Source organism: Halopelagius fulvigenes, from assembly GCF_055398025.1.
In genome coordinates this window covers 1,541,142-1,594,730 of record NZ_AP043846.1, presented here as the reverse complement: position 1 = coordinate 1,594,730, position 53,589 = coordinate 1,541,142, and the positions used below count along the sequence as shown (strand labels likewise).

Annotated in this window: 60 protein-coding genes and 1 tRNA gene (2 of these 61 running past the window's edge); 22 read left to right on the top strand and 39 right to left on the bottom strand. The window is 66.6% G+C overall.

Annotated features, from left to right (window positions below; translation table 11 throughout):
• Positions 1–82 carry the start of a CrcB family protein gene (locus ACZ522_RS12890; protein ID WP_379698857.1) on the bottom strand. It extends 260 nt beyond the left edge of the window, so only the first 82 of its 342 coding nucleotides appear in the window; its start codon is at positions 80–82; its stop codon lies off the left edge, out of view.
• Positions 83–103: 21 nt separating this feature from the next.
• Positions 104–1,207, bottom strand: coding sequence for an ATP-binding protein (locus tag ACZ522_RS12885; protein WP_379698859.1), 1,104 nt, complete (start codon positions 1,205–1,207; stop codon positions 104–106).
• Between the two features lie 75 nt (positions 1,208–1,282).
• On the opposite strand from ACZ522_RS12885, the gene ACZ522_RS12880 reads away from it, so the two are divergent.
• Positions 1,283–1,741: a DUF7382 domain-containing protein gene (locus tag ACZ522_RS12880; RefSeq protein WP_379698861.1), complete on the top strand. Its 459-nt coding sequence runs from the start codon at positions 1,283–1,285 to the stop codon at positions 1,739–1,741.
• Positions 1,742–1,768: 27 nt separating this feature from the next.
• Here the strand turns inward: ACZ522_RS12880 and ACZ522_RS12875 are convergent, their stop codons facing one another.
• Entirely contained in the window at positions 1,769–3,037 is a 1,269-nt protein-coding gene (locus tag ACZ522_RS12875; RefSeq protein WP_379698863.1) for a TiaS agmantine-binding domain-containing protein, read from the bottom strand.
• Between the two features lie 161 nt (positions 3,038–3,198).
• On the opposite strand from ACZ522_RS12875, the gene ACZ522_RS12870 reads away from it, so the two are divergent.
• On the top strand, positions 3,199–4,185 hold the full coding sequence (locus tag ACZ522_RS12870) for a transcriptional regulator (protein ID WP_379698865.1): 987 nt from the start codon (positions 3,199–3,201) through the stop codon (positions 4,183–4,185).
• Positions 4,186–4,197: 12 nt separating this feature from the next.
• Here ACZ522_RS12870 and ACZ522_RS12865 read toward each other — a convergent pair whose 3' ends face one another.
• The 7 genes from ACZ522_RS12865 to ACZ522_RS12835 all read right to left on the bottom strand — a co-directional run bounded on the left by ACZ522_RS12865 (position 4,198) and on the right by ACZ522_RS12835 (position 10,693).
• Positions 4,198–4,809, bottom strand: a complete 612-nt coding sequence (locus tag ACZ522_RS12865) for a trimeric intracellular cation channel family protein (RefSeq protein WP_379699932.1) — start codon at positions 4,807–4,809, stop codon at positions 4,198–4,200.
• A gap of 121 nt (positions 4,810–4,930) precedes the next feature.
• On the bottom strand, positions 4,931–5,179 hold the full coding sequence (locus ACZ522_RS12860; RefSeq protein WP_379698867.1) for a glutathione S-transferase N-terminal domain-containing protein: 249 nt from the start codon (positions 5,177–5,179) through the stop codon (positions 4,931–4,933).
• Positions 5,180–5,339: 160 nt separating this feature from the next.
• Positions 5,340–6,719 carry an aryl-sulfate sulfotransferase gene (locus tag ACZ522_RS12855; RefSeq protein ID WP_379698869.1) on the bottom strand — a complete coding sequence of 460 codons (1,380 nt, stop codon included), beginning with the start codon at positions 6,717–6,719 and terminating at the stop codon, positions 5,340–5,342.
• Between the two features lie 156 nt (positions 6,720–6,875).
• Positions 6,876–8,288 (bottom strand): NCS2 family permease, encoded by a 1,413-nt coding sequence (locus ACZ522_RS12850; protein WP_379698871.1) that lies wholly within the window; start codon positions 8,286–8,288, stop codon positions 6,876–6,878.
• Between the two features lie 258 nt (positions 8,289–8,546).
• Positions 8,547–9,266 (bottom strand): phosphoribosyltransferase family protein, encoded by a 720-nt coding sequence (locus tag ACZ522_RS12845; protein ID WP_379698873.1) that lies wholly within the window; start codon positions 9,264–9,266, stop codon positions 8,547–8,549.
• 139 nt (positions 9,267–9,405) lie between these two features.
• Entirely contained in the window at positions 9,406–9,927 is a 522-nt protein-coding gene (gene pyrE, locus ACZ522_RS12840; RefSeq protein WP_379698875.1) for an orotate phosphoribosyltransferase, read from the bottom strand.
• 223 nt (positions 9,928–10,150) lie between these two features.
• On the bottom strand, positions 10,151–10,693 hold the full coding sequence (locus ACZ522_RS12835) for a CDP-2,3-bis-(O-geranylgeranyl)-sn-glycerol synthase (protein WP_379698877.1): 543 nt from the start codon (positions 10,691–10,693) through the stop codon (positions 10,151–10,153).
• A gap of 175 nt (positions 10,694–10,868) precedes the next feature.
• On the opposite strand from ACZ522_RS12835, the gene ACZ522_RS12830 reads away from it, so the two are divergent.
• On the top strand, positions 10,869–11,459 hold the full coding sequence (locus tag ACZ522_RS12830) for a DUF502 domain-containing protein (protein ID WP_379698879.1): 591 nt from the start codon (positions 10,869–10,871) through the stop codon (positions 11,457–11,459).
• A gap of 54 nt (positions 11,460–11,513) precedes the next feature.
• Here ACZ522_RS12830 and ACZ522_RS12825 read toward each other — a convergent pair whose 3' ends face one another.
• Entirely contained in the window at positions 11,514–12,443 is a 930-nt protein-coding gene (locus tag ACZ522_RS12825) for a branched-chain amino acid transaminase (RefSeq protein WP_379698881.1), read from the bottom strand.
• A 92-nt stretch (positions 12,444–12,535) separates the two neighbouring features.
• On the opposite strand from ACZ522_RS12825, the gene ACZ522_RS12820 reads away from it, so the two are divergent.
• Positions 12,536–13,420 carry an NAD-dependent epimerase/dehydratase family protein gene (locus ACZ522_RS12820; protein ID WP_379698883.1) on the top strand — a complete coding sequence of 295 codons (885 nt, stop codon included), beginning with the start codon at positions 12,536–12,538 and terminating at the stop codon, positions 13,418–13,420.
• Here the strand turns inward: ACZ522_RS12820 and ribB are convergent.
• Positions 13,412–14,092, bottom strand: coding sequence for a 3,4-dihydroxy-2-butanone-4-phosphate synthase (gene ribB, locus ACZ522_RS12815; protein WP_379698885.1), 681 nt, complete (start codon positions 14,090–14,092; stop codon positions 13,412–13,414). The two genes, ACZ522_RS12820 and ribB, sit on opposite strands and share 9 nt — an antisense overlap.
• A gap of 2 nt (positions 14,093–14,094) precedes the next feature.
• The gene (locus ACZ522_RS12810; RefSeq protein WP_379698887.1) at positions 14,095–14,802 is read right to left on the bottom strand and encodes a DUF120 domain-containing protein; all 708 of its coding nucleotides are present in this window, start codon (positions 14,800–14,802) and stop codon (positions 14,095–14,097) included.
• A gap of 290 nt (positions 14,803–15,092) precedes the next feature.
• On the opposite strand from ACZ522_RS12810, the gene argS reads away from it, so the two are divergent.
• A complete protein-coding gene (gene argS, locus ACZ522_RS12805; protein WP_379698889.1) occupies positions 15,093–16,847 on the top strand; it encodes an arginine--tRNA ligase in 1,755 nt (584 codons plus the stop codon).
• 3 nt (positions 16,848–16,850) lie between these two features.
• Here the strand turns inward: argS and ACZ522_RS12800 are convergent, their stop codons facing one another.
• Positions 16,851–16,997, bottom strand: a complete 147-nt coding sequence (locus ACZ522_RS12800) for a hypothetical protein (RefSeq protein WP_379698891.1) — start codon at positions 16,995–16,997, stop codon at positions 16,851–16,853.
• 78 nt (positions 16,998–17,075) lie between these two features.
• The gene (gene minD, locus ACZ522_RS12795; RefSeq protein ID WP_379698893.1) at positions 17,076–18,467 is read right to left on the bottom strand and encodes a cell division ATPase MinD; all 1,392 of its coding nucleotides are present in this window, start codon (positions 18,465–18,467) and stop codon (positions 17,076–17,078) included.
• A 142-nt stretch (positions 18,468–18,609) separates the two neighbouring features.
• Here minD and prf1 point away from each other — a divergent pair, with 142 nt between their 5' ends.
• Positions 18,610–19,860 carry a peptide chain release factor aRF-1 gene (gene prf1 / locus ACZ522_RS12790; RefSeq protein WP_379698895.1) on the top strand — a complete coding sequence of 417 codons (1,251 nt, stop codon included), beginning with the start codon at positions 18,610–18,612 and terminating at the stop codon, positions 19,858–19,860.
• Between the two features lie 36 nt (positions 19,861–19,896).
• Here prf1 and ACZ522_RS12785 read toward each other — a convergent pair whose 3' ends face one another.
• The 10 genes from ACZ522_RS12785 to ahaH all read right to left on the bottom strand — a co-directional run bounded on the left by ACZ522_RS12785 (position 19,897) and on the right by ahaH (position 29,459).
• Positions 19,897–20,325 (bottom strand): DUF6276 family protein, encoded by a 429-nt coding sequence (locus ACZ522_RS12785; protein ID WP_379698897.1) that lies wholly within the window; start codon positions 20,323–20,325, stop codon positions 19,897–19,899.
• Positions 20,326–20,449: 124 nt separating this feature from the next.
• Positions 20,450–21,148, bottom strand: a complete 699-nt coding sequence (locus tag ACZ522_RS12780; protein ID WP_379698899.1) for a V-type ATP synthase subunit D — start codon at positions 21,146–21,148, stop codon at positions 20,450–20,452.
• Between the two features lie 164 nt (positions 21,149–21,312).
• Positions 21,313–22,737, bottom strand: a complete 1,425-nt coding sequence (locus ACZ522_RS12775) for an ATP synthase subunit B (protein WP_379698901.1) — start codon at positions 22,735–22,737, stop codon at positions 21,313–21,315.
• A 1-nt stretch (position 22,738) separates the two neighbouring features.
• Positions 22,739–24,496: an ATP synthase subunit A gene (locus ACZ522_RS12770; RefSeq protein WP_379698903.1), complete on the bottom strand. Its 1,758-nt coding sequence runs from the start codon at positions 24,494–24,496 to the stop codon at positions 22,739–22,741.
• A gap of 1 nt (position 24,497) precedes the next feature.
• Positions 24,498–24,827: a V-type ATP synthase subunit F gene (locus ACZ522_RS12765; protein WP_379698905.1), complete on the bottom strand. Its 330-nt coding sequence runs from the start codon at positions 24,825–24,827 to the stop codon at positions 24,498–24,500.
• On the bottom strand, positions 24,824–25,870 hold the full coding sequence (locus tag ACZ522_RS12760) for a V-type ATP synthase subunit C (protein WP_379698907.1): 1,047 nt from the start codon (positions 25,868–25,870) through the stop codon (positions 24,824–24,826). The genes ACZ522_RS12765 and ACZ522_RS12760 overlap by 4 nt, the downstream gene beginning before the upstream one ends.
• Positions 25,867–26,448: a V-type ATP synthase subunit E gene (locus ACZ522_RS12755; RefSeq protein WP_379698909.1), complete on the bottom strand. Its 582-nt coding sequence runs from the start codon at positions 26,446–26,448 to the stop codon at positions 25,867–25,869. Before ACZ522_RS12755 ends, ACZ522_RS12760 begins: the two co-directional genes overlap by 4 nt.
• Before the next feature lie 25 nt (positions 26,449–26,473).
• Positions 26,474–26,722, bottom strand: coding sequence for a hypothetical protein (locus tag ACZ522_RS12750; protein WP_379698911.1), 249 nt, complete (start codon positions 26,720–26,722; stop codon positions 26,474–26,476).
• A gap of 192 nt (positions 26,723–26,914) precedes the next feature.
• On the bottom strand, positions 26,915–29,140 hold the full coding sequence (locus ACZ522_RS12745) for a V-type ATP synthase subunit I (RefSeq protein WP_379698913.1): 2,226 nt from the start codon (positions 29,138–29,140) through the stop codon (positions 26,915–26,917).
• Positions 29,127–29,459: an ATP synthase archaeal subunit H gene (ahaH, locus tag ACZ522_RS12740; RefSeq protein ID WP_379698915.1), complete on the bottom strand. Its 333-nt coding sequence runs from the start codon at positions 29,457–29,459 to the stop codon at positions 29,127–29,129. The genes ACZ522_RS12745 and ahaH overlap by 14 nt, the downstream gene beginning before the upstream one ends.
• A gap of 180 nt (positions 29,460–29,639) precedes the next feature.
• On the opposite strand from ahaH, the gene ACZ522_RS12735 reads away from it, so the two are divergent.
• A complete protein-coding gene (locus tag ACZ522_RS12735) occupies positions 29,640–30,308 on the top strand; it encodes a methyltransferase domain-containing protein (RefSeq protein ID WP_379698917.1) in 669 nt (222 codons plus the stop codon).
• Positions 30,309–30,409: 101 nt separating this feature from the next.
• Here ACZ522_RS12735 and ACZ522_RS12730 read toward each other — a convergent pair whose 3' ends face one another.
• Both ACZ522_RS12730 and ACZ522_RS12725 read right to left on the bottom strand, forming a co-directional pair.
• Positions 30,410–30,898 (bottom strand): type IV pilin domain-containing protein, encoded by a 489-nt coding sequence (locus tag ACZ522_RS12730; protein ID WP_379698919.1) that lies wholly within the window; start codon positions 30,896–30,898, stop codon positions 30,410–30,412.
• Between the two features lie 43 nt (positions 30,899–30,941).
• A complete protein-coding gene (locus ACZ522_RS12725) occupies positions 30,942–32,285 on the bottom strand; it encodes a DUF7094 domain-containing protein (RefSeq protein WP_379698921.1) in 1,344 nt (447 codons plus the stop codon).
• A gap of 157 nt (positions 32,286–32,442) precedes the next feature.
• Here ACZ522_RS12725 and ACZ522_RS12720 point away from each other — a divergent pair, with 157 nt between their 5' ends.
• From ACZ522_RS12720 to ACZ522_RS12710, 3 genes are all read left to right on the top strand, one after another.
• Entirely contained in the window at positions 32,443–33,672 is a 1,230-nt protein-coding gene (locus ACZ522_RS12720; protein WP_379698923.1) for a helix-turn-helix transcriptional regulator, read from the top strand.
• Between the two features lie 140 nt (positions 33,673–33,812).
• Entirely contained in the window at positions 33,813–34,616 is an 804-nt protein-coding gene (locus tag ACZ522_RS12715) for an electron transfer flavoprotein subunit beta/FixA family protein (RefSeq protein ID WP_379698925.1), read from the top strand.
• Positions 34,613–35,569, top strand: coding sequence for an electron transfer flavoprotein subunit alpha/FixB family protein (locus tag ACZ522_RS12710; RefSeq protein WP_379698927.1), 957 nt, complete (start codon positions 34,613–34,615; stop codon positions 35,567–35,569). Before ACZ522_RS12715 ends, ACZ522_RS12710 begins: the two co-directional genes overlap by 4 nt.
• A 52-nt stretch (positions 35,570–35,621) precedes the next feature.
• On the opposite strand, the gene ACZ522_RS12705 is transcribed toward ACZ522_RS12710, so the two are convergent.
• Positions 35,622–36,140, bottom strand: a complete 519-nt coding sequence (locus ACZ522_RS12705; RefSeq protein ID WP_379698929.1) for a phosphoribosyltransferase family protein — start codon at positions 36,138–36,140, stop codon at positions 35,622–35,624.
• Between the two features lie 231 nt (positions 36,141–36,371).
• Between ACZ522_RS12705 and ACZ522_RS12700 the strand changes: the two genes are divergently transcribed.
• Positions 36,372–37,214 carry a polyprenyl synthetase family protein gene (locus tag ACZ522_RS12700; RefSeq protein WP_379698931.1) on the top strand — a complete coding sequence of 281 codons (843 nt, stop codon included), beginning with the start codon at positions 36,372–36,374 and terminating at the stop codon, positions 37,212–37,214.
• 78 nt (positions 37,215–37,292) lie between these two features.
• Here the strand turns inward: ACZ522_RS12700 and ACZ522_RS12695 are convergent, their stop codons facing one another.
• Together ACZ522_RS12695 and ACZ522_RS12690 are read right to left on the bottom strand one after the other, a co-directional pair.
• The gene (locus ACZ522_RS12695; protein ID WP_379698933.1) at positions 37,293–37,541 is read right to left on the bottom strand and encodes a hypothetical protein; all 249 of its coding nucleotides are present in this window, start codon (positions 37,539–37,541) and stop codon (positions 37,293–37,295) included.
• 190 nt (positions 37,542–37,731) lie between these two features.
• Complete coding sequence (locus tag ACZ522_RS12690; protein WP_379698935.1) at positions 37,732–38,862, bottom strand: DUF373 family protein; 1,131 nt, start codon at positions 38,860–38,862, stop codon at positions 37,732–37,734.
• 206 nt (positions 38,863–39,068) lie between these two features.
• Between ACZ522_RS12690 and ACZ522_RS12685 the strand changes: the two genes are divergently transcribed.
• Entirely contained in the window at positions 39,069–40,064 is a 996-nt protein-coding gene (locus ACZ522_RS12685) for a radical SAM protein (protein WP_379698937.1), read from the top strand.
• 497 nt (positions 40,065–40,561) lie between these two features.
• On the opposite strand, the gene ACZ522_RS12680 is transcribed toward ACZ522_RS12685, so the two are convergent.
• Positions 40,562–41,263 (bottom strand): hypothetical protein, encoded by a 702-nt coding sequence (locus ACZ522_RS12680; protein WP_464391775.1) that lies wholly within the window; start codon positions 41,261–41,263, stop codon positions 40,562–40,564.
• A gap of 109 nt (positions 41,264–41,372) precedes the next feature.
• Between ACZ522_RS12680 and ACZ522_RS12675 the strand changes: the two genes are divergently transcribed.
• Together ACZ522_RS12675 and ACZ522_RS12670 are read left to right on the top strand one after the other, a co-directional pair.
• Positions 41,373–41,834, top strand: a complete 462-nt coding sequence (locus tag ACZ522_RS12675; RefSeq protein ID WP_379698941.1) for a TRAM domain-containing protein — start codon at positions 41,373–41,375, stop codon at positions 41,832–41,834.
• A 94-nt stretch (positions 41,835–41,928) separates the two neighbouring features.
• Positions 41,929–42,423: a Tfx family DNA-binding protein gene (locus tag ACZ522_RS12670; protein ID WP_379698943.1), complete on the top strand. Its 495-nt coding sequence runs from the start codon at positions 41,929–41,931 to the stop codon at positions 42,421–42,423.
• A 21-nt stretch (positions 42,424–42,444) separates the two neighbouring features.
• Here ACZ522_RS12670 and ACZ522_RS12665 read toward each other — a convergent pair whose 3' ends face one another.
• The gene (locus tag ACZ522_RS12665; protein ID WP_464391774.1) at positions 42,445–43,497 is read right to left on the bottom strand and encodes a mannose-1-phosphate guanylyltransferase; all 1,053 of its coding nucleotides are present in this window, start codon (positions 43,495–43,497) and stop codon (positions 42,445–42,447) included.
• Entirely contained in the window at positions 43,497–43,781 is a 285-nt protein-coding gene (locus tag ACZ522_RS12660) for a DUF7091 family protein (protein ID WP_379698947.1), read from the bottom strand. Before ACZ522_RS12660 ends, ACZ522_RS12665 begins: the two co-directional genes overlap by 1 nt.
• A gap of 208 nt (positions 43,782–43,989) precedes the next feature.
• Here ACZ522_RS12660 and ACZ522_RS12655 point away from each other — a divergent pair, with 208 nt between their 5' ends.
• The 3 genes from ACZ522_RS12655 (at position 43,990) to ACZ522_RS12645 (ending at position 46,163) form a co-directional block, all read left to right on the top strand.
• A complete protein-coding gene (locus tag ACZ522_RS12655) occupies positions 43,990–44,919 on the top strand; it encodes a replication factor A (protein ID WP_379698949.1) in 930 nt (309 codons plus the stop codon).
• Complete coding sequence (locus ACZ522_RS12650) at positions 44,920–45,624, top strand: RPA family protein (RefSeq protein ID WP_379698951.1); 705 nt, start codon at positions 44,920–44,922, stop codon at positions 45,622–45,624.
• Between the two features lie 125 nt (positions 45,625–45,749).
• On the top strand, positions 45,750–46,163 hold the full coding sequence (locus ACZ522_RS12645; RefSeq protein ID WP_379698953.1) for a DUF8146 domain-containing protein: 414 nt from the start codon (positions 45,750–45,752) through the stop codon (positions 46,161–46,163).
• Positions 46,164–46,208: 45 nt separating this feature from the next.
• Here ACZ522_RS12645 and ACZ522_RS12640 read toward each other — a convergent pair whose 3' ends face one another.
• Positions 46,209–46,664 carry a DUF5814 domain-containing protein gene (locus tag ACZ522_RS12640; protein ID WP_379698955.1) on the bottom strand — a complete coding sequence of 152 codons (456 nt, stop codon included), beginning with the start codon at positions 46,662–46,664 and terminating at the stop codon, positions 46,209–46,211.
• A 103-nt stretch (positions 46,665–46,767) separates the two neighbouring features.
• Between ACZ522_RS12640 and ACZ522_RS12635 the strand changes: the two genes are divergently transcribed.
• Positions 46,768–47,511 carry a winged helix-turn-helix transcriptional regulator gene (locus tag ACZ522_RS12635; RefSeq protein WP_379698957.1) on the top strand — a complete coding sequence of 248 codons (744 nt, stop codon included), beginning with the start codon at positions 46,768–46,770 and terminating at the stop codon, positions 47,509–47,511.
• 4 nt (positions 47,512–47,515) lie between these two features.
• On the opposite strand, the gene ACZ522_RS12630 is transcribed toward ACZ522_RS12635, so the two are convergent.
• Genes ACZ522_RS12630 through ACZ522_RS12620 form a run of 3 tightly spaced genes read right to left on the bottom strand, consistent with a single transcriptional unit; the run spans position 47,516 to position 49,979 of the window.
• Positions 47,516–47,719 carry a hypothetical protein gene (locus ACZ522_RS12630; RefSeq protein WP_379698959.1) on the bottom strand — a complete coding sequence of 68 codons (204 nt, stop codon included), beginning with the start codon at positions 47,717–47,719 and terminating at the stop codon, positions 47,516–47,518.
• Positions 47,716–49,263 (bottom strand): TrkH family potassium uptake protein, encoded by a 1,548-nt coding sequence (locus ACZ522_RS12625; RefSeq protein WP_379698961.1) that lies wholly within the window; start codon positions 49,261–49,263, stop codon positions 47,716–47,718. Before ACZ522_RS12625 ends, ACZ522_RS12630 begins: the two co-directional genes overlap by 4 nt.
• Complete coding sequence (locus ACZ522_RS12620) at positions 49,260–49,979, bottom strand: potassium channel family protein (RefSeq protein WP_379698963.1); 720 nt, start codon at positions 49,977–49,979, stop codon at positions 49,260–49,262. The genes ACZ522_RS12625 and ACZ522_RS12620 overlap by 4 nt, the downstream gene beginning before the upstream one ends.
• A 129-nt stretch (positions 49,980–50,108) precedes the next feature.
• Here ACZ522_RS12620 and ACZ522_RS12615 point away from each other — a divergent pair, with 129 nt between their 5' ends.
• From ACZ522_RS12615 to ACZ522_RS12605, 3 genes are all read left to right on the top strand, one after another.
• Entirely contained in the window at positions 50,109–50,474 is a 366-nt protein-coding gene (locus ACZ522_RS12615; RefSeq protein ID WP_379698965.1) for a hypothetical protein, read from the top strand.
• Between the two features lie 159 nt (positions 50,475–50,633).
• Entirely contained in the window at positions 50,634–51,473 is an 840-nt protein-coding gene (locus ACZ522_RS12610; protein WP_379698967.1) for a universal stress protein, read from the top strand.
• A gap of 160 nt (positions 51,474–51,633) precedes the next feature.
• A tRNA-His gene (locus ACZ522_RS12605) sits at positions 51,634–51,706 on the top strand.
• 498 nt (positions 51,707–52,204) lie between these two features.
• Here ACZ522_RS12605 and ACZ522_RS12600 read toward each other — a convergent pair.
• Complete coding sequence (locus tag ACZ522_RS12600) at positions 52,205–52,336, bottom strand: hypothetical protein (RefSeq protein ID WP_379698969.1); 132 nt, start codon at positions 52,334–52,336, stop codon at positions 52,205–52,207.
• 326 nt (positions 52,337–52,662) lie between these two features.
• Complete coding sequence (locus tag ACZ522_RS12595) at positions 52,663–53,121, bottom strand: DUF4112 domain-containing protein (protein ID WP_379698971.1); 459 nt, start codon at positions 53,119–53,121, stop codon at positions 52,663–52,665.
• 179 nt (positions 53,122–53,300) lie between these two features.
• Between ACZ522_RS12595 and ACZ522_RS12590 the strand changes: the two genes are divergently transcribed.
• A protein-coding gene (locus tag ACZ522_RS12590; RefSeq protein WP_379698973.1) for a competence/damage-inducible protein A crosses the window boundary here: on the top strand, positions 53,301–53,589 show its beginning. It continues 455 nt past the right edge of the window; only the first 289 of its 744 coding nucleotides appear in the window; it begins with the start codon at positions 53,301–53,303; the stop codon falls past the right edge of the window.

Genomic DNA, 53,589 nt, shown 5'->3' with positions numbered 1-53,589 from the left:
GGGCGGCGCCGACGCCATACCGGAGCGTCGCGCCGGCGAAACCGCCGGACGCGACGAGGAGCGGGTCGAATCTGTCGGCCATGCGTGGCGTCTCCCGCCGAGCCTACTCCTCCGTTTCGGTCGGCGTCGGGTCCGGAGACGCGTCGCTCGCGCGGGGACTCGCGCCGCCGTGGGGAGTGTGGCGGCGGCGAACGGTCACGTCCCTGACCGCCTCCGCCGCGTCGTCCACGACCAACGCCTCCCCCGGCGCGGCGGGCAGTCGCTCTCTGAGCGTCGAACCGAGGTACGTCGGGTTCGCCGCCGCCAGCGCGTCGATGTCCGGGCCGGCGGTGAGGCGGTGGATGACGCGCAGGTCGGCCTGCGAGACGGCGACGTCGGGGAGCGCGCTCGGTCGTTGCGTCGCGGCGACGAGGGAGACGCCGGGTGCGCGCCCGCGCGTGAGGATAGTTTCGAGCGCCGGCCCCGCCACGCCGTCGAAGAACGCGTGCGCCTCGTCGAGGAAGAGCCACGGGAGGCGGTCTACGGTCCCCGAGACGCGGGCGTCGTACAGTCCGCTCGCCACGGCGTACGCCGCCGCGTTCATCGGCGCGGGGTCGAGCGACGAGACGTCGAGAACGGTGGCCTCTCCCCCGGCGAGTTCGTCGGCGTCGAGGCCGTCGGGGTCGAACACCGCCCACGCCTCGGCGCGGCTGAGTCGGTTCCCCGCGGCGCGAACCGTCGCCGCCGGGGCGTCCGCGTCGGCGATGAACTCCCGCATGGCCGCCAGCGTCTCCGTCGCCGCCGCGGCGCGCCAGACGACCGACCCGACCGGCGAGTTCCCGTTGCACCCGACGAGCGTCGGCCACGCCGAGGGCGGAACGGCGTCGGCGCGGACCCGAGGCGTCCGGACGACGCGGGCAGGGACGGGCGGGCCGTCCGTCGCGGACGCGGCGAGTCCGTCGAAGACGCCCATCGGGTCGACGACGACGGGCGCGATGCCCGACGCCCGGGCGGCCCCCTCCGCGAGGACGCCGAGCGTGTAGGACTTTCCGTACCCTCGTTTTCCGACGACGAGGGCGGCGTGCGGGCGGTCCACGTCCACCGCGACCGGCGCGCCGTCGCTTCCGTCGCGGGCGCGGTGGCGTCCGAAACGAACCGATGGGCCGCTGCCGTCTCCCCGCCGACCGAGAACCTCCGCGCCCGCGTCCGTCTCCGTGTCCGTGTGCATCGAGGTGTCTGGCCGCGACACCGCACTTGAATCCTCGGACGAGGGTTTATACCGGGAGACGGGACCACCGACCCCATGTTCGACAGATTCGGATTCCAGCGGTTCGCCGCCGACGACCGGGCCATCGAAGGACTGCCGATTCGCCTCGTCATCGCCCTCGTCGTCGGCGTGGCGACGATGAGCGTCATGCTGAACATGCTCTCGGGCGTGCAGGGACTGGCCGTCTCGGAACTCGACGTGAAACCGGACCCCGACGTGGTGACGCCGGGCGAACAGGAACTGGACCTCCTCGTGGTGGACGCCGACGGCGACCCCGTGGAGGGTGCGACCGTCGTCGTGAAAGACGGGACCGCCGACATCGACGGCGTGAAGACGGGTAAGTCCGGGGCGAACGGGACGGCGACGGTGACCGTCTCCCCGGACGTCAGGGCGAATCAGGAGAGCGGAACGCTCGTCGTGGACGTGAAACCGCCCGCCGGGAGCCAGTTCGTCGATAGGCGAGAGAACACGGCGGTTCTCGTCGTCCGGGAGTGAGGAACGAAGGGAGCGGAAAGGAGACCGCTACCGTTCGGGGTGCGTCGGCGCGTCGAACCCGCCGCGGACGAGCGGTTTCGAGATGTGGCGGCGCGCGCAGGGCGGCACCTCGTACCACCCGCGTTCGAGTTCGCGGTCCGCGCGCACCGTCTCCTTCTCCGGGGTGGAGGTTCCGCAGTCCCGGCAGCGGTACCCCTGATTTCGGCCCGCGCTCTTCATCGAACGCCCGCAGTCGGGGCACGTCGGCGTGACCTCCTCGGTGCGGACGAGAGAGCGGACGGCGAACTTCTCCAGTTTGAGCGTTCCCTCGGTCACCTCGCCGCAGACGGTCAGGTCGTCGCCGACGCGGAGGGCGCGAACCCTGTCGCGGAACCGCTTGGTCGGTTCGAAGGCGACGCACGCTATCGACTCGTCGCCGTCTTCGAGTTCGAAGAAGACGTGTCCGCCGCGGCGCGTCTCGGGGTCCGAGGCGACGGTGCCGTCCACGCGGTAGGCGGCGGCGTCGCGGAGGGAACCAATTTCGCCGTCCCGCAGGTGCACGTCCGTCCCTTGGTTCGTCAGGAAGGTGGCCGCGCGTTCGACGGGTTCCGACTCGATCCGGGCCGCGAGGTTCCGGACCGCCTCCGGGTCGTCGCCGCGGACGCCGTGCAGGATGGGGCCGGGCGCGTTCGGGACGCAGACGGCCTGTCCCTCCTCGCGGTCCACGGTGTCCCACGCCTCGGGGTAGAACGCCTCCGCGGCCTCGAAGACGGAGTCCCAGTCCACGTCGCGGGCCGTCCCGCACCGGTCGAACTCCCGGTAGGAGATGTGCTCGTACGTCCACTCGTCGAAGGCGGTCCACGCGCCGATAGCGGCGAGAGCGCCGATGCGCCCGCGTCCGCCGTCCCACCCGCGGTGTTCGTACCCCGCCTCCTCGGCGAGCGCCGTCGCCGTCTCGGTATCGACGATGTCCCTGACGCCGCGGCGGGCGAAGTCGGCCACCGCGTCCGGCACGTCCTCCGGGTCGCCCGGCGCGACGACGACGCCTGGACTCGTCCGCGGGTCGTCCGTCTCCGCGAGGGGTTCGAGCTCCGAGACTGCGACGGCGAGGGCGTCCTCGGCGGGGAACTCGACGTGGAGAGCGAGTGCGGCGTTGCCGCGGGTCTTGTGCTTCACCGCGGGGTTGAGTCGGACGAGCAACCGCCGCCGCACGCGGCCGCCGGCCGCCTCGACGGCGTCGGCGACCAACGTCGCGAGGTACGTCGTGCACATCCCTCGCTCCCGGGAGTCGGTGTCGTCCAGCCCGATGACCGTCATGGGCGACGCTACCGCGCCGAGGGTGTAACGCCTTTCGAGTTTCGAGCCCGAAGCGACCGACGGCCGTACATAAAGATACCGACGCGTCCGGCGGAATCGAACGACGCGGGCGATTACGGGCGAGAAAACAGTTATATGTGGCGAATCACTTATACATGAATATGTCCCGGTCAGCTCTGGTCGGAAACGTCACGGCGATGCTGGAGGACGCCGGATTCCTCGTCAGCGACCGCTGTGCAATCCGTCCCAAGAGCTTCGACCTCGCCGCCCGGCGCGGGGAAGACTTGGTGTTGTTGAAGATTCTAGGGAACATCGACGCGTTCGACGCCGCGACCGGCGCGGAGATGCGTCGTCTCGGCACGTACCTGTCCGCGACGCCGATGGTCGTCGGCCTGCGGACCCGCGACGAGGAGCTCAAACCGGAAGTCGTCTACTTCCGTCACGGCGTGCCCGTGATGAACCCCGACACCGCGATGGACCTGTTCGTGGAGGGCGTCCCGCCGCTCATCTACGCGGCCCCCGGCGGCCTCTACGTCAACATCGACGGCGACCTGTTGGCGGACGAACGCCAAGAGCGAGGGTGGAGCCTCGGGCGTCTGGCGAACGAACTCGGCGTCTCGCGCCGCACCGTCTCGAAGTACGAAGACGGCATGAACGCCAGCATCGAGGTGGCGATTCAGCTCGAACAGATGTTCGACAAGCCGTTCTCGAACCCGGTGGACGTGATGGACGGCGCAGAGGAGGTTCGCGAGGCGGACCCGACGCCGGAGGACCCGGCGGCGGACCCCGACGACGAACACGTCGTCCACATCCTCACGCGCGCGGGGTTCACCGTCCACCCCACGGCGCGCGCGCCGTTCAAGGCCGTCAGCGAGGACGAGGACCGGAGTACTCGGCGCAGCGACCGGATGCCGATGCTGACGGGTCACTCGCCGTTCACCCGGAGCGCCGAGAAGCGCGCCCGCATCATGTCCTCTCTGGGCGAGGTGACCCAGACCCGGTCCGTCTACTTCACCGAGGACCGGTCGAAGCGCGACTCCGTGGACGGGACGGCCCTCGTCAGCTGCGAGGAACTCGCCGCCATCGACGACCCCGACGAGATTCGCGACCTGCTTCGGGAGCGCGCCCGCGAACCCGAGGAAGCGTAGCCGACCCTTCTTTCAGCCTCTCGCCCGCCGATCGAGCGTCTGCGCCGTCGGGAGCGACCACCCGTAGGTGACCGCCGCCGCCCGCGACCCGACGGTCACCGCGGCGCACACCGCCGCGGCGGCACCCGGCGTCCCGGCGAACGTCGTCACCAGCCAGTAGCACGTCCCCCCGAGAACCGCACAGCTCGCGTAGAAGTCGTCGAACAGGATGAACGGCGACCGGTCGAGGAGCACGTCCGCGAACGCGCCGCCGCCGACGGCGTTGATGGTCGCTATCGCCACGACGCCGAACCCCGAGAGGCCGACGTTGGTGGCGACGATGGCGCCCGCGGTGGCGAACGCCGCGAGGCCGACGGCGTCCGAGAGGAGGGCGATCGGATGTTCGTCGGCCGAGTCGAACGCGACGTTGAGGCCGACGGCGAGGGCGACGCCGAGCACGCCGAACCCGATTTCGCCGAACGACCTGAGCGCCAACGGGACGCGGTCGACGAGGACGTCCCGCGTCGCGCCGCCGGCGAACGCCGTGACGAGTCCGACGACGGCGATGCCGAACACGTCGAACTCCTCGCGTATCGCCTTCGTCGCTCCGACGAGTGCGAACGCCACCAGTCCGACGGTGTTCATCGCCACGAACGGATCCACAGAAACTGCGCCGACGATGTCCTGAACCACTACGTTCGCCCACGGCGGAGGACGCCTTGAGGGCTACGCATCGAACCGCAAACGGAGAAGGGTCGCTTTCGGCTCAGTTGGCGTACGTCTCGTCGAGGTACTCGACGATGTCGTCGCTCTCGGACATCCCCTCGACGCCGTGTTCCTCGTCCACGAGGACGGGGACGCCCGTCTGTCCGCTGACTTCCTCGACTTCCGTTCGCTCGGAGTGCGAACGCGGGACCATCTTCGACTCGTACTCCAAGTCGAGTTCCGAGAGCTTGTTCTTCACTTTCGCGCAGTAAGGGCAACCCTCTAACTCGTACAGGATGAGATTCGACATCGCTAGCCGATAGGCGAGTGCGAATAAAGAGTCCGGTGGTTCTGTGCGTCCGCGGTACACACGGGCGGCGGTGCGCGGACGTTCGCCGCGCGACGCGGACGCGGAGGCGAGGCCGGGGACGGCGGAGGCGGAAGTGGAGGCGGAAGCGGCGGCGTTCGGGTCAGCGCCCGACGGCGTTCCGGACGCCGTCGGCGATGCGTCGCCGGTGGAGGACGACTTCCGCGCCCGCCCACCCGAGAAGGACGAGGGCGGCGCAGACGGCGTAGACGAACGCCCACGGACCCATCCAGATGGGGCGAAGCCACGGCGTGACGTGCGCCCACTTGGTGGCGAACTCGTTCATCGGCCCTTCGAGGGGCGTCTCCGCGAACGTCGCGCGCATCTGCCCGGCGAAGCCGACGCGGTCGCCCGACCCGGCGCGGAGTTCCGCGCTGCCGGTGATGTCGTACTCGCCGCTCGCGTTCATGTCGCGGATGGTCGGCCCGTCCGCGGACCCGTCGCCGTGTTCGACGCGTTCGGCGTCGTACGGCCCCCACGTCGCGTAGTACTCCCAGACGATCTCGCCCTGCGGCGTCACCTCGATGACGCGGTGGTTGAGCGTGTCGGTGATGAGCGTGTTGCCGTTCGGGAGTCGGTCGGCGTCCCGCGGCCAGTTGAGGACGTTCGACCCGACGGACCACGTGCGGACCCACGACCCGTTCTCGTAGGCGTACTCGACGACGCGGTTGTTTCCGCTGTCGGCGACGAGTATCGTCGGCGTCCCGTTCTCGCTCAGCATCCAGTCGGGGTTGTGCTGTTCGCGCATCACCTCGTAGTTGTCGTCGCTTCCGAGGCGGTGGGTGACGTTCTTCGTCTCCATGTCCACGACGATGGCCTGGTCGAAGTTCCGCGGCGAGAGGAGCAGTTTCCCGTCGCCGATGGGGTCCACGTCGTTGGAGTGGGTCCAGTCGCTCGTCATCCCGCCGTTCGTGTCCGAGGGGAAGTGGTCGCGGTAGTACCACTCCCACGTCACCTCGTCGGTCGTCGTGTTATAGACGAAGATGCGGTCCATCGATCCGTTCTGTTCGTCCCACTCTCGCATGTTCGAGACGACGAGTTCGTCCTCGCTGAGGCGGTCAACGTCGTGGGTGTCCTTGATGTCGAAGCGCTTCTCCCAGACGCGCGTCCGGTTCTCGGGGTTCAACTCGAAGACGACCGTCTCGCCGTCGCGCGGCGAGGAGACCAGCAGGTTCCCGTTCTCCAGGGGGTCCACGTCGAAGAACCACGCGCCGGACTCGTTGTGGGTCCACTGGGTCCGCCCCCGTTCGCCGACGGAGATGACGCGGGCGGGTTTCTTCGGGTTCGTCGACCCGTCGAACGTGTACCCTTGGACGCTGACGACCGTCGAACCGTTCGCCGGACTCGTCACCGTCCCGCGGGTGAGCGTCGTCTCGTCGTCGGGGTCGTACGTGATGGCAGACACCGCAGACGGCGTCAGGAGGGCGATCACGAGGACCAACGCGACCGCCCGCACGGCAGTTCGTCTAGAGAGAGGGACCATTACTACAGAGTGACTGTCGGTACAGTGGTGAACCTTTTTTGGTCTCGCTCGGAGGGCTCAGTCGATGCGAGCGGCCGTCAGACGGGGAGAGTCGGCGGCGTCGGGGACGGGGCAGCGCGACGAACGGAGAGAAGGAGGCGGGCCGTGCGGCGGGTCCTACACCTGCGCGGAGAGGATGCCGCTGGTCCGGACGAAGAAGTAGACGACGAACGCGCCCGCCAGCACCCAGTGACCGGCGCGGAGGTCCTCGCGATCGCCCGCGGCGAGTTTGACGACGGGGTACGAGACGATGCCGGCGGCGATGCCGTAGGCGATGGAGTAGGTGAACGGCATCACGAGGATGGTCATCCCGGCGGGGATGGTGTTGGTGATGTCGCTCCAGTCGATATCGACGGCGTTGCGCAGCATCACGATGCCGATGACGACGAGGGCGATGTGGGAGGCGTACTGCGGAATCGCCGCGGCCAGCGGAACGAGGGCCAAAGAGGCGAGAAAGAGAACGGCGACGACGAGTGCGGTCAGTCCCGTGCGGCCGCCCTCCTCGACGCCCGAGGCGGACTCGATGTACGTCGTCACCGTCGAGGTGCCGAGCATGCCGCCGACGGTGGTGCCGACGGCGTCGGCCATCAGCGGTCTGTCGATGTCGGGGAAGTTGCCGTCCTCGTCGAGGAAGCCGGCGACCTGACCGACGCCGACGAGCGTCCCCGCAGTGTCGAAGAAGTCCACGAAGAAGAACGTGAACACGATGAGCGCGAAACTGAACGCCTCGACGTTGCCGAACCCGTCGAGGAACGCGCCCGCGAGCGGTGCGATGTTGTACGTCGCCTCCGTCGAATCGACGACGAGTCCCGCGTCGGCGGGGACGACGCCGAGCCACGTCACGAGCCACCCGATGAAGGCGGTGCCGAGGATGCCGAGGACGATAGAGCCCGGGATGCCCCGAGCGTAGAGCGCGAAGGTGAGGAACAGGCCGACGACGGAGACGATGGCCACCGGGTTGGACGCCACGTCACCGAGGGTGACGAGCGTCGCGGCGTCGTCCACGACGATGCCCATCGCCTGCAGGCCGATTATCGCGAGGAACAGCCCGATGCCGGTTCCGACGGCGAACTTCACCGGCGCGGGGAACAGGCGGATGATGTACTCGCGCGCGCCGACGGCGGTGAGGAGGATGAAGACGAGTCCCTCCACGACGACGGCGGCGAGCGCAGTCTGCCACGGCACGCCGAGTGCGCCGACGACGGTGAACGCGAAGAAGGCGTTCAGCCCCAGTCCGGGCGCTTGCCCGAACGGCCGGTTCGCGTAGAACGCCATGATGAGCGTCGCCACCGCGGCGGCGATGATAGTCACGACGGCGAGCATCGACTGTACCTCGCTGGGTGCGTAGCCCGCGATGGCGATACCGTCCGCCCCCTCGATGAACGGCTGGTCGGTCAGTATCGACGGGTTGACGACGACGATGTAGGACATCGTCAGGAACGTCGTCACTCCGGCGAGAATCTCCGTCCCGACCGACGACCCGTGTTCTTGCACATCGAAGTAGTCTTCGAGCGTCTCAATGAGCCCCATAATGCACGGGTGAGCATACTCACTATTCCGATCATAAGCGTTACCATCGAAAGAGGAGAAAATAGCCACGTACGTGCATATGCCGGCAATTATATCGGGGTATTCTCCGCGTCTCTGTGCATAGAAGTGGCACGAAGGAGACACGCTCGCCGGCGCGGGGGCCGAGGGGACGGCGCGATCGTCCCACGAGAGACGCGCCCAACAGGTACTATTCGACGAAGCGTCGGGAGGACGACCGAACGCGCCGGCGGGGACTCCTCACTCCGTCTCGAACTCGGTGAGTGCGCCGACGGGCGCGGCGGTGAGTTCCTTCGCGCGGTCGGTGCCCTTCTCGCCGACGGAGATGAGAGCGAAGACGCCGGTCACCTCGGCGTCGGCCTGTTCGGCGATGTCCAAGAGGAGTTCCTGCGTCTCCCCCGACCGGATGAGGTCGTCCACGACGAGGACCTTCTCGCCCGTGGAGATGGCGCGAGAGGGGAGGTAGTAGGTGAGTTCGATGCCAGAGGTGAGTCGCTGGCGGGACTCGATGAACTCCTCTACGGCCGTCTCCTTGGACTTCTTCGCGTAGGCGACGCGGGCGTCGAAGTACGACGCCATGGCCGCGCCGAGGGTGATGCCGTCCGTCGCCGCCGTCAGCACCACGTCCGGTCGCTCGAACCCGAGGGTGTTGGCCGCGACGGGCGCGACGAGGTCGAGAAACGACTGGTCGAAGACGACGCCGGAGTTGTCCACGTACCCCTCGTCGTCGAACTCGACGCGGGCTTCGAGTTCGGTCGCGAGGGCCTCGCGTCCGACGCCCTCAACGACGTTCCGCGCGCGTTCGATTCCGGGGAGGACGTGTCCGTTGACGTACCGATTCAGGTCGCCCGCGGGCAGTCCGGTGACCTCGGCGAGTTCGTCGTACGTCCGGGTCTCTTTGAGCATCCGCAGGACGGCGACGGCTTGGAGTTGGAGAGTCGCCTTCTCCGCTCTGTTCATACCCCGATGGACGAGGTTGCGTAAGTATGAATACTTCGATGTGGATGAGAAACTAATTGCCCACAGACGTGCGGAACGGGAGTCGGCGCCGGTCCGGCGGTGCGAACGGAACGGAGGGAGTTAGGGAGAGAAACGGGCGTTACCGGTCGGCCAACAACTCGTCGGCGGTGATGAGGGAGTCGAGTTCTACGTCGGCCTCAGCGAGGCGTTCGGCCGCGCCCTCCTCTCGGTCCACGACGACGAGGACCCGGTTCACCTCCGCGCCGGCGTCTCGAAGCGCTTTGACGGCGTCGAGGGCGCTCTTGCCGGTCGTGGCGATGTCTTCGAGGACGAGAATCTCCTCGCCCGCTTCGAGGCGGCCCTCGATTCGCTTCGCCGTGCCGTACTCCTTGGCCTTCTTGCGCGCAATGACGTAGGGCGTGTCCGTCTCGACGCTGGTCACCGCGACGAGGGGAACCGCGCCGAGTGCGACGCCCGCGAGTTTCTCGCCGTCGTGTTCCTCGGCGAACGCCTCCGCGATGAGTCGGAGGCAGGTGGGGTCCGTCTCGAACAGGTACTTGTCCACGTAGTAGTCCGAGGTGCCGCCGTGGGAGAGTTCGAACTCCCCGTACCGGACCGCCTCGGCCTCGCGCAGGGCCTCGATGAGTTCGTCGTTCGCCATACTGTCGTCGGGTCACCCGAACGGGTTAAACGGGCCGATTCGCCGCGGCGGTAGGGCGGTGCAGAGCGGAGGTGGTGCGGTCAGGCGGTGCGGAGAGGACACCGATGACGAACCGCGAGGCTCGGGCTTCGCCCTCGCTCGCGGCAGTTTTTGGTCCAGATTTTTGGAGGGGGTTCGAGGCGACGGCGGAGCCGTCGCCGAGGACCCCCTCGAAAAAGGTGGGTTACCACGGCTCGTTCTTCACGCCGAGGACGTAGGCGGCGATATTCGTCGTCACGTGCAGGACGGGCGTGAGGACGAGGACGACGCTGAGGATAGGGAGCGAGAACGTCTCGACGAACCACGGGAGGTCGAACGCCGCCGCGAAGAGGAGTGCGCCGACCACGAAGTCGAGTTGGTCGAGGCCGGGGAACGCCGCGCCGCGTTGCCGCCCGCTCCGCCGTTTCAGGAAGGAGGCGGCGATGTCGCCGACCATCGCGCCGAACGCCAGACCGACCGCCGCGGGGAGCGGAAACGTCGGCAGGGAGACGCCGAGGAAGGCGGAGACGGGGTCAACGACGGCGTTGCAGACGAGAGCGAGGGCGACGCCCGCGAGCGTTCCGGCGGCCGTGCCGCGCCACGTCTTCCCGTCCCCGAGGAGGCGGCGGTCGCCCCACGTCCGTCCCCCGTCTATCGGCGCGCCGCCTCCGGCGAGGACGGCCGCGTTGTTCGGGACGTACGCGGGTAACATGGTCCAGAACGCGACGGCGACGAGGTCGAGTACCATGTTCGGGAGTCGTCGTCCGAAACTTAAGGGGCCGTGATTTCGTTCGGAACCGAACGCTCTCGGCCGGGGGACGGTCCGCCGCCGAACCGCTAGACTCGTCCGACGAAACGGCGTGCCAACGCACGGTCCGGACAGAAGTTCTCTTAAGGACGCGGGGTCACCTACCCATCAATAGATGTCCTCGTGGAGACGCGACTTCGCAAGCGGGCTGGTGATACTGGTCCCCATCCTCGTCATTCTGTGGGTTCTCAACTATCTCTACACTAGTATCGTCAAACTGCCGATAATCAAGTCGCTCGACCACCCGTTCGGGTTCTTCGTCGCCATCGTCGTGTTCATGATGCTGGTGCTGTCGGTGGGGTACCTGATGCGCACAACCGTGGGCCGACTGTTCGAGACGTACCTCGACGCGACGATGAACCGAATTCCCCTCGTCCGCATCCTCTACAACGCCTCGAAACTCGCCGTCGAGACGGCGTTGACGGGGACCGAGGACCTCCAAAAGCCCGTCCAACTGGAGACGTGGCCGGGCGTCCGGATGACGGCGTTCAAGACCGGACAGACGACGAAAGACGGGCGGGTGGTCCTGTTCATGCCGACGGCGCCGAACATCACCACCGGGTTCGTGATGGAGGTAGAACCCGAAGACATCAGGGAACTCGACGAGAACGTCGAAGAGGCGCTGACGCGCATCCTCTCGGCCGGGTTCGCGGAGGACGAGTCTCGCTCCGCTATCGACATCGACGTGCAGACGGAAGACGACTGACCGCTCGAAGCGGAGCGGAGGCGAAGACGGTCGGCGGGCCTCTCTACCGCGGCCTCAGACGTACGTGAACCACTCCTCGTGGTCGTCGGAGCGACGTTCCACGAGGTCGAAGAACGCCTGCTGGAGTTCCTCGGTCACTGGGCCGCGACTGCCGTCGCCGATGACGACGTTGTCCACCTTCCGGATGGGCGTCACCTCCGCGGCGGTGCCGGTGAAGAACAGTTCGTCCGCGGTGTTGAGTTCGCCGCGGGAGATGGTCGCGTTGTCGTTGACGGTGTAGCCGCGTTCCCGCGCGAGTTCGATGACGGTGTCGCGGGTGATGCCGTCCAAGATGCTCTCGGAGAGGCCGGGCGTGTAGATGTCGCCGTCCTTAACGAGGAAGATGTTCTCGCCCGGGCCCTCCGCGACGTTGCCCTCCTTGTTGAGGACGATTGCCTCCGTGTACCCGTTGCGGCGGGCCTCCTCGCCCGCGAGAAGCGAGTTCACGTACAGGCCGGTCGTCTTCGCATTCGTCGGGATCTGACTAGAGGCGTGCTTGCGCCACGAGGAGACCATCACGTCGACGCCCTTCTCCAACGCCTCGTCGCCGAGGTACGCCCCCCACGGCCACGCCGCGATGGCGACCTGCACGGGGTTGTCCTTGGGGCTGACGCCCAGCGAGTCGTAGCCGTAGAACGCGACGGGGCGGATGTAACAGGACGTCAGGTCCTGGCGGCGGATGAGTTCCATCGTCGCCTCCGTGAGTTCCTCCTTCTCGAAGGGGATGTCCATGTCGTAGGGCTTCCCGGAGGCATAGAACCGCTCTAAGTGTTCGTCCCACCGGAAGATGGCCGGCCCTTCGTCGGTGGCGTAACAGCGGACGCCCTCGAAGACGCCGCTGCCGTAGTGAAGTCCGTGAGAGAGGACGTGAATCTGCGCGTCGTCCCAGTCGACGAACTCACCGTCCATCCAGATAGTGTCGACATCCATCTCGTCGAATCCCATACCGCGTGGTTTGCGTGGCAGGTGATAAAATGATAGGCGACACGGCGACGCGCGCGGGGTTTTTTGCGCCGGGGCGCATCGGTCGGTCACGAATGCCACCGAAGACTGTCGCCGTCACCGGCGGGACGGGTCGCATCGGCCCCACCGTCGTGAACGCACTGAGAGACGCGGGGTACCGCGTGGTGAACTGCAGTCGAAGCGGCGGGTCCGTCGGCGACGCGAACCTCCGGGCAGACATGACCGACGCCGGGGAAGCCTACGGCGCGTTCGCCACGGCGGACGCCGACGCCGTCGTCCACCTCGGGATGCTCTCGGAACCCGGCCACGACCCCGGCTACGTCGTCTACGAGAGCAACGCGATGAGCACGTACAACGTGTTGGAGGCGGCCGAATCGCTCGGCATCGACACCGTCGTCCTCGCCTCCAGCATGAGCGCTCTCGGCGCGAGTTTCGAACCCGGCCCCGTCAACCTCTCGTACCTCCCGGTGGACGAGGACCACCCCCTGACGCCGTCGAACCCCTACGGCCTCGGCAAGCAGGTTCTCGAAGTGACCGCCGACGGGTTCGCCCGGCGATCGGACGGTCCGACGACCATCGCCTCGTTCCGGTTCCCGTGGATGCCGACGGAAGCGCAGATGCGCGAGACGTTCCTCGACGCCGACCGGCGACTGGCGGCGCTTCACCAGTTGGAGAACTTCAAGACGATCCGGAACACGCTGTTCTCGTACCTCACACAGGAGGACGCCGCCGACGCGATCCGCCGGGCGGTCGAAGCCGACTACGAGGGCCACGAACGGTTCTGGGTCGTCGCGGACGACACGACGGCGGAGATGGAGACGGCGGAACTCGTCGCCGAGGAGTACCCCGACGTGGAGACGACGAACTCCTTCGAGGGGTACGAATCGCTCGTCTCGACGGAGAAGGCTCGGCGGTTGCTCGGGTGGGAACCCGAGGTGAGTTGGCGGGACCTACGCTAGGGAGTCGACGATTCGGTCGCCGTCGAGGAACGGGACGCCGCGACGATCGGCGTACTCGCGCGCCGCGTCGGTCGAAAGCGCCGCGCCCGACTCGTCGTCGAGCATCTCGCAGACGACGACCGCGGGGCCGACGCCCGCCTCCGCGGCGAGTGCGAGGCCGAGTTCGGTGTGACCGCGCCTGTCGTCGAGGAGTCCCGGCGCGCCCCGGAGGACGTTGACGTGGCCGGGCGCGCGGAAGTCGGCGGCGAAGTCCTCTGCGTCGTACTCGCCTCCGACGGCGGCGTCGGCCGCCTCGCTCAGTTTCGTGATGGTCAGCGCTCGGTCCGAGTCCGTGATTCCCGTGAACGTCTCGCGGTGGTTCACCGGCAGGGAGAACGACGACCGGTCGTCGTACGCCAGGTCGTGGTCGCCGGCGGCCGGGTGGTCGATTTCGGACTCCAGGAAGGGGAGATCCATCGCCTCCGCGGCGTCGTCGGAGAGTGCGGCGCAGACGAGTCCGCCCGCGTCGTTGCGGAGGCGGGCCACGTCCGCCGCCGTCACCGACCGCGCGGGGTAGACGATGTCCGTCTCGCCCTCCCTGTCGTCGAAGTCGTGGACGAGAACGGGGTCGCCCGCCCGGAACGCCGAGAGGGCGCGGGCGAGAGAGTCGTCCGTCCGTTGGGTTCCGGTCACCGTCACACCTCCTCCACCCGGACGGTGACCGCGTCGCCGTCCGAGAGGTCGAGTTCGTCCCGGAGTTTCTCGGGCGCGATGATCTCCAGTTGGCTCTCGTCGTGGTGGGTGCGTTCGGGGACGATGATGTGCGCCTCCTCGTAGGCGTCCTCATCCGTTTCGACCGTCGCGGCGTAACAGGTCGCCGGGCCGAACGTCCGTTCCTCGTCCTCCCATCCGTCGATGGGGACTGCCGAGAGCGACGCCATCCCGGCGCGCGTCCGGACGCTGTCGTCGTCAAGGCGGACGTTGAGCGTCCCCGGGAACGGTTCGTAGCCGAGGCGGTCCTCGAACTGTTCCATGTACCCCGGAAGCGAGATGTAGTGTTTGCCCTCGCCCATGCCGCCGGTGACGGTGCCGCCGAGTTCGACCGTCTCGGACTCGTCCGTCTCGAAGATGCGGCGGTAGTCGGCGTACTCCCGGCGGAGGGCCGCCTCGCCCTCGTCGGTGACCGAGACCCACTGCCCGTCCGCCACCACGTCGCGTTCGACGTAGCCGGCGTCTTCGAGTCGCTGGAGGCGGCGCGAGGCGGTCTGACCGGAGGCGTCGAGGCGCGAGGCCAGACCGGAGCAGGAGACCTTCACCGGGCCGGAGCGCCCGCCTTCAAGGGCGACGAACTTCAACGCGGCCAGTTCGTCGTACCCGACGGCGGCGACTGCCGATTCTGACATGTCCACGTCTTCGAGACGACCCGAAATAAGCGTACCGAATATGAGATGCGTAACAGAATCGTGATGGGCGGCCCGCGGAGTCGGTCGCCGCGACGGACCGGTTCGTGAACGGGATTGTCGGACGACGGGGGTAAGTGCGTCGGTTCCGGCGGTGACGCCCGCCTCGTCGGCCCGAGCGACGAACGGTGCGACCGCAGAGGGCGAACGCCGTCGGCGCGTCCGAACCGCGGCCGCGACCGCTCCGACGGCGTTCGGAAAGGCCTTTAGCCGCGCCACAAGAACCTCGGAGCATGTTTAGAGAGTTCCGTTCGGAGGTCGAGGACGCGGTCTCTGCTGCGCTCTCCGCGCTCGATTTACCGACCGACGACCTCGGCGTCGAAGAGCCACCGGAGGACGTCTCGGCGACGCTCGCGTCGAGCGTCGCCTTCCGGTTGGCGGGCGAAGTCGGCGCGCCGCCGCCGAAAGTCGCCGTGGACATCGCAGAGGAGATAGACGCCACGGGCTACACGTACCTCGACTCGGCCGTGCCGCAGGGACCGTACGTGAACTTTCACGTTTCGGACGCCTACTACGCCGAGACGCTCGAAGCGGGCCGCGACGACGAGTACGGCCGCCTCCCCGAGACGGGCGAAGACGTGGTGGTCGAACACACGAGTGCGAATCCGACCGGTCCCGTCCACGTCGGGCGCGCGCGGAATCCCATCCTCGGCGACGCCATCGCGCGCATCCTCGATTTCGCCGGCAACGACGTGGAGCGTCACTACTACGTCAACGACGCCGGGCGACAGGTCGCCGTCTTCACGTGGGCCTACGAGACGTTCGACGAGGAGGATCTGCCGGAACCGGAGCGCGACCGCTCGGACTACGATCTCGTGCGGTACTACCGCAAGGGCAACGCCTTCCTCGAAGAGGGCGACGAGGAGGAGGTCGAAGCCGCCGAGGAGGAGATAGCGAGCATCATGCAGGGCCTCGAAGCCGGCGACGAGGAGACGTTCGAACGCGTCGCCGTCGTCGTGGATCAGGTGCTGTCGGGGATGACCGCCTCGCTGGAACGCCTCCCCGCGGAGTTCGACCGGTTCGTCAAGGAGACGAAGTTCATCCGCAACGGCGACGCCGAGGACCTCGTTCAGCGACTGAAGGACTCCGACTACGCCGTCTACGAGGAGGAGGCGTGGCAACTGGACCTCTCGCCGTTCGGCTTCGAGAAGAACCTCGTGTTCCTCCGGTCGGACGGGACGACGCTGTACACGACCCGCGACTTGGCGCACCACGAGTGGAAGTTCGACAACTACGACGAGGCGGTGACGGTCCTCGGCGAGGACCACAAACTGCAGGCCGAACAGCTTGAGACCGCCTTGGAGATACTCGGCAACGACACCGAAAAGCTCCGCCAGACGTTCTACTCGTGGGTGAACCTCCCCGAGGGCGGGATGTCGACCCGGAAGGGGACGGGCGTGGACTTAGACGACCTGCTCGACGAGTCGGTCCGGCGCGCCCGCGAGGAGGTCGAGACGCGCCTCGACAGTCGCATCCGCGACGACGAACTCGACGAGGAAGACATCGAGCGAATCGCCCGGCAGGTCGGCATCGGGGCCGTCCGCTACGACATCGTCTCGAAACAGCCGACGAAGGGAATCACGTTCGAGTGGGAGCGCGCCTTGGACTTCGAGGCCCAATCCGCCCCGTACGTCCAGTACGTCCACGCTCGCTGCTGCGGCATCCTCGACGAGGCCGAATCGTCCGGCATCGAGGCGACCACCGACGCCTCCCTGCTCGATTCGCCCGAGGAATGCGAGCTCATCGCGACCATCGCGCGGTTCCCCGCCGTAATCGAGGAGGCGGCCGACGACCTCGAACCGCACGTCGTGGCGACGTACGTCCGGCAGTTCGCCGAGACGTTCAACGCGTTCTACCGCGAGCGGTCGGTGCTGAACGCCGACGACGATGCGGTGGCCGCCGCCCGCCTCGGACTGGTCGAGGCGGCCCGCCACACCGTGGCGAACGCGCTCTCCGTGCTGGGCATCGAAGCGCCCGACTCGATGTAGGCGTTACAGCCCGAAGACGGGGATCAGCACTTCGGGCGCGGAGACGAGCGTCCCGCCGACGCTGGTGACGGCGAGCGCACCCGCGCCTAACGCGAGCAGGACGAAGAGGACGATCCACCAGAACGGGACGCCAGAGTTAGATTCTGCCATACCAACGCCTGCGAACAGCCGCGTAAAAGAACTTCCCGTTCGTCGCTCCGCAGACGGGGCGGGGCGACCGCCGGCGACTCAGCCGAGGAACCGACCGAACAGACCGCCCTTCTTCCGCTCGTCGTCGCGGCGCTCGTTCGTCCCCTCCGCGCTCTCGCCCAACTCGGTCGTGTAGACGCCGTCCTCGTCGTCTTCTTCCTCGTCGTCCTCGCCGTCCGCACCGTCGTCGCCGCTCGCGAACGGAATCTGCTCGTCCTCGGGGGTCGCGTCCGGTTCGGCGGCCTCGACGAGGGGACCGTCGTCCGCGCTCTCGTCCGCCGCGTCGTTCGCCGTCCGGTCCGCGAGCGGGTCCGGCGGGGAGTCGCCGTCGGATTCGGCGGTTTCCTCGACGGACTCGACGGACTCGACGGCCTCCTCGGCCTCCTCGGCGGAGACGCCTTCGTCGTCGGACGCACTCTCGCCGTCTTCGTCGAGTTGCTCCGGCGTCCCGTCGGCCTCGTGGTCGCCCGCGACGATGATGCCGTCGTCGCGTTCGGTGGCCTCGCCCTCCGACTCCCCGGCGTCTCCGTCGCGTTCGTCCGCGTCACACGCCGAATCGCCTTCGTCCGCGGTTGCGGCGGAAGCGGCGTCGGCGTCCGCAGTCGTGGCGTCCGCGGCCGGGGCGTCCGTCTCTGCATTCGTATCCGCATCCGCGTCCGCGGGGTCGGCGTCGTCGGTCGAACCGCCCTCCTCGCGCGCCTCGTCCGGCGCGGCGTCGGGTTGCGGAACCGACTCGCCGGTCAGGTCGGCGGCGAGCGCTCGGTACGCCGCGGCGGCGGGGCTTCCGGGCGCGAACGTCGTGAGCGGTTCGCCCGCGTCGCCCGCGCGCCGGACGACCGGTTCGTCCGGTATCGCCCGCAGTATCTCGGCGTCGAGTTGCTCCTCGACGGTGGCGACGTTCGGGTCCTCGGGGTCCGCCCGCGTGAGCACCGCGCCCGCCACCGGCACGTCGAGTCGCACCGCCACCTGTCGCGTCTTCTCCGTGTCCCCCAATGCATCGCGCCCCGTCGTCGAGACGAGAAGCGCCTCGTCCACGTACGTCAGGGGGACGACGGTGTCGTTACTCAGTCCTGCGCCGGTATCCAGCAGGACGTACTCGTGTCGGTCGGCCAGTTCCGAGAGCACCGCGCGGAGACCCTCGGGGTCCGCGCGGGCGAACGCGTCGAGGTCCGTCGCCCCCGGTACCACGGCCATCCCGTGCGGTCCTTCCTGCGTCGCCTCGGTCACGTCGGCCTCGCCGGCGAGAACGTCGTGGAGCGTCGGCTCCGTCGGCACGACGCCCAACGCCCCTGCGAGGTTCGCCATCCCGAGGTCGCCGTCGACCACGGCGACGTCCGCGCCCGCCGCGGCGAGCGCCGCCGCGAGATTCGTCGTCGTCGTGGTCTTCCCGACGCCTCCCTTCGCGCTGACCACTGCGTACACCCGTCCCATATCTTACTCGTTCGGACTCACCCAAGACAACCACATAAACCTATTCCGAGCGAACCGCCCGCACACCGTCGATTCTGCCGCTCGTCCGAACGTTCCGCGACAGTCGTAGGTTACTTAGCCTCTCGCCGGCCTAGAGTCGACAATGAGTACCGACGCCGAAGAGGTGAGCGAAGACCGCCGGAAGTACGAGTTCCGGAAGGTCATCGAGGAGCTCGAGGACTTCGAGGGCTCCGGAACGCAACTCGTCACTATCTATATCCCGGATGACAAGCAGATATCCGACGTCGTCGCCCACGTCACGCAGGAGCACTCGGAGGCGTCGAACATCAAGTCCAAGCAGACGCGAACGGCCGTCCAAGACGCCCTGACCTCCATCAAGGACCGCCTCCGCTACTACGACACCTTCCCGCCGGACAACGGCATCGTCATCTTCTCCGGTGCGGTGAACTCCGGCGGCGGCCAGACCGAGATGGTCACGAAGGTGCTGGAGAGTCCGCCCGAACCTATCCAGTCGTTCCGCTATCACTGCGATTCGGACTTCCTGACGGAACCGCTGGAGAACATGCTCACGGACAAGGGGCTGTTCGGCCTCGTCGTCCTCGACCGGCGAGAGGCGAACGTCGGGTGGCTGAAGGGCAAGCGCGTCGAACCGGTCAAGTCGGCGTCCTCGCTCGTCCCCGGCAAACAGCGCAAGGGTGGCCAGTCCGCCCAGCGTTTCGCCCGCCTCCGTCTGGAAGCCATCGACAACTTCTATCAGGAAGTCGCGGAGATGGCCAACGAGCTGTTCGTCGCCAAGCGGCACGACTTGGACGGAATCCTCGTCGGCGGTCCGTCGCCGACGAAAGACGAGTTCTTAGACGGCGACTACCTCCACCACGAACTGCAGGACCTCGTCGTCGGGAAGTTCGACGTCTCCTACACCGACGAGTCCGGCCTCTACGACCTCGTGGACGCCGCACAGGACGTGCTGGCCGACCAGGAGGTGATGAAGGACAAGTCCCAGATGGAGGAGTTCTTCGAGAAGCTCCACACGGGCGAGGAGGCGACCTACGGGTTCGGCCCCACCCGCAAGAACCTCGTCATGGGGTCGGTGGACCGACTCCTCCTCTCGGAGGACCTCCACTCGGACGTAGTCGTCTACCAGTGTCCCGAGGGCCACGAGGAGTACGAAGTCGTGGACCGCCGGCACGGCGACCCCGGCCACGAGTGCACCGAGTGCGGTCAGGAGGCCGAGAAGAAGGACCGCGAGGACGTCATCGAACACCTGATGTCCATCGCGGAACAGCGAGGGACCGAGACGAAGTTCATCTCGACCGACTTCGAGAAGGGCGAACAGCTACACGACGCCTTCGGCGGCGTCGCCGGCATCCTCCGCTACGCCACGGGCGTCTAAACGCCGACCGACTCTTCTCGTCTCGTCTCCGAGCGCTCAGACCAGTAGCTGTTCGACCTGCGTGCGGCGGCGGCCCACGTCGAAGTGCGGGTCCAGCGCCGCGTCGCCGTCGATGCGGTCGAGCGTCAGGAGAACGTCCACTCCCTCCCGTTCGGCGCGGTCCACCAGCGTCTCTATCGCGGCGCGGTTCAACGCCAGCGAGTCGAGCATCCCGAGGAGAAGCGCCACCGCCGCGCCGCCGTCGCCGCGGGGGAAGTACTCCGCCACGGCGTCGAACGTCGGCGCGTCGGACTCGTCGGGCGCGTCGAACTCGGGGTACGTCCGAAGGCATCGAGAACAGAGCGTCGCGGCGTCCGACGCCCCGCCGTCGCCCTCGGCGGGCGCGTCGGGCGCGTGAGTTCCGAGTCCGTCCGGAACCGCGAACGGAACTAAATCGCCGCCGCAGGCCGTACACGTACGAATCATACGTCGAGGTGAGACGCGGACGCGTGAAAACCCGACGATACCGTCCTCCGGCGGGCGACAGAAGCGAGAGAAAACTGGATGGTGCGGCCGAAGGGGTGCGACCGACTCGGACGCCGAGCGTCGGTCAGTCGTCGGCGGTGGCCGGCCGTTCCTGCGGGACCGTCTCGGCCTCCTCTGCTTCGCGCTCTTCCCTCTCTTCTTCTTCTTTCTTGCCCTTGATCTTCTTCAGGCGGAACGTCTCCTCGCGCTCCTGTTCTTCGAGCTTCTGCTCGATGTACTCTTGGTTCTCGTAGAGGTCGGGCAGGAGTTTGAACTCCAGCGCGTTGACGCGGCGCTTCGTCGTCTCGATCTCTCTGAGCATCTTCTTCATCGCCGTCTCGACTTCGGCGGCGAGGATGACGCTCTCTAACAGCTCCTCGTAGGCGTCCGCGGCCTCGTCGATGCGCGACGACGACCCGAGCAGTCCATATCCGCGCTGGTCGAGGCTCTTCTTCACGCGGGAGGACTCGATCTGCGGGACGACGACGCCCATGATGTTCTTCGATTGGGTCGTTATCTCGGGGTGTTCCTTCAGCGCCGCGGCCGCGCCGCGCACCGCGACGTCGCCCTCCATCGCGCGCGCCATGTTTATCTTCCGCTGGGCGGTCTCATAGTTGGTGTTGAGCTCCGAACGGACGTCCTGCGCTTGGTCGAGGATGTCCATGAACTCCATGATGAGACCGTCCCGCTTCTGCTCCAAGGTGTCGTGGCCTCGCTCGGAGAGTTCGATGCGGTCCTCTATCGCCATCAGGTTCTTCCGAGTCGGTTTGACGTCGTTGGCCATCCTTGGGGGACGCTTGTGGACGGAGGGGGTTAATCCTTTTTAGTCTGACTCGGCGGACAATGATTATTCGCGCACGCGTACGCGAAGAAGAGTACATTGCGACGCGCGGCGCCGTCGCTCCGCGTTCGGCGTCGTCCGAAAAGAACGTCCGAGAGAGACGCCGGTCAGTCGGCGGTGACTTCTTCCGCGCCCTCGTCGGCGGCGTCCTCGCGGTAGTGTTCCTCGATGAGCTCCTCGTCGATACGGTTGAGCTCCTTCTTCGGGAACATCGACAGGAGATCCCAGCCGATTTCGAGCGTCTCGTCGATGGAGCGGTTCGTGTCGTACCCCTGATCGACGAACTCCTCCTCGAAGCGGTCGGCGAAGTCGAGGTACGTGTTGTCACGCTCCGACAGCGCCTCGCGGCCGACGATGTTCACGAGGTCGCGGAGGTCCTCACCTTCCGCGTACGCGGCGTACATCTGGTCGGAGACGTCCGCGTGGTCCGCGCGCGTGAGGCCCTCGCCGATACCGTCGTCCATCAGACGCGAGAGGCTCGGAAGCACGTTGATCGGCGGCTGGATGCCCTGACTGTTCAGGTCCCGGTCGACGTAGATCTGCCCCTCGGTGATGTATCCGGTCAGGTCCGGAATCGGGTGCGTGTCGTCGTCGCCCGGCATCGTGAGGATGGGTATCTGCGTCACGGAGCCTTCGCGGCCCTGGATGCGACCGGCGCGCTCGTACAGCTGCGCCAGGTCGGTGTACATGTACCCGGGGTACCCACGACGGCCCGGAACCTCCTCGCGGGCCGCGCCGATTTCGCGCAGGGCCTCGCAGTAGTTGGTCATGTCCGTGAGGATGACCAGCACGTGGTAGTCCTTCTCGAACGCGAGGTACTCGGCGGTGGTGAGCGCGAGGCGCGGCGTGACCGTCCGCTCGACTGCGGGGTCGTCCGCGAGGTTCATGAAGACGACCGAGCGTTCGAGCGCGCCCGTGCGCTCGAAGTCCTCCATGAACTCGTTGGCCTCCTCCGCGGTGATACCCATCGCGCCGAAGATGACCGCGAACTCAGAGCCCTCGTCGTCGTCGCCCTCCTCTTCCTCCGGAACGGTCGCCTGACGGGCGACCTGGAGCGCGAGTTCGTTGTGCGGCAGCCCCGACCCGGAGAAGATGGGGAGCTTCTGTCCGCGGACCAGCGTGTTCATGCCGTCGATGGCGGAGACGCCGGTCTGGATGAACTCCTCGGGGTACTCCCGGGAGTAGGGGTTGATAGCCGCGCCGACGATTTCGTGGCGCTCGTCCGGGACGATGTCGGGGCCGCCGTCGATGGGCTGGCCCGACCCGTCGAGGACGCGTCCGAGGAGGTCCTCGGTGACGGGCATCTTCAGCGTCTCGCCCATGAAGCGGACGGACGCGTTCCGGTCGATACCGCTCGTGCCCTCGAACACCTGGATGGCCACGAGGCCGTCCGTCGATTCGAGGATCTGCCCGCGCAGCGTCTCGCCGTTCTGCGTCTCGATTTCGACGATCTCGTCGTATCCGATCGGCTCGTCGACCTCGGCGAACACCAGCGGACCGCTGATTTCGGTGATGGTCTGGTACTCTTTCATCTTAGTACAGCTCCCGAAGTTCCTCGGAGATGTCGTCTTTCAGTTCCGCGACGTACTCCTCGTAGTCCTCCTGCACGCCGATGCGGTTGAGGCGCGGGGCGACCTCGATGGAGATAATCTCGTCCACCGGGACGCCGGCTTCGAGCGCCTCGAACGCCTCGTCGTTGAAGTGGTGGATGGCGGTGAGCATGAGGTACGTCTTCTCCGGCGGACAGAACGTGTCCGTCGGGTGGAACGCGTTCTGTTGCAGGTACGCCTCGCGGAGGTACCGCGCGACTTCGAGCGTCAGCTGCTGGTCCTCCGGCAGGGCGTCCTTACCGACCAGCTGGACGATTTCCCGGAGTTCGGCCTCCTCGTCGAGGACGTCGACGGCCCACTGGCGTTCGTCGGGCCAGTCGGCGGCGACGTTGTCTTGGAACCACGGGTCGAGTTGGTCCTTGTACAGCGAGTACGACTCGTTCCAGTTGATGGCCGGGAAGTGCCGACGCTCCGCGAGGTCGGCGTCCAGCGCCCAGAACGTCTTGACGATGCGCAGCGTGTTCTGGGTGACGGGCTCGGAGAAGTCGCCGCCGGGCGGGGAGACGGCCCCGATGGCGGAGACGGACCCCTCCGTGCCGTTGATGTTCTCGAAGTAACCGGCGCGCTCGTAGAACTCGGAGAGGCGCGCAGCGAGGTACGCGGGGTACCCCTCTTCGCCGGGCATCTCCTCGAGGCGCGAGGATATCTCGCGCATGGCCTCGGCCCACCGGGAGGTGGAGTCGGCCATGAGTGCGACGTCGTACCCCATGTCGCGGTAGTACTCCGCGATGGTGATACCCGTGTACACGCAGGATTCCCGCGCGGCCACGGGCATGTTCGACGTGTTGGCGATGAGCGAGGTGCGGGCCATCAGCGGGTTCCCGGTGGAGGGGTCCTCCAGCTCCGGGAAGTCGTCGATGACCTCGGTCATCTCGTTACCGCGCTCGCCGCACCCGACGTAGACGATGATGTCCGCGTCGGCGTACTTCGCGAGCTGGTGCTGGGTGACGGTCTTCCCGGACCCGAACGGACCGGGGATGGCGGCCGTCCCGCCCTTCGCGATGGGGAACAGACCGTCGAGGATGCGCTGACCGGAGACGAGCGGCGTCCGTGGCGTCTTCTTCGTCGCGGACGGACGGGCCTCGCGGACCGGCCACTCCTGATGCATCGTTATCTCTTCGCCGTTGTCGAGTTCGACCACCGTCTCGTCGACGGTGAGGTCGCCCTCTTCGACGGTGACGACTTCGCCGCCCTCGTAGGTCGGCGGGACCAGGACCTTGTGGTCGATGGTGACCGTCTCCTCGACGACGCCGACGACGTCGCCGGGTTCGACGGTGTCGCCGGGGACGACTTCGGCCGAGAAGTCCCACTCTTTCTCCAGTTCAATTCCGGGCGCGTCCACGCCGCGGTCGAGGAACGCGCTGCCCATCTTCGATTCGAGCACGTCGAGGGGTCGCTGGACGCCGTCGTAGATGGAGTCCAGCAGACCGGGGCCCAGGTCGACGGTCAGCGGTTCGCCCGTGTTCTCGACGGGTTCGCCGGGACCGACGCCGGACGTCTCCTCGTACACCTGAATCGTCGTGATGTCACCCTCTATTTCGATGACCTCGCCCATCAGACCTTCGTCGCCCACGTAGACGACGTCGTTCATTCGGGCGTCGAGGTCACGGGCGGTCACGACAGGACCACTCACACTCTCGATGATGCCGTCTTCTCGGACGGTCTCTTGTGTTGCACTCATGTTAGTCTTCGTCCTCCTCCATCAGGTCGATACCGATGGCGCGTTTGATCTGATTGCGGAGGCCGCCCGCGCCCGCACCGCCGCCGAGCGTCACCAGCGTCGGTTCGATGCTGGTTTCGACCGACTGGCGGACTTGGCGCGAGAGATGCTCCATGTCGTCGTCGTGCATCACGATGATGCCGACGTCTTCGTCCGAGAGCGTCTCCTCTACGGCCTCGTCGAGCTGTTCGTTCTTCTGTTCCTCCGGGACGTTCTCGAACTTCCGGACTCCCGCGAGGCGGAAGCCGGTCGTGAAGTCCGAGCTGCCGATGACGGCTATCTCCTGACTCATAGGATGACCAACTCCGATTCGATCTCGTCCTCGGAGAGACCGGCCTCGCGTCCGCGCGCGATGGCCCGAATGTTGTCCACCTCCTGCTCTTTGCGCAGGATGTAGGCGATTATCGGACCGATGGAGAGCGGGAAGACGCTCCCCATCCCGCGGGCTTTTTCGAGAAGCGCGATGTCGAGCGCGCGTTCGAACCCGAGGAGGCTACCGGCCTCTTCGAGCTCGTCGAGCGCCGTCGAGAGATCGTCGCCGTACTCCGAGTCGCGAATCCTCGTAACCAATTCGTCAGGGTTCTGCGCGAGCGTGGTCAGTTCCGACGCCGAGAATAGGGACCCGCCACTGATATAGTACTCGGACGGGTCGATGTCGGCCCCGCTTCGAGCGAGGCGGAGCGCGTTCCGCGCGTTGCGGAAGTCGATCTCCGCTTCGAGGTAGTCGCGGTACTGCTGGGTCTCCTCGTTCACCACGAGGTCCTCGAGCAACGCCTCGTAGTACGCGCGGTCGATGGCGTTCTCGAGCGGAACGAGGACGTCCGTCTCCTCGTAGTCCGCGTACGCCTCTTCGAGGCCCGCGTCGAACATCGTACCGTGGAGCCGCTCGACCACTTCCTCGACGGTGCCCGCGTCGAGCAACCGTTCGATGAAGCTGTCGGAGAACTCGCCCGCACGGATGAGGTCGTCCGCGATTTCGTCGCGGTCGGCGTCCGAGTAGAGCCCCCGAATGACCGTCTTGGCGTTCCACGCGTCGTACCGGCGGAGGTACCGCGCGATGTGGTCGTACAGGCGGCCTTCCGCCCAGTCGAGGATGTCGTCGAACTGCTTTGCGAGATTCCGGTTCAGCGCGTACTCGATGAGGTCGACCCCCGAGTAGCGCGAACCGAGCGCGTTTATCTCGGTCTCGTACTCCGACTCCTCCATGAACCGGGCGATTTCGGCCGGTCCCATCCGAACCAGCTTGCGGTAGTCCTCCTCGCTGTACAGGGCGCTCTGCCGCGCTCTGACGCGAGCGGTCACGTACTCCGGATTGGAACCGCCGGATACACTCATTGGTCGAACAGTCGGGCGCTCACTTCCTTGAGGTTGTCCTCCCAGACGCCCTCGAGGATGGAGTCGAACGTGTTGTTCACTCTGACGCGCGAGGACTCGCTCTCGACGACGACGCCACCGAGGCAGTCGTGCTCGCCTCCGTAGCTGAAGCCGTCGTAGTCTTCGAGGACGTCTTCGAGCAACTCGGCGTCGTCGGCGCGGCCGTAGACGACGACGTCGTCGCTCTCGTCGAACTCGTCGGCCGCGGCGTCGACGAGTTCGCGGGTCAGTTCTTCGCGGCGGTCGCCGGAGAGCGAGGCGAGCTCGTCCTCGACTCGGCTGCGGACGTCTTCGAGGACGTCGCGTCGGGCTTCGAGGCGCTGCTGTTTCGCCTCCAGCTTCGCACCGGAGAGCGCCTGTTCGCGCTCCTGCTCGACCTGGCGCTCGACGTCGGCCTCCCGCGCTTCGAGGAGTTCCTCGGCGTCGGCCTCGGCCTCCTCGATGATCTCGGTAGCGCGGCGCTCACCGGCCTCTCGAATTTCCTCCGCACGCGCGCGTGCTTCGCCTCGGATATCTTCGACGACGTTATCCAAACTCATTGATGGAAAGGGTGGGGGGAGGTGCTTACGCCGAGACGATGAACACGACGACGAGTGCCAGAATGACGAGCGTCTCCGGCAGAACGGTCAGAATGAGACCGTTGACGAAGAGAGAGTCGTCTTCTGCGATGGCACCCATCGCGGCGGCACCGATGCCACGCTCCGCGTATCCCGCGCCGAACGCCGCGAGACCGACGGCGAGGGCGGCGGCGGCGGGTGCTTCGAGAGCCGGGGCGGCTGCCTGCGCTTGCTGTAGGAGTGTTAGTGCTGACATAGTTGGGTATTTTCTCTGACGGTTAGTCGTCTCCGAACGTGCGTATGTGGACAGACACACCTCATAAAGGTTCCCAAACCGTTTCGCCGTAGGCCGGCGGATACGGCCGGATTCGGCGGAATAGAGCGAAAAACGAGTTCCGGTACCGCGGCTCTCGAAGGGTGAACGACGAAGGCCGAGGGTGGGTTGTGGTTAGTCTTCGGTGGTGTAGCGACGCTCGTAACCGAACGGTTCGTACTCGCGGCCGCCGCCTTGGTAGAACTTGTTGAAGAACTCCACGTACTCGAGACGCACCGCCTGCAGGCCGGCGCTGGTCACGCCGAGGATGAGCACGAGGAGGTGGCCGAACACGAGGACGAGGAGACCGATGAGGATGGTCGCCGCGTCGCCGTGGACGAGGCCGCCGAACATGATCGTCGCCTCGCTGTGGTGCTCGAGGACGTACTTCGGACCGTGGTTGAGCATGAAGTGCCACTCATCACCGTGGTCGCCCGGGATGGCGTACACGCCGAAGAACAGGAGATTGACCGTGAAGGCCATCCCCGCCTTCGCCAGCATCACCGCGCCGATACGCGTGTACGACAGCACGTTCACGAGGACGTTGATGAACTCGACGGCCTCGATGGGCTCGCCCATCACGAGGAGGGCGAGTCCGACGAAGAACGCGACGAGTCCGGCCCATCCGACCATGGCCGGGAACCCGGCGAAGCCGAGGGGAAGGACGCCCTCGGACGTGAACGTCGTGAACATGAAGTCCGGGGCGGTCCCGCGGGTCACGTCCGAGAATATCCAGATCCACAGGCCGTTCAGCATCAGAATCCACGAGGCGCTCTCGAAGATGGCGTGCTTCAGGTCGTGAAGCTCGTAGTTGTCCACGAAGTCGAAGATGAACCCGATGTTGAGGTGGACGACGCCGACCAGCAGGCTCACGACGAGCCAACCGAGCGCCCACTCGCTGGTGGCGGGGGAGAGGCCCTTCTCTATCGGCGGGTGGCTCATGTGGAGCACGCCCTCCCAGAAGTACGTCGAGATGAGGTGCAGCCCGAATATCTCGCCGTACAGGACGCCGAAGATGGCCGTGAACAGCCCGGCCGCGAGGGTGACGCCGCCCATGCTCTTGAACGCCGGGCGCTCGTCGAACTTGGACCACAGGAAGTAGCCGATTCCCATGTAGATGAGCCCGTAGCCGAGGTCACCGATCATGAACCCGAACAGGAGCGGGAACGTCAGGAACAGGATGATCGTCGGGTCGAGCTCGAAGTAGCTCGGCTTGCTGACGGCATTCACCAGGATCTCGAACGGTTTGACCGCGCCGGGGTTGCTCTGCACCGTCGGCGGTTCGTCGTTCTGCATCACGACCGCGTTCCCGCCGTCGGCGCGCGCCTCGTCGGCGTCGCCACCGTCGGCCGCGGTCGGCGAACCCGTGCCGTCGCCGCCGGGGCCCGCGGGGATGTCCTCGCGGACGTGGTCGTCGCCGTCGGACGTGAACGACGCGCGCTCGAGTTCCTCGACCTGCACGCGGTCGCCGACGGTCTCCTTCAGCGCGGCTTTGAACTCGGTGTAGCGCTCGGAGGGGATCCACCCCTCGGCGATGAACGCGTTCTCCGTCGTCGCGAACGAAAGCGGCGCTTCCGTCTTCTGGACGTCGATCGCGAGTTTCTCCTCGGCGGCGAGGAGGAAGCCCGCGGCGTCGAGTTTCAGGTTCTCGATTTCGTCCTCGACGGAGTCGAGCTTCGAGCGAATCTGCTGCGCCTCCTGTTCGAGGTCGCGGACGTGGTTCTCGGGGCTCCCCTCGGCGTCGGGAACCTCGACGGAGACGAAGTCCGCCCCGACGAGAGCGTCCGCGAGCGCCGAGTCGTCGGCGTTCTTCGAGGGGTAGGCGAACACGGCGAGTATCCGGTCGCCCGCGAACACCTCGTGCGAGCGGATGTCGTCCGCGTCCCCGAGGGCGCGTTCTATCTGCTCCCGTTTCCCGCGTCCGACCGAGACCTGCAGGGTGTCGTACCCGGAGAGCAGGTCGAGGTCGATCCCGAGGTCCACGAACGGCGACATCTCGTCGATCCGTTCCTCGATCTCGCGGAGCTCCTGTCGGAGCTCCTGTCGTTCGTCGTCGAGGTCGTTGACCTGCTCTCGAATGTCTTCGAGGTCCGATTCGAGCGCCTCGTCGGTGACGATGCGGGTCGGCCCCGCGTCGTCGTCGGAGACGTCGAGCATGCTCTCGAGCGAGCGGATGGTGACGAGCTTCTCGGAGGCCTCCTCGGCACCTTCGACGGGGTCGCCGGGGTCGAAGCCCTCCCACGTGTCGTCGTATTCCGTGACGTGCAGCAGGTTCAGGTCGTGGACCGTCTCGATGACGGGGTCCATCACGCGCTTGGACCCGGTCACGGAGACCTTGCTCATCTGCTCAGGTCTGAGCATGCACCGCCTCCTCGAACCGTTCGATGGCGTATTCGACCGCCTCGTCAGCGTTGCCCTTCGCGTCTTCGACGAGCTCCTCGCGCGCCTCCTCGCCGCGCTTCAGAATCACCTCGCTCTCCTCCTCGATCTCTGAGCGAGCTTCGTCGAGACGTTCCTCCTCGTATTCACGCGCCTCTTCCTCGGCCTGTTGACGGATCTCCTCTGCCTCGCGTCGCGCCTCCGCGATACGCTCCTCGCGGTCGGCCTCGGCCTCTGCGACGATGTCGTCGGCCTCGTTCTCGGCAGTCTTGATCCGTTCGAGAACCTCTGGTCTCGGCATACTCGTATCACTGAGAAGTTGCAGTACCGGCGTATAAGGTGTTTGCGGAACACGCGCGTGAATACGGTGGGTTTTCGGAGGGTGAAAACGCGAGCCCCCGCAGAGGGGGACGAACGGTCGCCGTTCGAGAACGACGCTGAATCCGCACCGTTATGAGAGCCGGGGGCGAATCCGGTGGCGATGGGAGTCCTCGAAGACAAATCACGGGCCCGTCTGTTCTACAAGTACCTCTCGAAGGTGTACGACCGCGTGAACCCCTTCGTCTGGAACGAGGAGATGCGCGACGAAGCGCTCGAACTCCTCGACCTCCGGGCCGACGACCGGGTGCTGGACGTGGGCTGTGGAACCGGATTCGCCACCGAGGGACTCCTCCGCTACACCGACGACGTTCACGGACTCGACCAGAGCGCCCACCAGTTGGAGAGGGCATTCGCCAAGTTCGGGAAGAACGACGACGTGCGGTTCTACCGCGGCGACGCGGAGCGTCTCCCCTTCGCCGACGACTCCTTCGACGCCGTCTGGTCCTCGGGCTCTATCGAGTACTGGCCGAACCCCGTCGCGGCGCTTCGGGAGTTCCGCCGCGTCGTCGAACCCGGCAGTCGCGTCCTCGTCGTCGGCCCCGACTACCCGAAGACGACGCTGTTTCAGAAGCTCGCGGACACGATAATGCTGTTCTACGACGAACACGAGGCCCAGCGGATGTTCGAGGAGGCCGGCTTCGTCGAGATAGAACACCACATCCAGCAGGCCCGCCCCGGCAGTCCGCGCGCCATCACGACGGTCGCTCGCGCGCCCGAGGAGGAAGCGGGCGGCGACGGTTCGACCGAGGCCGTCGAAACCGACGCGTAACCGAGGCGCGTTCCGCGTTCGCCTTCCGCCCGCGACGCCCTCCGCGCACAGCGTCGCCTCGCGTCCCATCGTCCGTCCCCTCGCCCCTACCTGTTCTACCGTCACGCCCCGACGACCGCCGAGAGTCGCGCGAGACGTCCGCCCTCCCGGTACACGGTCACCGTCACCGTCCGCCCCGCCGCGAGCGTCGGGTCGTTCGTCCCCGCGACGGCGAACGACGCGCGTTCGCCCGCGGACCACGTTCCGTCGGAGGCGGCGTTGAACGGCCCCGTCGGACCCGAGCGAAAGCCGCGCGCGGAGAAGAACGGAACCGGCGGTTGACGGCGTAGCGGCGTCCCGTCGATTTCGACGCGGACGCTGAGGCGTCGAACAGAGAGCGGGGGACCCCGCTCGTGCGTCAGCGCCACGGTGTCGTCGGCGACGGAGAGCGAGAACGCGACCCGTGCCGTCGAGTGACCGCCGGTCGGGGGCGCAGCGAGATCATCGGACGCGAGCGCGACGGTTCCCGCGGCGACGACGGCGGTCAGAGCGACGGCGACGCCGACGAGGACGGCGACGCCGACGACCGGTGAGAGGGCGCGGTCGGACACGGAGGCGGTGGCCGCCTCACAGTATAAGAAGGTTCCTCGGGCGCTACTCTTCGGGCGTCTCGGTCGTCCGGTTGGTCTGCTCCTCGTGGATGAGCGGCGGTTCCGACGACTCGACGGAGAGCAGGACGACCGAGATGTCGTCGATGGCGGTTATCTGGTACGACTGACCGGGCGCGAGCGTCCACAGCTGCCCGTCTTCCCCGGTTCGGCCGACGCTCGTACTCCGCCCGCCCGTCGGGCCGACGGTGATTCTCGCGTCCACGGGTTTGCCCGTCTCGGAGTCGTTCAGTCGGATAAGCACCGGTCCGCCGGAGTACGTCCGGTAGGCCGTCAGTTCGAGGCCGTCCTTGACGGCGGTTCCGGCCTTCTCCGTCTCCATCGTGTCGAGCGGGCGGCGCTGGTACTCCTTGAACACGGTCTTCGACCCGCTGTCGACGAACGCCGAGAGATGTCCGCGTTCGTGTTGGATTCGGACGAGGTAGCTGTCGCCAGAGCCGACGACGTCGGAACCGTTCTGCGCGAGGCGGAGCGCGTAGATGTTCGGGTACAACTCGGCGGTGATGTTCAACGCCTCGGGCGTCGTGATGCTCTCTGCGCCGCGCTGGCGGAGGTTCCCGCGGTACGCCTCCCTGACGTACGTTCCGTTCCGAATGACGCCGAGGACGACGCTGTCGGGGCCGGACTGGACGAAGAAGCGGGAGGACTCCGCCTCCCCGCTGAGTACCGTCACGACGTGGCGGCGAACGGGACCGGTGAACGTGTCGAGCTCCCGTTCGAGGTCCGCAGAGCGTTCGGTGATAGAGAAGTCGGGAGTCGACTGCGCTAGCTCCGCGATTCGGCTGCGCCGTTCCTCCAGCGCGGACGCCCGAATGTCGATGATCGCCAGTTCGATGAGGAGCCTCCGCGCGGACATCTCACCCGCGCTGTAGGCGGACAGCACCGTTCGCTGGCGCGCGCGGAGGTTGATGACGCGCTGTTCGACGTTGCTCAGTTCCCCTAACAGCAGTTGCTGGCGGCGTTCGACCGTCGGTGCGGACTCGATGCGGTCGATTCGGCGCAGCGTCTCCATGCGCGCGGCGGTCGCGTTCGACTCGAAGGAGAGCGCCGGTCCGAGGTCCACGGTCCGGGTTTCGAGCGTGCTCCGTTCGACGGCGCTCGGAGGGATGCCGAGGACGCCGAGACGTTCCGTTCGCGCCGTCTCGTTCGCGATCAGCCCCCGTGACGGCGTGGCTCGGTTGGTCTCCTCGTCTACGACCGGTCCGCCTCGAAGCGGGTCCGCCGTCTGCGACGGAGCGGCCGTATCCGGCGGTGTAGCCGTCGTTCCCGCCGCGGCGGCGACGGACGAGAGGACGAGGAGGACGGCGAGCGTTACGGGGAGGGCTCTCATATCCGGTCGGTACAGTTTCACAGTACTAAAAACGCAGTCATTTCGCCCTCAGATAACGTAGCAGGTTCTCAGCCGGCCGTTCGCGGCGGTATCGGCGGTCGAGTCGCGTTCAACCGATGGAAAGCGTTTTGAGAGTCCCCCGTCGAAACACCAGCAAATGCGGAGTGTCGCACTTTTCACAGCCCTCCTCCTCGTGCTCTCCGGCGCCGGACCCGCCGTCGCCGCGCCGGACTCGGCGGCCGCCTCCGGGACGGACGGAGCCGCCGCCCTCCGCTCGTCGGCGGACGGTGCCGTCCGAGCACAGACGAGCTCCTCGCTCGACCAATCGCCGGAGACGGTGATGAGAGTCGCCCTGCGAGCGGACCAAAGCGCCAAGTGGCGCGTCGAAGTCAGATACCAACTCAACGACGAGAACGAGACGCGCGCGTTCGAGAAAATCGGCCGCGAGTACGAACGCGGAGAGTCCGACGTCGGCGTGGACGCCGATCTGTTCAGGAACATCGCCGCGCAGGCCAGCGACACGACGGGCCGGGAGATGGAGATTCGGAACGCGACGTACGACTACTCCGTGAACGACGGCACCGGAACGCTCTCGATGTCGTTCGTCTGGACGAACTTCCTCAAGGAGGGCGAGGGCCGGAGTCTCCGCCTCGGCGACGTCTTCCTCGTTCCGAGCGACCAGTCGGAATCGACGCCGACGTGGCTGTCGCTGATGGGCGAGAACCAGCGGATGATCATCCACCCGCCCGAGGGGTACACGACGAACACGACGAGTATCCCGGTGAAACAGCAGAGCAACGCAATCATCCTGGAGGGCCCCTCCGACTTCAACGACGACGAGCGCCTCGTCGTCACGTACCGACAGACCGCCCGAGAGCGCTTCGAGTGGCCCCTCTACCTCGGCGGCGGGGCCGTCGTCCTCGTCGCCCTCGCAGTCGGCGCGGCGGTGGTGCTCCGCAGCCGACGCGACGGCGGCGCGGACGCACCCGCCAACGCGACGGACGGGTCGCGGCCCGGCGGTGCGACCGCGGCGACGAACGGCGGGACGCCCGCGGGCGGCGCGGTACCGGCGGGCGACTCTGACGAGAACGGCGACGCCGTCGCCGGACCGATCGACCCTGGACCCGGAGACGGCGGGAACGCTGACGAGGACGAGGTGGACGTGTCGCTGCTCTCGGACGAGGAACGCGTCGAGTACCTCCTCGAACAGAACGGCGGGCGGATGAAGCAGGCGAACATCGTCAAAGAGACCGGATGGTCCGACGCCAAGGTGTCGCAACTGCTCTCTGCGATGGCCGACGACGGGCGCGTGACGAAACTCCGCCTCGGTCGGGAGAACCTCATCTCCCTGCCGGACGGGGACGGCACGGAAGACGGGACGGCCTGACGCGCCGGAGAGCGTTTTCGACCGTCGATTTTCCGACCGACGGTTTCCGCGCGGAGTCCCGTTTCGGTACCGCGGTTACCGGTCGGTTCCGCGACGGGTCCTCCGAAAGTGTTTACGTCCCCCAATGAGACGGAACGATGATGAAGGTTCTCGTGACCGTAAAGGAGGTCGCGGAGGTCCAAGACGACTTCGAGATAGCGGACCTCGGCGTCGATCCGAGGTACCTCGAGTACGACCTCAACGAGTGGGACGAGTACGCGGTCGAGGAGGCCGTGCAACTGAAGGAGGCGGCCGACGAGGACGTCGAGGTCGTCTCGGCGACCGTCGGCCCGGAGCGAAGCGAGGAGACGATTCGGATGGCGCTGGCGAAGGGCGTCGACCGCGCGGTTCGCATCTGGGACGACACGCTCGAAGAGCGGGGTCTACTGGACGTGGCCGCGAAGGCGCGACTCCTCGGGGCCGTCGTCGACGAGGAGGACCCCGACCTCGTGCTGTCGGGCGTGCAGGCGAACGACACCGGGTTCGGTGCCACGGGCGTCTACCTCGCCGAGAGCGCCGGATTCGAGTGGGGTGCCGTCGTGAACGCCCTCGACAAGGAGCGAGTCCTCGAAGAGGGCGTCGCGGGCGTCCACCGCGAGCTCGAAGGCGGCGTCGAGGAACTGACGGAGATAGAGATTCCGGCGGTGTTGACCATCCAGACGGGTATCAACGACCCGCGGTACGCCAGCCTCCGCGGCATCCGGCAGGCGCAGTCGAAGGAGATAGCCGAGAAGTCGCTCGCGGACCTCGGGTTCGACGCGACGGCGGTCGAAAGCAGTCTGCACCTCACGGATATGTACGAACCCGAGAGCGAGTCGGACGCGACGTTCTTCGAGGGCGATGCGGGGGAGCAAGCGGTGCAACTCGCTGACGCCCTCCGCGAGAAGGGGGTGGGCGCGGAATGACGTCGAACGTGCTCGTCGTCACCGACCACCGCCGCGGGTCGCTCCGCGACGTGAGTTACGAACTCCTGACGGCCGGTCGGGAACTCGCCTCGGAGACGGGCGGCGAACTCCACGCCGCCGCGATAAGCGGTCGGGTCGAGAAGTTCGCCGAGGAGCTAGATTGTGAGGGCGTGGACGTCGTCCACACCGTCGAACACGGCGAGGAGTTCAACCACGACGTGTACGTGCAGGCCGTCGCCGCCCTCTCGGCGGAACTGGACCCGCAGTTCATCGTCATGCCGCACTCGGTGAATGGCCTCGACTACGCGCCCGCCGTGGCGAGTCGCCTCGACGTCCCCCTCGTCACGGACGCGACGGACGTGGCGTTCGACGAGAGGCTCACAGTGACGCGGGAGATGTTCGGGTCGAAAGTCGAGACGACGGTGGACGTAGAGGCCGAACGCGCGGCCGTGACCGTTCGCGGCGGCGAGTGGGTGCCCACGGATGAACCCGGCGACGCGGAGATACGGCCGTTCGACTTCGAACCCGACGAGAGCGCGGTCAACTCCCACGTCACCGGCTATCAGGAGGTCGGTAACGGCGACGTGGACATCTCGGACGCGGACGTGCTCGTCTCCGTCGGGCGCGGCATCGAAGAGGAGGAGAACCTCGAACTCGTCGAACGTCTGGCCGACGCACTCGGCGCGACGCTGTCGGCGTCGCGGCCCATCGTGGACAACGGCTGGCTCCCGGCGAACCGGCAGGTCGGACAGTCCGGGAAGGTCGTCACGCCGGACGTGTACATCGCCGTCGGCATCTCCGGCGCGGTCCAACACGTCGCCGGGATGAAAGACTCGGACACCATCGTCGCCATCAACACCGACCCGAACGCCCCCATCTTCGACATCGCGGACTACGGCGTCGTCGGCGACCTGTTCGACGTGGTACCGGCGCTCATCGAGCAGTTCGAGTGAGACGTTAGGCGGTGTTTTTTCGGTCAGATTTCGTCGGGCCAACGGAACAGCATCACTCTGCTCCGGTGCGGAGTGCGTGGACGTCGTACCGTTCGAAGAGCGGTTTGGTCCCTTCGTTGCGGTGCGCCCTGATGGCGGCGACTGCGACGACGGACGCACCCGCCGACTCCACAAGGTCCGTCGCCGCCCGCATCTGTGTACCCGTCTCTATCCAATCGTCGACGACGAGAGCGCGGTCGTCCACGTCGAGTTCGTCCGGGTGGAGTTCGAGCGACTTCGCGTCCTCGGAGTAATCCGTTATGTCCCGTCGGAGCAACTCGTCGTCCGGATAGGGGAGTTTGCCTCCTTGTCGAACGGGGACGAACCCGACGCTCATCTCGGTGGCGACGGCGGAGCCCAACACGAATCCGAGGGCGTCGATACCGACGACGACGGTCGGTTCCGAGTCGACCCCCGCACAGAGGTCGGTTCTGAGCGCCGCGAAGGTATCGGCGTCACCGAACAGCGGAGAGATGTCGTACCGACCGGCGGTGTCGGTCCCCATCTGCTCGAAGTATTCCTCGTAATCCATGCTATCAGTGTCGAGCGGAGACACATGAATCAGTGGCCGAGTCGGGTGCCGAGGAACGCCGCGGAGAGCACCGTATCCCCACCGACGTCGTCAAACGGACAACCGGAGTTCGGTTGCCGGCCGGGCTAGCTTCCTTTTTCCTCCAGGTTTTGTCGGGGGTGCGTAGCACCCCCGAGAAAAAGTGGGTCGTAACCCGTCACGTACTTGTTTTTTGAATCCTACGGTCCGACAATGGAATATCTGGAGCGTCGGGTCTCCATGGTCGAGGAACGCCTCGAATCGGTCATCGAGGCGGTGGACCCGCCGGAACTGTCGGACGAACTGGGCCACGTCGCGCTCGCGGGGGGAAAGCGCGTCCGGCCCGCGGTGACGATTCTCGCGTGCGAGGCGTGCGGCGGCGACCCCGAGGACGCGGTGGACTTCGCGGTGAGCGTCGAACTCGTCCACAACGCCTCGTTGGTCATAGACGACATCATCGACCGCTCGGACATCCGGCGCGGGACGAAGAGCGCGTGGGCCGAGTACGGCTACGGTCCGGCCATCGTCGCCTCCGACGGACTCCTCGGGGAGGCGTTCGCCCTCCTGTCGGTGAACGAACGGGCGACGCAGATAGTCGCGGAGTCGATGGTCGAACTCGGCGAGGGCGAGGCGACGGAACTGGTCGCCCGGCCGACGAACGAACTCGAGTACATGGAACTCGCGCGGCGGAAGACCGGGGCGCTGTTCCGCGCGGCGGCGGAGTTGGGGGCCGTGGCCGCCCGCGCCGACCCCTTCACCGTCGAGGCGTTCGGGGAGTACGCCGAACGCGTCGGCGTCGCATTCCAGATACGCGACGACGTCCTCGACGCGACGGCGGACGCCGACGAACTCGGCAAGCCGACCGGACAGGACGCGGAGATGGACCGCCCCTCCCTGGTGCAGGTGACGAACCTCACGCCGGAGGAGGCGAACCGGCGCGCGCACGACCAGTCGGAGATGGCGCTGGAGGCCTTGGAAACGGCGGAGTTGAACGACACGGAAGCGCTCGGCTACCTGACCGACCTCGCAGAGTTCGTCGTCGTCCGCGAGCGGTGACGTTCTCGCTCACAGTCTCGTCGATACGTGAAAAGGGACATCTCCGCTCGGCCATCGCCCGAAGGCTTCGACCGCGGGTTACCGTCTCTGGCGGAGGTAGAGTCGGTCGTCCTCTTCCCTCTCGACGTGGTCTCGGTGGAGTTCGTGGGAGTCGTCGTCGTCGCCCCACCCGAGCATGTCCTTTATCTCGTCGGTCAGGCTCTCGTCGTCGTCGGAGCGGTCGATGGTCGCCCGGTCGTCGTCGACGTCACGGACCCGTCCGACGGTGCGGCCTTCGGACGTGACGACGGTCTTCTCTCGGTCATCGTCGCGGAACATTCGGTCCATGTCTACCCTCCTGTTACCACCAGACAGGGATAATCCGAGGGGCTGCGAACTCTGTCTCCGTCGGTCGATAACCGAGTGAACGATACGGATTCCGTAGTCAGCACGCCCGCGTAGAACTATCCACCGACGGCGGGTTTCGACGGAGCCTCACTCATCTCGCTCGCTCTCTCCGTCGTTCGCGGGTCGCCCCTCACCCGCGGGTCGGTTCGACGCCGGTCGGAAACCGCGACTCGGCGATGGCGAACACGAGGGTGCTGAGGACGCCGAGCAACGTGCCGGCGGTCAGTCCCACCGCGAGGTCCGTGAGCGTGAACGACTCCGCGCCGGGGACGCCGGCGGGGAGGATGAACCCGGAGACGGCGTAGAGGACGATGGCGATGGCGACGACGTAGAACGGCGCGTTGAGGTAGCGCCACTTGAACCGGTCCGCGAGGTACTCGTCGGTCACCTGCCCGAGACTGGAGGTGACGCCCGCGGCGGCGAACCACTGCACCGCGCCGTGGACGAGGGCCGCGAGGACGACGGGCGCGGAGAGTTGCGCGTCGACGCCCGCCCGGACGGTTTCTAAGAGGGCGACGCCGCGGAACCCGCCGACGACCATGAGGGCGGCGGCGGCGACGTACGTGATGAGCGTGACGCGCCCCTCGTAGAGGACGTCGCGCACCTGGTCTACGGTGTCGTCCACGACCGTCTCCAGCCCGAGACCGCGGAACAGCGTGTACAGGCCGAGGAGCGCCGAGATGAGGCCGAGGACGGCCGCGCCCGGCACGTCGAACAGGCTGGCGATGGTGACGAACGGGTAGATGAGAAGCAGGATGCCGAGGGGCACGAGGATGGTGCCGCGCGTCTCGGGGTCCGCCAGCACCTGCTTCATCGTGTAGTAGATGGATTCGAGGTCCTGCGCCTGCCGGACGACGACCCGGCGGACGCTGTCGATGGGGACGCGCGACCGGATGACCGGCAGGACGGACTCGTCCTGCGCGCCGTCGGTGATGACGATGGCGCGGACGTTCTCGCCCGTCGAGAGGCCCGCCAGCACGCGGTCTATCTCGTCGCCGATGGCGCGGTTCGCCTTCACGTCGCTCCCTTGGGTCCCCGTGACCGCGGCGACTTCCACCTCCTCGCTCACCTCGGGGTCCGCGCCGAGGGCCTCGTACTCGTGGATGCCCTGAAAGAGGACGTTCACGTCGGAGTCCTCGGGGTCGGCGGTCGCGAGCGCCACCGCGGCCTCCTCGACGACATCTCGGCCGACGACGGGGGTGTCGAGTCCCGTCTTCCGGCCGAGGTCGTCGTCGAGGTCCACGCAGAGGACCAGTAGCATCGTTCGGGGGTATGCCGTCGGACTATATTTGTTTTCGGGAGCGAGCCGCGGCGTCGAATCGGACGACTCCACCGGGACGGAGCGAGCGGCGACGCCCGAGACGTTCGGTACCGCGACCCACGCGGGCTCTCGGCGGCGTTCGCGCCGCGCTCCGTGGTCGAAGTAGCACGACTTTTGAGTCTGCGCGCGCTATCGGCGGACATCAGATGATTTCCAAGGGCTGTGAGCAGTGCGCCATGGGAGGGAAGATGGTGCTCTTCGTCTACGGGTACTGCGACCAGCGCGATTGCTTCTACTGCCCGCTCGGCGAGAACCGGAAGAACGTCACGGACGTGTACGCCAACGAACGGAAAGTCGAGTCCGACGAGGACGTCATCGCCGAGGCGAAGCGGATGGAGGCGCTCGGCACGTCCATCACGGGCGGGGAACCGCAGGAAGCGCTGGACAAGACGTGCCGCTACCTCTCGATCCTGAAAGAGGAGTTCGGCGAGGACCACCACACGCACCTCTACACCGGAATCACGGGCGGCCGAGAGAACATGCGCCGCCTCTCGGAAGCGGGGTTGGACGAGATTCGCTTCCACCCGCCCTACGAGATGTGGGGCGACCTCCACGGCACCGAGTGGGAGGACATCCTCTACGTCGCGCGCGAAGAAGGTCTCACCCCGGCGTTCGAGATTCCCGGCATCCGCGCGGAGCCGGAGTTCTTGGAGTTCTTAGACGAGGGCGCGGCGGAGTTCTGCAACGTCAACGAGTTCGAGATGAGCGACGGCAACTACCGCCGGATGCAAGAGCAGGGGTTCGAACTGCAGGAGGGCCACATGTCCGCCGTCGACGGGTCGAAAGAGGAGATTCTCGGCCAGATGGGCGACCACGAACGCGTCTACTTCTGCACCTCCGTGTTCAAAGACGCCGCCCAGCACCGGAACCGCCTCAAGCGGATGGCCGAGAACATCCGCCGGGAGTTCGACGACGTGACGGACGACGGCACCCTCGTGTACGGCAAGACGTGGGCGACGCCCGAGGAGTTCGAGGCGATGGGCGTCCCCGAGGAGTTCTACACCGTGAAGTCGAACCACATCGAAGTCGCGTGGTGGCTCTTAGAGGAGATGGTCGAGGAGGGCGACCTCCAGAAGGGCGAAATCGTCGAGCAGTACCCCACCGTGGACGGCACCGTCGTCGAACGGACGCCGTTGGCGTAACGCCGGACAAAGCGGACGAAAACAGCCTCTTTTCGGACGGAGAGGACGAAAACGAACCGTCGGGCGTGCGCCGAGAGCGCACCGCACGGGGCACCCTCGGCGCGGGTCTCACCGACGGTTCGACGAACCCACCGGGAGCGGGGAGACTACGGGCCCCCGGTGAACGTTCCGTGACCGTTCCCCCGGTCGTACCACCCTCCCTCGTGGGTGGCATAGAGGTTGTGCGCAGCCATCGACATAAGCGGTCGCTGTTTTTCAGTTCGCCACAGGTCCTCTGACCGGATAGTTCAGCCGAGAGAAGCGCGAGCGAATCGTCGAACGGCACGGCGGGACGGTTCGTATCGAGTCGGAACCCGGCGAGGTGGCGGCGTTCTCCTTCACCCTTCCCGCCGGGAGGGAGACGGCGAACCCGCACCCCTCGGCTCGTGGCGGTAGAACGCCGCCGTACCCGGAAGAGCGGCGGCTACAGCCGAAGGCCGCCGACGCGACGGACGCCGTCACCGCCGCGTCCGCCGTCGCCCCGACTCGAACCCCGCCGACGTAAGCGCGTAGTAGACGCTCGGCGCGAGCGTCACCGCCGTCGCCGCCGCGAGCCAGTCGCCGAGCGGTTCGCTTCGGGCGACGCCGACGGCGACGACGGCGACGCCGAGGAGGACGCCGACGGCGACGGCGGCGCGTTTCGTCCGCGCGTCGAACCGGACGCCGCGGGCCGTCCCGTAGACGGCCGCCGAGAGACTGACGAGGAGGGCGGACGCCGCGCCGTACGCCGCGGCGTCCGCGAGGAGTCCGACGACGAGGAGGGAGAGCCCCGCGACGACGCCCGCGAACACCGTCGTCCGCGGGGAGAGGGGATTCACGTCCGCGCCGAACCGGACGGCGTAGGCCGCGGGCGGGAGAAGGACGAGGAGGCCGGCGAACAGACCGAACAGGGCGGTCGCCGGGGAGGGTCCGTCGAGGAGGGACGCGACGAACAGCGCGAGGCCGAAGCAGACGCCGACGGCGAGAATCGCCCGCGGCGGCATGACCGTCGTCGGGTCGTCGTCCCGGGAGACGGCGTAGGCGACGAACGGGTAGGAGACGAGCGCCGCCAGCAGCGAGGTGCCGACGACGTCGCCCGCCAGAACCACGCCGGAGACGAGCGTAGAGAGGCCGAGGAGGAGTCCGGTGACGAGCGCGAACTCGGGGACGCGGCGGCTCATACCGTCGCGTCGGTTCTTCGGCGGGAAAGCCTTACGACGCGAACGCGGCCGATTTCGACGGCGGAGCGTACCCGCAAGCGTTTAGACGAGCGGTGAAGTAACTTCGGGTATGTCGGAGTGTCCGCTGGCGGATGACTGTCCGAGGTATTCGGAGCGAATCAACGGCATGGGGTGCCAGTACTACGGTGACCGCGGCGGCGCCGAGTGGTGCAACAACTACGAACAGCCCATCCGCGACCTGAAAGCACAGCCCGTCAAACCCGGCGAGGAAGTCGTCGTGGACGTGGACGACATCCACGAGAGCGGTGCGGGCGTCGGGCGCACCGAGGACGGCTTCATCGTCCTCGTGGACGGCCTCCTGCCCGAGGCGCGCGCCATCGTCCGCATCGACCAGGTGAAGTCGAACCACGCTCGCTCGAAGAAGGTCATCGAGAAGATTCCCCTCGACGGGGACATAGAGGACGAGACGGTGGGCGACGACGGGGACGGAGGCGGCGACGACTCCGAATCGAGCGACGGCCCGACCCGACCGACCGCACTCGGCAGCCGAGACAACTTCTGGGGAAGCTAACTCCCCGCCCCGCATCCGCCCGACGCGGACCGCATCCAGCGACCGGACAGTCACCTTCTGCATCTTTTTTGCGCCCTCGCCGCCTACGTGGGATATGGACGATCCGGAGGGCGACAGGAACCTCGACATCGACGCGATTCTCGAAGAGGCGGGTTTCGCCCCCGACGAGAGCGTGTTGACCCGCAGGCAGGCGGAGGTGTTGGCGCTCCGCGAACGCGGCGTCCGGCAGTCCACCATCGCCGACCTGCTGGGCACCTCGCGCGCGAACGTCTCTAGCATCGAGTCCAGCGCCCGGCGGAACGTCGAGAAGGCCAGAGAGACCATCGCGTTCGCGGAAGCGCTGACCGCGCCGGTTCAGGTCGTCGTCGAGTCGGGCGAGGACCTGTACAACGTCCCCAAGTCGGTGTACGACGCCTGCGACGAGGCGGGCGTGAAGGTGAACCACACCGCGCCCGACCTGATGAAGATAGTCGCCGACGACGCCGGCGACGCGGTCAAGGGACGGGAGGTCAGAGAGCAGTTACTCGTCGGGGTGACGAGCGACGGGAGCGTCCGCGTCCGGCGCGCCGGCGTGGCGGACGAACCGTAACGAGGCTCGAAGACGCCGGTCTCAGAACTCGCCGCGCTCTTTCAGGTCGGCGACGAGTTCGCGAACCGCCTGCGCGCGGTCCTTCGGGACGACGAGGATCCGGTCGCCCCACGCGACGACGGCGAGGTCGGAGACGCCGACCAGGGAGACGTGTTTCCCGTCGGCGGCGACGACGTTGTCCTCGGCGTCGAGCGACCGCACCGCCACGTCGCCGGCGGCGACGGTGCCGTCGTCGTCCGCCGGCAGGACGCGTTCGAGGGCGTCCCACGCGCCCAAGTCGTCCCAGCGGAACTCCACCGGGACGACGACGGCGTCCGCCGTCCGTTCCATCACCGCGTAGTCGATGCTCACCGCGGGCGTTCGGTCGAACGCCTCCTCGGCGGACGCCCCCTCGTCGAGGGCGTCCACCATCGGCGAGAGTGGGGAGTCGCGGGCCGCCGCGAGCAACGCCTCCGGCGTCCACGCGAAGATGCCCGCGTTCCAGCGGTGGCCGGCCGCGACGTACTCGCGGGCCGTCTCGGCGTCCGGTTTCTCGTGGAAGGCGACGACGGGCGCGAACCCGTCGCGGAACTCGCCGGGTTCGAGGTAGCCGTACCCGGTGTCGGGGCGCGTCGGTTCGACGCCGAACGTGACTAATCTTCCCGTGCGCGCGGCGACGCGCGCGCCGCGACGTATCGCCTCCGCGAACCCCTCGCCGACGCGGTGGTCGCTGGGGAGGACGGCGACGACGCACTCGCCGACTCGTTCGCGGATGCGGTAGGTGGCGTACGCGAGGGCCGGCCCGGTGTCTTTGCCCGCCGGTTCGACTATCACCTCGACGTCGGGCGCGCGTTCGCGCACCTCGTCCGCGAACTCGCCACAGGTGGAGACGACCACCTCGTCGGCCACCTCGCGGGCGCGGGCTATCGTCCGCGCCAGCAGCGACTCCTCGCCGAACAACGAGAGAAACTGCTTCGGGCGGTCCGACCGACTCGCGGGGTAGAGGCGCGACCCGGTGCCGCCGGCGAGGACGAGAGCGACGACGGGGAGGTCCGAATCCGAGTCCGTCTCGGACGAGGTGTCCTCGACCTGCATCACCACGTCTCCACGACGCCGGTTCGGACGTCCTCGGCGCACCCGACGCAGTCGGGGTGGCCCGCCTCGAAGCAGTTCGGACGCCCCTCCTCGTCCACGGCGACGGCGCGGCGTTCCGCGTAGCGGCGGCAGACGATCTTGGCGCGGCCGTCGTCGTCCCGCGGGAGGTCGAATCCGCCGTCGACGTCGGTCCGCCCCTCGTCGTACTCTCGCTTCGCGCGGGCGTACTGTCGCCCGGCGGCGCGGAACTTCTCGCGGATGAACCGTTCGAGGCGGTCGTCCATCGGTATCGGCGGATGGGAACCCCGGGCGTATATGTCCGTTGGTGAGGCGCGCGGGCGCGCGAACGCGCTCCTCCAGATGGCGTCGTACGCGCGCTTGACGCCCCGTAGACGCCGATTACAGTTTCGGCTCGCGCGTAACCTTATTAACCATCGGGAGCCAAGCAACGTACGCCTCCCAATGGAAACCAAGGTGGAGGCGAGTGAAACCATGTCAGACCTGCGAACCCACGCAGCGGAGATTGCAGAGCAGTTTTCAGACCACTTAGACGTAGACGAGGACGACGTCGAGGAGCGACTGCAGAACCTCGTCGACGAGTACCGGGTGCCCGTCGACGAGGCGCGTCGCTCCGTCGTCAACAGTTACCTCGACGAGGCGGGCCTCGAACGCGACGAACTCGGTCGCGGCGGGGCCGAGGAGACTCTGCTCGCCGACATCGACCAGGACGAGCAGTGGGTCGACGTGACCGCGAAGGTCGTCGACCTCTGGGAGCCTCGAAGCGACTCCATCTCGCAGGTGGGGCTTCTGGGCGACGAGTCGGGGACCCTCAAGTTCGTCTCGTTCAAGACCTCGGAACTTCCGGAACTCGACGAGGGGTCGGTCTACCACCTCGGCAACGTCGTCACCGACGAGTATCAGGGGAACTTCTCCGTGAAACTCAACCGGACGACCAGCATCGAGGAACTCGACGAGGACATCGAAGTCGGCGACGACGACGTGACCGTCGAGGGCGCACTCGTGGACATCCAGTCCGGGAGCGGCCTCATCAAGCGGTGCCCCGAGGAGGGATGTACGCGCGTCCTCCAGAATGGGCGGTGCAACGAACACGGTAACGTCGAAGGCGAGTTCGACCTCCGAATCAAGGGCGTCTTAGACGACGGCGAGGAGGTCCACGACATCATCTTCAACAAGGAGATGACCGAGGAACTCACCGGAATCACCCTCGAAGAGGCCAAACAGATGGCGATGGACGCGCTGGACACAACCATCGTCGTCGACGAGATGCGAGACGACCTCGTCGGCGTGTACTACCGAGTGACCGGACCGACGTTCGGACGGTACGTGCTCGCGGACGAGACCGAACGCCTGACCGGACCGGCGGATGCCGAATCGGTCCTCATCAAAGCGAGGTCGATATAAATGAGTTCCAACGAAGTTCCCTCCCGAGAAGTCGCTCGGCGCGTGTTCGCCGAGGAGTTCAACGATTCGAGTTACACGTTCAAAGAGTCCGACGACGAACGCGCCCCCGTCTACCTGCTTCTCCCCTCCGGGGAGAAGGCGAACCGCGTGTTCCTCGTCGGGACGCTGACGGAGAAAGAGGACGTGGGCGAGGACAACGAGTACTGGCGGGGCCGCATCGTGGACCCCACCGGGACGTTCTTCGTCTACGCCGGGCAGTACCAGCCCGAGGCCGCAAGCGCGCTTCGCGACCTCGAACCGCCCGCGTACGTCTCCGTCGTCGGCAAGCCGCGGACGTACGAGACGGACGACGGGAACGTGAATGTCTCCGTCCGCCCCGAGTCCATCTCCGTGGTGGACGCGGCGACGCGCGACCGCTGGGTGGTCGAGACGGCCGAGCGAACGCTCGAACGCATCGAGACGTTCGACGAGGAAGGCAACGAGTACGCGCGGATGGCCCGCGAGGAGTACGACCTGCCGACCGACCGCTACAAGCAGGCGGCCGTCTCCGCCCTCGAAAGCCTCGAAGAGACCGGCGGCGACGAACTCGCCGACGGCGCGGGGTCCGACGCGGACGCGGCGGACGAGTCGCAGTCCGAATCGGAGTCCGAGACGGAGTCCGACCTCGAACCCGAGGCGGACGCCGAAGCGGAACCCGAACCGTAAGGCTCGCCCTCCGCGGGCGCACGTCCTTCGGACGCTTTTTCGACGTTTCGTCGCGTATCCGGCGGAGTAGCCGCTCGTCTGACAAAGCATTAAGTACGTAGGAGCGACAATCTCGGCACAGAGCCATGGGCAACAAGAACAAGACGATCTCGTTCCGCGTCAACGAGGACGCGTTCGAGACGCTCAGGGAAATCGCCGAGGAGCGGGACATCTCTCTTTCTGCCGTCTTCCGCGACTACGTGGATACGCTCGTTGCCCACGACGGTCAGGTGCAGGTCGTCCCCGAACACGAGTTAGAGGAGATGGGAAGCGGCGACGGCGAGGAGTCGTTCCCCCCGACGGTGGAGGTGCCGAAGAGTTTCATCCGCGAGCACGAACGCCTCGAACTCGAAGCCGACCACCTACGCGAACAGCTCGAAGAGCACAAGCGCTACGTGAACTACCTGCGCGAACAGCTCGAAGACGACGACGAGGAGGTCATCCAACTGGAGGACTTAGACGCCGGCGAGACGGACGAACCGTCGTTCCGCCTCGGATAACGTCAGGAACCGACGACGCGACCACCCGACGACGGGACGAGAGCGCTAGCCCGACAGCGCCTTTTTCGCTTCGTGCGCCTTCCGTTCCATCTCTTCGTTTCCCTCGACGCCCGCGAGCGTTTCGACCGCTTCGAGCCGTCGAACCGCGCTGTCGAGGAAGGAGAGCACGTCGCCGGGGTAGGCGTACAGCATGTAGTCGTCGCTCATCACGTCCACGATGGCGTCCGGGGGGAGACCCTGCGCGCGGAGTTCCAGCAGGTACTTGATGAACTGACGCTCGGGGTAGCCCGTGTACAGGTCGTCGGGGTCCTCCGGATCGAGGAAATCCTGCGCGAAGTCGAGCAGTCTGTCGCGCGTCGCCCCGTCGAGTTTCGAGAGGCCCTCCCCGGAGTAGAGCACGTCCATCGTCGCCCCCTTGAACGCCCCTTTCGGGATGTTCACGTCGAGCTGCGACGATATCTGCCGGTGGTTCTTGAGGTATATCTTGTCCGTGATGGCCACGGTTGGGGAGACGTAGGGCGTTGGCGGCAAAAAGCGTCCCGATGGGCGCGTGCGCCCGCGTAATCCTACAGCGTTTATCACCTCCCGACGCGCAGTGAAACGCATGGTCGACCGACTCGACGAAGTCGACAAGCGAATCCTCTATCACCTCGTCCGCGACGCTCGGAACACGTCCGCGCCGATGATCGCAGACGAGGTGAACGTCTCCGCCGGGACGATTCGGAACCGAATCAAACAGCTGGAGGCGGACGGGGTACTCCGGGGGTATCACGCGCACATCGATTACGGGCACGCCGAAGGCCGACTGACGAACCTCCTCGTGGGGACGGCGAGCATCGAGGAGCGGGAACGCCTCGCGAAACAGATAGCGGAGGTTCCGGGCGTCGTCAACGTCCGCCAGCTCATGTGCGGGACCGGCAACATCCACGTGACGACCGTGGGCGAGGACGCGCAGGAGCTCTCCCGAGTCACCCGGGACGTCTCGCAGATGGGGCTCGAAATCGAGGACGAACACCTCCTCCGACACGAGGAGCACCGTCCGTACCACGCGTTCGGACCGGAGGGGCGGCGCGAGGGCCAGTCCATCGCGGACTTCATGTCGCTCTCCGGGGGGGCGGAGGTGGTCGAGGTGAGCGTCGCGCCGGGCGCAGAAATCGACGGCATGACGCTCAGAGAGGCGAACGAACGCGGACTCATCGCCTCGGAGGTGCTCGTCGTCTCCGTGGAACGCGACGAGCGGATCCTCACGCCGAAGGGGAACACCGAAGTCCGCGCCGACGACCTCGTGACCCTCTTCGCGCGCGGCGGCCTGTCGGAGGAGACGGTCGGCGCGTTCAGCGGGGAGTAGCCGCTCAGCGTACGCTCGCTTTGTAGAGCGTGTATCCGACGAAGACGGCGAGGTACCCCGCGGCGAGTACCGTCGTGGTTCGGGTTCGGCCGACGAGGGCGAGCACGCAGAGGAGAAGCGGTCCCGCCAGCAGCAACCCGTCGAACACCCTGTCGTCGGCCCCCGCGTTCAGCACCGGCCCGAGGAGGGGCGCGTCGTCGATGCTCACCGGTAGACACCCCCTCGCTCGAAGAGCGCTCTGAGGAGGACGAGCACCGGGATTATCTCCAGCCGTCCGATCCACATGTTGAAGAGGAACATCACCTTCGCCGCCGTCGGCATCGACGCCCCGGTGATGCCGGAGGAGAGGCCGACGTTCCCCTGTGCGGACGCCACCTCGAACACGACGTTCTCCAGCGTGTACTCGTCGGTGGGGAGGACAGCGAGGAGGACGAAGATACCGACCACGAGGAAGACGACCCAGAGGAACGCGATGATGGCCGCCTCCTCGAACTCCCGCGTCGCTTCCTGTTCGGTGAGTCGCCGGTCGTTGAGCTCGAAGTACCGGACCGCCGCGTCGGGGTAGAACGCGTCGCCGATTCTGAACGCGGTCCCCTTCACCAACGTCAGCGCCCGGACGAGTTTGATTCCGCCGACGGTCGAACCGGCGGCCGCGCCGACGACCATGCCGAGCGACACCGTCAGCTGCGCCTCCGGCGACCACCGCGTTCCGAGCGACCCGGCCGTCTGGAACCCCGTACACGACGCGGCGGAGACGAACTGGAAGAGACCGTACCGAACCGCCTCGAACAGCGACCCGTACGTCCCGTTGAGGAACAGCGTCGCCGCCAACGCGAGGCTGCCGAGTCCGAAGAAGCCGAACACCCACCGCGTCTGCATGTCCGCGTAGAGGTTCCGCAGGTCGCCTCGGAGCAGCAGGTAGTGGATCGGAAACGCGATGCTCCCGAGAATCATCACGGGGACGAGCGCGAAGTCGATGAGCGCGCTGTCGTACGTGGCGATGCTGTCGTCCGTTATCGAGAACCCTCCCGTCGCGAGTCCGGTCATCGCGTGGTTGATAGCGTCCCAGAGGGGCATCCCCGCCAACCAGAGGACGAATATCGAGACGAACGTGAAGAGGAGGAATATCCACCAGATGGTTCGGACGGTCGAGACGATGCTCGGGTGAATCTTCTCCGACCGCGCCTCGGACTCGTACAGGGTGAGCGACCCGCTTCCGGGCCGCGCGAGGATGGCCGTCGTGAGGACGATGACGCCCACGCCGCCGACCCACTCGATGAACGACCGCCACCACTGCAGCGTCGCCGAAAGCGCGCTCTCGTCGTCGGTCATCGTCAGTCCGGTCCCGGTGAAGCCGCTCATCGACTCGAAGAACGCGTTTATCGGGTTCCGGAACGCGCCGACGGTGCTCGCCGCGCGACCGGTCACCTCGGGAGCGCCCAGGAACGCGGGGTCGAGGTGAATCGTCCACGCGACGAGGAGGAACGGCAGCGACCCGAACAGTGCGACGAAGAACCACCCGGAGGCGGCGATCATCATCCCGTGCAGCTTCCCCGGGTCGGGCGCGTCGGAGAAGTGCCGCGCGAGTGCGACTCCGAGGAGGAACGGAACCGCCCCGGCGACGAGGAGCGACGGAACGGCCCAGAACTCCCCCCAGACGAGGGGGACGACCACCGACACCAACATCATCACGGCGAGTGCCTGGAGCATCCGTCCGACGTCTCGCGCGACCGTCCGGGCGGCGGTCGTCATCGGTCGTCGGTTCGCTTCCCCCGCCGCGACGCTCCCGCGTGGTCCTCGTAGTGTCCGAACACGTCCGTCACGTCCGGCGTCGCGCCCCGACCGGAGTAGACGGTCAGGAGGTCACCTTCGCGTATCTCGGTGTCCCCCCGGGGCGTTATCGGCCCGTCCGCCCCGCTCCGTTCCACGGCGACCACGAGTACGTCGCCGGGCAGGTGTCCGTTCTTCGCCGCTTCGTCGAGTCGCTTCCCCGCGACCGGTGCGGACTCCGCGACGCGAATCTCGAACACCTCCGCCTCGTCGCCGACCCGCATGTAATCGACGATGGAGGGGCGTTTCACCGCGTAGTAGAGGTACTCCGCGATGAGGCGTTGGGGGTTCTCCATCGTGTTCACGCCGATCTGCTCGAAGAGGGGCATGTGCTCGTGGTTGTGGACGACCGAGACGACGTCGGGTATCCCCAACTCCTGTGCGAGGAGGCTTATCATCACGTTCGTCGCGTCCTCGTCGGTCGTCGAGATTATCGCGTCGGCTCTCCGGGCGCCGGCGTCCAAGAGCGTCTCTTTGACCGTCGCGTCGTCGTTGAGAACGAGACAGTCGAACGCTCCCGCGATGGCCTCGGCCTTCGCGGCGTCCTTCTCGATTACGACCACCTCGTTGCCCGACGCGGTGGCGATGTCTATGAGGGGCCTCCCGATGTTCCCCCCGCCGACGACGATGATGTACATGGGATGTCATTATCGAAGCCGCATTGAAAGCATACCGATTTACGCATCGAAAAAATAGGACCGGGACTGATTGCGCGATGAATAATACTCATAGGAGAGGTTAAGTGTGAAGGTACCATCCAGGCCAACATGGGAGACGAGTCCGGAGTGCGGGACGATTGGTCCCTACCAGATGACCTCGTGACGGAGCTCGAGGAGCTCGAGCTACACGAACTGCGAGAGGTAGTCCACTACGCACAGGACCGAATACGGGAGTTACAGGCGCCCGTCTCGGACAAGATAGAGGCGGCACCCGGCGAGGAGCTTCACTCCACCGAGGAGCGACCGGAGTACACGGAAGTGATAAAGAGCGAACCGTGCGGCGAGGGGTGTCCGGACTGCCCGCACGGCCCCTACCTGTACCACGTCTACGAGGAGGTCAAACCGGACGGAAACGCGTCGCTTCACTGGGTGTTCCTCGGCCGGGTGTTCGGCCGAGACGGCCGCCACGAGTAGACGCCGCCCGGGAGCTACCGCCGTCGCCGTCGGACCGACGTCCCGTGTTCCTCCGCGCGGAGGGGGAGACAGTTCTGTCAACCGAAATATACCGGCGCAGTATTTCGCGGTGCCCCGTCGAACGAGGGATTTTATCCATATGCGAAAGAACGGGTCCGTATGGAACCTGGTCCGGCGGACGAACACGACCCCGGTACCGTCGCGACGGACGGCGACGGGACGGGCCGTCCCGGCGTTCTCTGCCTCCTCAGCAGCGACGGGCCGGCCCGCCAGATGGAGCTTCGAGTCGCCGCGGCTATCGCCGACGGCGGCGAACTCGTCGTCTCCGGGGACGACAGCGAGGAGGTCGTACGGCGGGCGCGTTCGGAGTCGGTCCTGACGAACGTCGACGTCGATTCCGTCGAACGACCCGCGTCCGTGACGGAGGAGTGGCTTGCGTCGGTCGGGGGCGGGCGGGGCCTCCCGACGGTCGTCGACGCCCGACGGAGTCGCTCTCGATTCTCCGAGTCGGACGACATCGGGGTCGGAACCGACTGCACCGTCGTCACGGTCGAGACCGTCAAGGGAATCGACTCCGTTTCGTCGTTGCTCGTTCCGGTCGCCGCGGGCCCGCACGTGGACGCGGTCGTCGACGTATCGAGGGCGCTGGCGGCGGCGACCGACTCGTGGCTCGACATCTTCTACGTCGTCGAGGACGCCGAATCCCCCTCCGACGACGTAGAGACGCTCCTGGCGTACTGCGCGGACCGCCTCGGGACGTTCGAGAACTACGACGAGTGGGTGTTCGAGGCGTCCGACCCCGCCGAAGCGATCGTCGAGCAGTCCCAGTACTACGACCTCACCGTTCTCGGCACCGCACAGAAGGGGTTACTTCGGAAGTACGTCTCCGGTTCGACGGCGGACGAGGTTCGCAACGCCGCAGAGAACGTCGTTCTCACCGTCAGCGCGGAGGACGTGACGACGTCGCGCGTCGAACAGTGGATCGGAGAAGGGACGTAGGGCTTCTCTCGGTCGCGACGTCGCAGTTCCGTTCGGGGAGAGACGAACGAACCGGAGCGGAGGCGGCCCGCTTCCGTCTAAACCGAGTGTGCGACCGGCAAACACGCCGACGCGGAGTCGTAACGTATTTGAATCGCACCGGGCTATCCGTAGGTGCGTGTCCGGGTTAGGGTAGTGGACTATCCTTCAGCCTTGTGGAGGCTGAGACGCGGGTTCAATTCTCGCACCCGGACCTTCTTCCGACGACCACCCATCGAGCGATTGCTCGCGTCAGCGAGCATCGCGAGGGACATCCTCGGTCGTCGGAGAACGGTGTTACGAAGAGAATTGAACCGGGGAGCGACTGAAAGGAGCGACCGGGGTTCAATTCTCGCACCCGGACCTTCTCTCCGAGCGCTACTCCTTACGAGCGTTCGCTCCGTCGGGAGCGACGCGAGTAGACGACGTACGCGACGCAGAAGTCTTACGAGAGAATTGAATCAGGGAGCGACCGAGGTTCAACTCTCGCACCCGACCTCCCATTCCTTCGCTGTGTCCCGGTTTTCGAGCCTCTGCTTAGCAAGAGGACACCACTAACAGAAGCCTTCGGTCTGGAGAGACTCCAATCGTTCTTCGATTCACAGACAGGAATTGAAGACGGGGCTTGGTTGACAATCTGACCGATGCTTCGTATTCTGACTCCCGTGACAAGGAGATTCAATCAAGTACATCTCATCTGTACGTCGTCCTGCTCAGTCGTTGGGTTCTTCCAGTGAATTGCCGTCCCATTCGCCGGTGGTTCCATCGAGAAGCGCGACAGCACCGAGAAACGCTGGGACGGTCACGAGCAGGAAGAACAGGATAAACCAGAGTTCTTGTGACATACATCAAAGTTCGTTAGTTATTCTATTTGACTTTTTCGGCGTTTATGCAACGACTAGCGGTCAAGAACAGACCAGGTAGTTCACGACAACCCCCAAGAGGTAGAATCTCGTTCGTGCGGTACTTCGACTCCCTGCGAGGTCTTAGCTGCAGGAATTCACGGCGTTAGCCGCATCTTGCCCAAGCCCAGAAGCCCGACAATTGAGAAACTGCAGTGGCGGTGAGTCGGTCTAGTGGACTACCTTCAGTCTCGTGGAGGCCGAGACGCGAGTTCGACTTTCACACCCGGACCACGAGAAAAGAACCGCACCACCGACAGCGACCCGCCTCAGTCTATCTCGATCTCTATCGCGTCGGCGTCCTCGTCGCCCTTTCCGCCCGGCGGTTCCGCGAGGTCCTCTAAGGCCATCTTGAGGTTCCACGTGTTCGCCTTCCAGACGGAGTCGAAGATGCTCCCGAGGATGGGGACCGACCCGCCCACGGCGTCGATGGTGATGGTGGCGAGCATCTTCAGGAGCGTCGTGAAGGAGACGCCCAAGCGGGCGGATTCGAGGACGATGTACAGCGAGAACCCCGCGCTGACCACGTCGCCGGCGACGGGGAGTACGCCGAGGACGGGGTCGATACCGATGCGGAAGTCGGTGCCCGGAACGGGGATGGAGTCGTCGAAGATGCGGGCGACCGTCCGCATCCGGCGGATCGCGGACTCGTCCACCGTCGGCGGCAGTTCACCCTCGAAGTCGATGTCGAACTCGGAGCGGAAGTCTCGCGTCGAGGTGTCGTCCATACCAGTCCTTGTGTCCGAATGTAGATAAACGCGACGGCGACGGAGACGGCCGGATCGGCCGTAATATCCCATCTATAGCACGATAACGAGATTACATATCAGGTACGAGTCCTATTTTGAACGCGGCGGGAGCGGACTCGCGGAGACGGAGTTAACCGTCCGCGGGTCCAGCCGACACCATGGACGTTGCGGTTCTCACCGTGGGTAACGAACTCCTCGCGGGGGACATCGAGAACACGAACGCGACGTGGTTAGCCCGGGAACTGTCGAGTCGAGGCGCGGAGGTGGTCCGCATCCTCGTCGTCCCCGACGAGGAGTCCGTCATCGCGGAGACGGTTCAGGAGTGGTCGGCGGCGTTCGACGCCGTCCTCGTCACCGGCGGACTCGGCGGCACGGTGGACGACGTGACGATGGAGAGCGTCGCCGCCGGGTTGGACCGCGAACTCGCGGTAGACCCCGTGGCGGAGG

Coding starts and splice junctions, on each gene's coding strand:
- ACZ522_RS12650 (WP_379698951.1), top strand. CDS start 44,920: ATGAGTTCCAACGAAGTTCCCTCCCGAGAAGTCGCTCGGCGCGTGTTC.
- ACZ522_RS12705 (WP_379698929.1), bottom strand. CDS start 36,140: ATGGATTACGAGGAATACTTCGAGCAGATGGGGACCGACACCGCCGGT.
- ACZ522_RS12835 (WP_379698877.1), bottom strand. CDS start 10,693: ATGGTACTCGACCTCGTCGCCGTCGCGTTCTGGACCATGTTACCCGCG.
- ahaH (WP_379698915.1), bottom strand. CDS start 29,459: ATGCCGAGACCAGAGGTTCTCGAACGGATCAAGACTGCCGAGAACGAG.
- ACZ522_RS12700 (WP_379698931.1), top strand. CDS start 36,372: ATGGAATATCTGGAGCGTCGGGTCTCCATGGTCGAGGAACGCCTCGAA.
- ACZ522_RS12850 (WP_379698871.1), bottom strand. CDS start 8,288: ATGGGGCTCATTGAGACGCTCGAAGACTACTTCGATGTGCAAGAACAC.
- ACZ522_RS12665 (WP_464391774.1), bottom strand. CDS start 43,497: ATGCAGGTCGAGGACACCTCGTCCGAGACGGACTCGGATTCGGACCTC.
- ACZ522_RS12675 (WP_379698941.1), top strand. CDS start 41,373: ATGTCGGAGTGTCCGCTGGCGGATGACTGTCCGAGGTATTCGGAGCGA.
- ACZ522_RS12825 (WP_379698881.1), bottom strand. CDS start 12,443: ATGGGATTCGACGAGATGGATGTCGACACTATCTGGATGGACGGTGAG.
- ACZ522_RS12595 (WP_379698971.1), bottom strand. CDS start 53,121: ATGGACGACACCTCGACGCGAGACTTCCGCTCCGAGTTCGACATCGAC.
- ACZ522_RS12745 (WP_379698913.1), bottom strand. CDS start 29,140: ATGCTCAGACCTGAGCAGATGAGCAAGGTCTCCGTGACCGGGTCCAAG.
- ACZ522_RS12820 (WP_379698883.1), top strand. CDS start 12,536: ATGCCACCGAAGACTGTCGCCGTCACCGGCGGGACGGGTCGCATCGGC.
- ACZ522_RS12780 (WP_379698899.1), bottom strand. CDS start 21,148: ATGGCCAACGACGTCAAACCGACTCGGAAGAACCTGATGGCGATAGAG.
- ACZ522_RS12715 (WP_379698925.1), top strand. CDS start 33,813: ATGAAGGTTCTCGTGACCGTAAAGGAGGTCGCGGAGGTCCAAGACGAC.
- ACZ522_RS12810 (WP_379698887.1), bottom strand. CDS start 14,802: ATGTCAGAATCGGCAGTCGCCGCCGTCGGGTACGACGAACTGGCCGCG.
- ACZ522_RS12660 (WP_379698947.1), bottom strand. CDS start 43,781: ATGGACGACCGCCTCGAACGGTTCATCCGCGAGAAGTTCCGCGCCGCC.
- ACZ522_RS12635 (WP_379698957.1), top strand. CDS start 46,768: ATGGTCGACCGACTCGACGAAGTCGACAAGCGAATCCTCTATCACCTC.
- ACZ522_RS12720 (WP_379698923.1), top strand. CDS start 32,443: ATGCGGAGTGTCGCACTTTTCACAGCCCTCCTCCTCGTGCTCTCCGGC.
- ACZ522_RS12865 (WP_379699932.1), bottom strand. CDS start 4,809: ATGAACACCGTCGGACTGGTGGCGTTCGCACTCGTCGGAGCGACGAAG.
- ACZ522_RS12680 (WP_464391775.1), bottom strand. CDS start 41,263: ATGAGCCGCCGCGTCCCCGAGTTCGCGCTCGTCACCGGACTCCTCCTC.
- ACZ522_RS12695 (WP_379698933.1), bottom strand. CDS start 37,541: ATGGACCGAATGTTCCGCGACGATGACCGAGAGAAGACCGTCGTCACG.
- ACZ522_RS12860 (WP_379698867.1), bottom strand. CDS start 5,179: ATGTCGAATCTCATCCTGTACGAGTTAGAGGGTTGCCCTTACTGCGCG.
- ACZ522_RS12620 (WP_379698963.1), bottom strand. CDS start 49,979: ATGTACATCATCGTCGTCGGCGGGGGGAACATCGGGAGGCCCCTCATA.
- ACZ522_RS12880 (WP_379698861.1), top strand. CDS start 1,283: ATGTTCGACAGATTCGGATTCCAGCGGTTCGCCGCCGACGACCGGGCC.
- ACZ522_RS12770 (WP_379698903.1), bottom strand. CDS start 24,496: ATGAGTGCAACACAAGAGACCGTCCGAGAAGACGGCATCATCGAGAGT.
- pyrE (WP_379698875.1), bottom strand. CDS start 9,927: ATGGCGAACGACGAACTCATCGAGGCCCTGCGCGAGGCCGAGGCGGTC.
- ACZ522_RS12645 (WP_379698953.1), top strand. CDS start 45,750: ATGGGCAACAAGAACAAGACGATCTCGTTCCGCGTCAACGAGGACGCG.
- ACZ522_RS12655 (WP_379698949.1), top strand. CDS start 43,990: ATGTCAGACCTGCGAACCCACGCAGCGGAGATTGCAGAGCAGTTTTCA.
- ACZ522_RS12775 (WP_379698901.1), bottom strand. CDS start 22,737: ATGAAAGAGTACCAGACCATCACCGAAATCAGCGGTCCGCTGGTGTTC.
- ACZ522_RS12755 (WP_379698909.1), bottom strand. CDS start 26,448: ATGAGTTTGGATAACGTCGTCGAAGATATCCGAGGCGAAGCACGCGCG.
- ACZ522_RS12735 (WP_379698917.1), top strand. CDS start 29,640: ATGGGAGTCCTCGAAGACAAATCACGGGCCCGTCTGTTCTACAAGTAC.
- ACZ522_RS12615 (WP_379698965.1), top strand. CDS start 50,109: ATGGGAGACGAGTCCGGAGTGCGGGACGATTGGTCCCTACCAGATGAC.
- prf1 (WP_379698895.1), top strand. CDS start 18,610: ATGAGTACCGACGCCGAAGAGGTGAGCGAAGACCGCCGGAAGTACGAG.
- ACZ522_RS12625 (WP_379698961.1), bottom strand. CDS start 49,263: ATGACGACCGCCGCCCGGACGGTCGCGCGAGACGTCGGACGGATGCTC.
- ACZ522_RS12870 (WP_379698865.1), top strand. CDS start 3,199: ATGTCCCGGTCAGCTCTGGTCGGAAACGTCACGGCGATGCTGGAGGAC.
- ACZ522_RS12685 (WP_379698937.1), top strand. CDS start 39,069: ATGATTTCCAAGGGCTGTGAGCAGTGCGCCATGGGAGGGAAGATGGTG.
- ACZ522_RS12785 (WP_379698897.1), bottom strand. CDS start 20,325: ATGATTCGTACGTGTACGGCCTGCGGCGGCGATTTAGTTCCGTTCGCG.
- ACZ522_RS12750 (WP_379698911.1), bottom strand. CDS start 26,722: ATGTCAGCACTAACACTCCTACAGCAAGCGCAGGCAGCCGCCCCGGCT.
- ACZ522_RS12800 (WP_379698891.1), bottom strand. CDS start 16,997: ATGGCAGAATCTAACTCTGGCGTCCCGTTCTGGTGGATCGTCCTCTTC.
- ACZ522_RS12875 (WP_379698863.1), bottom strand. CDS start 3,037: ATGACGGTCATCGGGCTGGACGACACCGACTCCCGGGAGCGAGGGATG.
- ACZ522_RS12855 (WP_379698869.1), bottom strand. CDS start 6,719: ATGGTCCCTCTCTCTAGACGAACTGCCGTGCGGGCGGTCGCGTTGGTC.
- ACZ522_RS12670 (WP_379698943.1), top strand. CDS start 41,929: ATGGACGATCCGGAGGGCGACAGGAACCTCGACATCGACGCGATTCTC.
- ACZ522_RS12690 (WP_379698935.1), bottom strand. CDS start 38,862: ATGCTACTGGTCCTCTGCGTGGACCTCGACGACGACCTCGGCCGGAAG.
- argS (WP_379698889.1), top strand. CDS start 15,093: ATGTTTAGAGAGTTCCGTTCGGAGGTCGAGGACGCGGTCTCTGCTGCG.
- ACZ522_RS12765 (WP_379698905.1), bottom strand. CDS start 24,827: ATGAGTCAGGAGATAGCCGTCATCGGCAGCTCGGACTTCACGACCGGC.
- ACZ522_RS12610 (WP_379698967.1), top strand. CDS start 50,634: ATGGAACCTGGTCCGGCGGACGAACACGACCCCGGTACCGTCGCGACG.
- ACZ522_RS12710 (WP_379698927.1), top strand. CDS start 34,613: ATGACGTCGAACGTGCTCGTCGTCACCGACCACCGCCGCGGGTCGCTC.
- ACZ522_RS12845 (WP_379698873.1), bottom strand. CDS start 9,266: ATGAACAGAGCGGAGAAGGCGACTCTCCAACTCCAAGCCGTCGCCGTC.
- ACZ522_RS12885 (WP_379698859.1), bottom strand. CDS start 1,207: ATGCACACGGACACGGAGACGGACGCGGGCGCGGAGGTTCTCGGTCGG.
- ACZ522_RS12830 (WP_379698879.1), top strand. CDS start 10,869: ATGTCCTCGTGGAGACGCGACTTCGCAAGCGGGCTGGTGATACTGGTC.
- ACZ522_RS12600 (WP_379698969.1), bottom strand. CDS start 52,336: ATGTCACAAGAACTCTGGTTTATCCTGTTCTTCCTGCTCGTGACCGTC.
- minD (WP_379698893.1), bottom strand. CDS start 18,467: ATGGGACGGGTGTACGCAGTGGTCAGCGCGAAGGGAGGCGTCGGGAAG.
- ACZ522_RS12760 (WP_379698907.1), bottom strand. CDS start 25,870: ATGAGTGTATCCGGCGGTTCCAATCCGGAGTACGTGACCGCTCGCGTC.
- ACZ522_RS12725 (WP_379698921.1), bottom strand. CDS start 32,285: ATGAGAGCCCTCCCCGTAACGCTCGCCGTCCTCCTCGTCCTCTCGTCC.